This is a genomic window from Paenibacillus sp. FSL R7-269 (assembly GCF_000517865.1).
Taxonomy (GTDB): Bacteria; Bacillota; Bacilli; order Paenibacillales; family Paenibacillaceae; genus Paenibacillus_AQ.
Genome location: NZ_ASPS01000020.1, coordinates 1 through 57,671, shown reverse-complemented (window position 1 = coordinate 57,671; position 57,671 = coordinate 1). Strand labels below are relative to the sequence as shown.

Here is a 57,671-nt window from a genome sequence, read left to right as displayed (position 1 = left end):
TTAAAATGCACTTAATTAAGCGACGGGAGTTGAAGAGTATCGTGCGGACATTTCTTGCGTAATGTGACCAATAAACAAGCGTTATTTGTGGCGCGCAATTTATGGTTGATATGCAGGAAGGGTCTGCCTCTTTTCACTCTGGTCCAAATATCCTTATTCAAGTCTGCCTGCAGGTAAGTATCCGGGGAACAGATTTGCTGTGTTTATTTGAGCTGCGGGAGGAGAACCTTCTTGCAGCTTTTATTTTTGTAAATACAGGAGGATATACGTATGTCTTTAATTAATGTGAGTAATTTAACATTTGCCTATCAGGGCACTTACGATAATATTTTTGAGAATGTGAGCTTTCAGCTGGATACGGATTGGAAGTTGGGCTTCACTGGACGCAACGGACGTGGTAAAACAACCTTTCTGAACCTGCTGCTCGGCAAATATGAATACAGCGGAACGATCTCCGCACAGGTGGGCTTCGAGTATTTCCCTTATGAAGTTGCTGACCCCACGGCTCTTACCGTGGACGTCATGCAGGAGATCGACCCGGAGCTTGCGAACTGGAAGTTTATGCGGGAGCTGTCTCTGCTGAAGGTGAGTGAGGATGCGCTGTACCGGCCGTTTGAATCGCTGTCGAACGGAGAACAGACGAAGGTGCTGCTGGCCGCTCTGTTTGCGCGCGAGAACCAGTTCCTGCTCATTGATGAGCCGACGAACCATCTGGATGCGAAGGGCCGGAAGCTGGTCAGTGACTATCTGCGTACGAAGAGTGGGTATATTCTGGTGTCGCATGACCGGGCTTTTCTCGATAACTGCGTGGACCATATTCTGTCGATCAACAAGACCAATATTGAGATCCAGAAGGGCAACTTCAGCAGCTGGTGGGAGAATAAGTCCAGGCAGGATCAGTTCGAGCTGGCGGAGGATGAGAAGCTGCGGAAGGACATCAAGCGCTTATCGGACTCTGCCAAAAGAACGTGCGGCTGGGCGCATGAGGTCGAGAAATCCAAGAATGGCACCCGGAGCTCCGGCAACAAATTGGATAAAGGCTATGTCGGCCACAAGGCCGCCAAGATGATGAAGCGCTCCAAGTCGATTCAGCAGCGGCAGGAATCCGCCATCGCCGAGAAGTCGAAGCTGCTGCGGAATTTGGAGAGCGCAGACAGTCTGAAGATTGCCCAGCTTCCTTATCATAAGCCGCAATTGGTGGAGCTGGAGGACCTATCGATCCGCTATGAGGACATGGTAGTATGCTCCGGCGTTAACTTCACTCTGGAACAGGGGGACCGGATTTCCCTCTCCGGGAGCAACGGCTCAGGCAAATCAAGCATTCTGAAGCTGATCTGCGGCGGGGACATAAGCTATACCGGCCACTTCGCGCGGGACAGCCGGTTGTCTATCTCTTATGTATCCCAGGATACTTCACAGCTCAAGGGCAGCCTGAGTGAATATGCGAGAGAGCAGGGGATCGACGAGAGCCTGTTCAAGGCTATCCTGCGGAAGCTTGATTTCTCACGGCTGCATTTTGAGAAGGATATGTCCACGTATAGCGGCGGTCAAAAGAAAAAGGTGCTGATTGCCGCCAGCCTCAGCGAGCAGGTGCATCTGCACATCTGGGATGAGCCGCTGAACTTCATCGATGTCATCTCCCGGATGCAGATCGAGGAGCTGCTGCTGGAATATACGCCGACCATCCTGTTCGTGGAGCATGACCGCGAATTCTGCGCGAATATCGCAACGAAGCAGGTTAGGCTTGACTAAGCAGGTTATCAAATCTGTACCGGAAGCTCAAATTTTTCCTTCAACCGCTTGATGTCGGCCCGCGGGGGAGCGCCAAACATACGGGGATATTCCCGGCTGAACTGTGAGGCGCTCTCGTATCCGACCCGGAAGGCAACATCGGCTGCATCTGCAGACTCGGCTAATAACAGGCGGCGAGCCTCTTGAAGGCGCAGCTGCTTCTGGAACTGGATCGGGCTCATAGCCGTAACTTCCTTGAAGTTGCGGTGGAATGCGGAGACGCTCATATTGGCGATATCGGCCAGCTCGTCAATCCGCAGAGCCTGTTCACTATGAATGATAATATGTTCAATGGCTTCCCTGATCCGGTAAGTGCTGCTGCCTTCCATGGCAATCTGGGCCAGTGTTACTCCATAAGGGCCCTGCAGCAGTTTATACAGAATTTCCTTAGTATATAAAGGGGCAAGAAACGGGATGTCTTTGGGAGTATCGAGCAACCGCGTCACACGGAGGAGCGCATCCAGCAGGTTCGTGTCGATGTGCCCAACGAATAAGGCCCGCCGGGCATTCTCCCTGGGGAGAATCTGCAGCTGCGATTCATGGAGGACCTCTAGAATCTGACTTTGCGTGAATTCCATTTTGAAGCTTAGATAGGGAACCTCCGGGGATGCCTTAATCACTTGTCCCACTACCGGCAGGTTCATGGAAGCCACCAGGAAATCAGAAGAGGTATATACAAAATGCTCCTGGGCCAGCATAATCTCCTTCACGCCTTGGGTAATGAAGCAGAAACACGGGTTATACACCCGGTAAGCAGGCTCACTCGCCTGGGAGTAACGGATGAATTGCAGTGCAGGCACGGCCGTTTCATGAGCGCCGTCCCGGCCGGTATGCCGCTCAATCATCCGGCACAGCTCAACCTTTTGCGTTACGATTGCTTCAGTCACTTGAGAGCCTCCTTAGTTTCATATGGTTTCATTATAGGGCATATCCGGCGGGAGTGTTAATGAGCACGGTAGGATTAGGCAATCATTCGCGACTATTGTGATAACGCCAATCCTTTATCTGTTGCACAATAAGAGAGACTGTAATATACACTATTCTCAGGAAAGCAGGAACAAACGAATGGAATATTCAAAAATGGGCAATACCGGCCTTGAGGTCTCCAGACTGTGCCTGGGCTGTATGAGCTTTGGCGATGCCAAACGCTGGGTGCACCCTTGGGTGCTGGATGAAGAGCAGAGCCGGACGATGATCCGTACCGCACTGGACCTGGGCATTAATTTCTTCGATACGGCCAATGTCTATTCTGACGGCACGAGTGAAGAAATGCTCGGACGGGCTTTGAAGGACATGACTACCAGGGATGAGGTGGTGATTGCCACCAAAGTATTCTTCCCTATGCGAACCGGACCGAATGGCGGGGGCTTGTCCCGCAAGGCGATTATGAGCGAGATCGATCACAGCCTGAAGCGTTTGGGCACCGATTATGTCGATCTGTACCAGATTCACCGCTGGGATTATACTACACCGGTTGAAGAAACGATGGAAGCCCTGCATGATGTGGTGAAGGCGGGAAAAGCCCGCTACATTGGCGCTTCCGCCATGTATGCCTGGCAGTTCCAGAAGGCGCTGCATGTGGCTGATATGAACGGCTGGACCCGGTTCGTCTCCATGCAGAATCATCTGAATCTCATCTATCGTGAAGAGGAACGTGAGATGCTGCCGCTTTGTAAGGAAGAGGGCATTGCAGTCATCCCCTACAGCCCGCTGGCTTCCGGCCGGCTAACCCGGGACTGGGCGGAATCTACGCTGCGCTCGGAAACGGATCAGGTACAGAAATCCAAATATGATGCTACAGCCGATAAGGACCGCCTGATTGTTGAGCAGGTGGCTGCCATTGCGGCGGAGCGCGGAGTTCCGCGCATCCATGTTGCACTAGCTTGGCTGCTGCAGAAACAGCCGGTCACTGCGCCGATTATCGGGGCGACGAAGCTGTCGCATATTACCGATGCGGCGGGAGCGTTATCCCTTCAGCTGACAGCTGAAGAGATTGCTCGGCTGGAAGAGCATTACGTCCCGCATGCCATCGTTGGAGCGCTTTGAAATTCTCCATTCAGCAGACAACGGAATCAGCTTCATCCATTAAGCGCGTGCCGGTATCATCCGGCATGCGCTTTTTGCTGCACAGCCACTTCTGACATACCCGTTATATCCATTATGCCTGCCTCTGCCCGTAAGCGCTCACAAGATCAAATCAGAACGATAGATATCCAACCGCTGTTATGTAGGCGGGGGCAGGTAGTTCCTTTTATGATAGAGGTATCAAGGGGGGAGACAATTGTACAACAAAATCTACAAATACCGGTGGCAATATCTGATGATCTTGCCCGGGGTAGTCTTGCTGTTTCTGTTCAGCTATATCCCCATGGCCGGCATTCAAGTGGCCTTCAAGGATTTTCAGATTGGCACCTCGATCTGGGACAGCACATGGGCAGGCTTGGATAACTTCACATTCCTGGAAGACCCGCAGTTCCTGACCGTGGTCCAGAATACGCTGTACATTTCGGTGCTGAAGTTCATCTGCGGCTTCCCCGCCCCGATTCTGCTGGCACTCCTGATCAATGAAGTTACCCGGCCGGCGTTCAAGCGTTTTGTCCAATCGGTCAGCTATCTGCCGCATTTCTTCTCCTGGATCGTTGTTGCTTATATTCTGCAATCTTTCCTCACGCTGGACGGCGGGCTGGTTAATCAGTTCATCGGGCAAGCGGGAGGGGAGCCGGTGTTCTTCCTCGGATCGACCGAGTGGTTCCGTCCAATGGTTGTCTTCAGCGGCTTATGGAAAGAAACCGGCTGGAACACCATTCTCTATCTGGCCGCGATTACCACGATTGATCCGCAGCTGTACGAATCGGCGAAGGTGGAAGGTGCAGGCAAGCTGGCACAGATCCGGCATATCACCCTTCCCGGAATCATGCCGACCATCTCCATTGTGCTGATTCTCAGTATTCCAAGCTTAATTACAGTCGGAATGGATCAGATTTATCCGCTCATGAACTCTGCCAATCATAGTGTAGCCGATGTGCTGGATACTTATATTCTCCGCAACGGCTTGCAGCAGGGGTACTTCGGGATGGCGACGGCAGTAGGATTATTGTCTTCGCTAATCAGCCTGATCCTGGTCGTCTCAACCAATCAGCTGTCCAGAAAACTAAACGGGGAAGGACTGTGGTGAAGGCACATGAAAGCAAGCCGAGGTGAAAAAATAGCAGAATACATCATTATTGTGCTGCTATCCCTGTTATGCGTATCGGTGCTGTATCCGTTCCTCTACATGCTGGCAATTTCGCTGAATGACGGTGCGGATGCGGCCAAAGGCGGGGTCTATCTCTGGCCGCGCAGCTTCACACTGATTAATTACGAGATTGTGCTCGGCAATGAGACCATCAGGCATTCCTATCTCATTACAGTGGGCAGAACGATAATTGGCACTGTTGGCGGGCTGTTGGTCACCCTGCTGGTGGCTTTCGGCCTCTCCTACCGGGGACTGCCGCTGCGCAGCACGATTCTCAGTTACATCCTGCTGACTATGCTGTTCAGCGGGGGACTCGTTCCCTTTTACATCCAGCTGAATAATCTTGGCCTGATTAATACGTTCTGGGTGTATATTCTGCCGGGACTGTTCTCCGTCTGGAACATGTTCGTCATGTTGAAGTTCATTCAGGGCATCCCGGAAGCGCTTGTCGAGTCGGCGGAGCTGGATGGGGCTGGACCGGTCCGCATTCTATGGCAAATTATCGTTCCGCTATCGAAGCCTATGCTCGCTGCGCTGGGGCTGTTCACCGCAGTGGGCCACTGGAATGACTGGTTCGCCGGAGCCTTCTTCGTCACGAAGCAGAATTTGATTCCTGTGCAGACCTTCCTGCAGCAGCTGCTGTCGGCACAGGATCTGTCGGCCGTGCTGGGCTCCAACAACAATCAGGAGGCGCTGGCCCGCAGCTCGCAGCTACAGAATATTACGCTGATGTCGATCAAAATGTCTGTGGTGATGGTCAGCGCACTTCCGATTCTCTGTGTGTATCCGTTCCTGCAGAAATATTTCGTCAAAGGCGTTCTCCTGGGGTCAGTGAAGGGCTGATCTCTAAGTTTAATGGCCATAGAAACATTATGCAGTACAATAACCATATAGGGGGAGTATTCTAGTGACAATCAAACAAGCCCGGCTTGCAGCTCTGGCCATGACGGCGCTGCTGACTATCGTCAGCGGATGTTCCGGTTCCAATTCCGGCGGCGGAAATACGGCGGCAAACAACAGCGGTACAGGAAATAAGCCTGCTGCTACCCAGGCGGCAAGCGGTTCTACAGCCTTCAACCTCTGGCTTGGCTGGACGGCAACCATCAATAATGACAGCCTGGTGCAGAAGTATTGGCGGGAAGAGGAGCCGGGGGTGGAAGTCAAGCTGGAGGCTACACAGGGCGATGCGATGACAGCGCTTAACCTGAAGATCAATACCGGCGGATTTGAGGATGCGGCGATCTTCAGCCGGAACGAGACTGTGAAAAGCGCCATGCGGCGCTCCAAGCAGGTGCTGCCGGTGGAGCAATATTTCGACATGCCGGATAAATATCCGGGACTCGCGGCGATCCCGAAGCCCTATCTGGAGTTAATGAAGGACGAGGACGGCCATATCTGGTCGATTCCGACCTGGTTTGACCAGAACCCGGAAGAGCCTTGGCCGGGCTGGGCATCGCAGGGCTGGTTCGTCAGAACGGATGTGCTGGAGAAGACAGGCATGACTACAGCCGATCTGTCCACACTGGATGGGATTGAGACCTTTCTGAAGAAGGCCGCAGAGCAGAAAGACGCCTCCGGCAAAACACTGCTTCCCATGTCCTTCCTTATGGACACTAATGATTCGCTCGGGTGGAGTGACGAGAATGCAGTGTTGACTGCGTTTGGAGTCAGCACCGGCGGTAATGGCATTCAGAAGCAGGGGGATCAACTTCTCTTCGCTTATGATAATCCCAATTATAAGGCCGCTTATCAATGGATGAATAGGCTGTACCGGGAGAAGCTGATTGATCCGGAGGTAGTAACCAATAAGGGAGAGCAGTATATTGAGAAGAACAAATCCGGCCGGGTAGCATTGAATGTAGGCAGTTTCTGGAACATCAACGCTACTGCCTGGGAGACGCTAGATGGCCCTACGGAGCCAGGCTGGTTCTATGAAGTCATTCCTTTTCCGAAGGTTGCAGGGGTGGAGAAGCTGGGTATTAACCAGGTCACGAACCCGAATCCGGGGTATGATGTCTATATCAGCCAGAAGACCAGGAACCTTGAGGCCATTCTGAAATTCCTGGATTACAGCCTGCAGCCGAAGGCAGAACAGCAGCAGGTGATGAGCGAGGGGCCGGCAGGAAAGTACTGGGACTGGGTTGACCAGCCGCTGGGCAAGTGGAAATTTACAGATGAAACGTACAAGACCGCGCGCAATTCCGGCGATGCCGCCCAGAAATCCAAAGTGACACCGGAGCTCTATATGACCTCGTCCTACAGTAATAAGTGGTATCCATGGTGGAATACAGAAGATGGCGGTAAGGCAGGCGCAGGCAAGACGATTCAGTTCACCGAAGCCATCGGGAAGATGGGCACCATCCGCGTAGCTGAGCCTTATGATCTGATCGAGGTTAAGCAGGGCGGGGTATGGGAGAAATACTCCCTGGAGCTGGAAAATATCCGCAAAGAATACCGGGCTAAGCTACTGATGGCGGGGGATGATGCCAAGTTCGAAACGGAGTGGAACGGGCTCCAGGAAGCGCTGGAGAAACGCGGACATTGGAGTGAAGTCAAGGCCGAGTGGCTTGGCAGATATGAGGAAGAATTATTTTAAAATATGCCGGAGCGCCCTTCACCTGAGAGGGGGGCTCCCTTTATAGTTCGTGGGAGGGCCATATGATCAAACAGAGCGTAGAGAAAGCAATTATCCGTATGACCCGGTCCATGAACCTGAGAGGCAAAATTGTCCTGTTCTACGGCCTGATTGTATTCCTTCCGACGGTGCTGCTTGCTGCGGGGGCAGGCTACCTGATGCTGCAGACCGTCCGGGCCAATTATATTCTGACCATCAGGGAAGCTGTCCGCCAGAGTGCGCAGAGCATCGAGTTCCGCAAGCAGAGCTATGACCTTCTAGCTACGCGGACAGCGACAGATGGTGAATTGATCTCAAGAATAACGCGGGATTATACGGATATCACAGAACAGCTTGGCACCGTCAATTACGTGGACAGATCCTTCCTGTTTACAAGTAAATACCTTCCGGGTATTGAGAACTTTCGCATCTACCATACCAATGATACGCTGGTGCAGGACGGCGGCCTGTTGTGGAAGCCTGAGGGGCGGATGCTGTCCGGACAGCGTGAGCAAGACTGGTATGCAGAGCGGCTATCTTCTCAGGATAATCTGGTATGGACCAATGCCAAGGATGACAGGAACAAGCTTGTCGTATCCCACAAAATCCTTGACAGCAACGGGGAGGTACACGGGCTGGTCTATCTGCTGCTGGATTATAAAAGCGTGTTCGCCGAATCCTTCGACCATCCCTTTGACGGCGCCGGGGAAATGTATATCGTTGACGGCAGCCAGCGGATCATCGCCTCCTCAGAACCGTCCGAGATCGCTACTTCGTTATCCTCTTCCTCGTTAAGTGAATACTGGGGCAGCGCTGACGGGACTACCCGGACAAACAACGGAACGGTACTGATTACGCAGGAGATCAAATCCGGCTGGCGGGTTGGCGCACTTGTGCATCTGGACCGCCTAGAGGAGCAGTCGAGACGGATTCTGTATTATATCGCAGCGGGAATTGCGTTCTTCCTGCTGCTGTCGGTTTTCCTGATCATGATTGTCCTGAAGAATATCATCTGGCGGATCCACAAGCTGGGGAACCGGATGACGGATATATCGGAAGGATACTTCGAAGTAAAGGTGAAGAACCGTGACAAGGATGAGCTGGGTGAGCTGGAGGTGCTGTTTAACTCCATGTCCGGGCGGCTCGGGAAGCTGGTTGAAGAGCATACGGAAGCATTGCTTAAGGAGCGTGAGCAATCCTTCCGGGCGCTGCAGGCGCAGATTAATCCGCATTTCATCTATAACTCGCTCAGCCTGATCCGCTGGCGGGCACTGGATCTGCAGGATGAGCTGCAGGTCCGCACGATAGATGCGCTGACGACTTTTTACCGGCTGGCACTGGGCAATCAGGTCAATGTAACCCGGCTGCGCGATGAGCTGGAGCATGTGAAGGCGTATATCGATATCCAGCAGCTTCGTTATCCGGGCCAGGTGTCGGTGGAGTGGGAGGTGGAACCGGAGATCCTTAATCTCTATACCATCAAGCTGATCCTGCAGCCGATTGTAGAGAACTGTTATCTGCATGGCGTCATTACGGCCAGGGAGCATGCTTTTATTCAGATTACGGCTGAACGCAGAGGGGATGAGGTGCGCATCCAGGTATTTGATAACGGGCAAGGAATTGGCGGGGAGAAGCTCGAAGAGATACGCGCCGGTACCTACAGCGGCAGTAGGAACGGGTTCGGCATGAACAATATCAGGGAACGTCTGGCGCTATATTTCGGTCCCTCAGGCCGTCTTGAAATCGACAGTGCAGAAGACGAATGGACGGCGGTAACCATCCATATTCCGGTCTGCGCAGAACGTCCCGAGCTGAAGAGTAAGGAGGGGTAACATGCGTGCATTGATTGTTGATGATGAGCCTATGCAAATTCAAGGCCTGCTCAAGCATATCCGCTGGGAGGCGCTTGGCTACAGGACGCCGCTGACCGCCCGTTCCGGGATGGAAGCGCTTAAGGTATTGCAGGAGAACAAAGTGGATGTGCTCATTACCGATGTGGCGATGCCCGGGATGACCGGAATCGAGCTGCTCGCCAGAATTCAGGCCGATTATCCGCAGCAGCAGTCTATGCAGGCGATAATCATTAGCGGCTTCGATGAATTTGAATTCGTGCAGGAGGCGATCCAGCTTGGGGCTAAGGCCTATGTGCTGAAGCCGGTCAAGACGGAGGAGCTGGAACAGAAGCTGGAGGCCCTCCGCGCAGCAGCTGAGAAGAAAAAACGGTTGGAGCAGGAAACAGCCCTGCTCAGAGAGAAGGTTACAGAGAGCCGGGAAGTGTTATTGGAGCGATTCATTAATGATCTGACCGGAGGCTGGATTCACAGTGATGAACTGCTGGATTCATGGCGGCGTCTGCTTGATCTTCCGGCAGGAGAGTGGCAGGCTACGCTGTTCCTGTTTGACTGTGACAGTCTTCACCTGCATCATAGCCATGATGCCAAGGAGCAGATTCTACTGGGTGAAGGACTGCAAAATGCGGTGAAGCTTGGGCTGGACGGCTTCTCCGGCGCTTATATCGGGAAAGCGGGAGCAGGTGAGACTGCTGTGCTGGTTCTGGAAGCGATTCCAGAGATACGGGCCAGGCTGGAGAAGCAGCTAAGCTTCATTCAGGAAGTGCTTCAGGAACAATATGGTGCTTCCGTTACGGTCGGGGTCAGCAGAGAGGCGTGCAGCTGGACGGAAATTCCGCTTTTGTATAAAGAGGTACGGCATATGATTTCCGATGCACGGCTTGCCGGATACGGGCAGATTGTCTATTGTGACCGGCATCTGATGAACGAATACCAAGACTTCCGGCTGCGGGAGGAGTATATTCCGGAGATCGTCAGGCTGCTGGAGCTTGGGGAGAACAGCAAGGCGTCGGCTTATGCAAGCCATGCCTTTGAGATGATGCTGGCCGGAGAGCCCATCTCCTTCTCTTATGTGCAGGCGTTCGGCATGGGACTGCTTAGCGAGCTGGCACGCAAGCTTAAGCGCAATCAGGATACGGATACCGAAACGAACATTCTGATGTGGCAGCGTCTAATTGACTGCACCGGAGTGGAGGAGGTGCGGAAGTCCGTTCTGGAATATCTCGCGCATTATACACAGCATAAGCAGAAGGAGCAGACTACGCAGCAGCACCATCTGATCCAGCAGGTACGGCAGCATCTGGCCGCACATCTGCAGGAGAATCTGACGGTGAAGCAGCTGGCCGGGCTGTACCATCTCAATTCAAGTTATTTAAGCGTGCTGTTCAAAAAAGAAACAGGCCAGACGATCTCCGAATATGTCCAGGAAACACGCATGAATAAGGCCAAGGAGCTGCTCCGTGATCCTGGCATCAAGGTGTATGAAGTGGCGGAGCAGGTAGGGTTTCAGACGGCGGCTTATTTCACCTTTCTTTTCAAAAAGACCACGGGTACCACCCCGCAAGAGTATAGAGATTACTATTACTAGGAGTGATAATAGTGCTGTCAAAGATCAGCCTTGAAGGCGAATGGAAGATGCAGCTGGAAGAGAAGAGGAAGGGACTGGTAGTACCTTTTACCGATGTAATTATGCTGCCGGGAACTACCTCTTACGCCCGCAAAGGGCCGAAGAATGAGGAAATTCTGGTAGGCGCTCTGACGGATGAATACCGTTATGAAGGACCGGTCTGGTATTCCAGAGAGGTTGTGATTCCGGAAGAGCTGGCGGATAAGCACTGCTGCTTGTATCTGGAACGTACAAGGCTTACCACTCTCTGGGTGGACGGTGAGGAGATCGGCAGCCGTGACAGTTTGAATACTGCACATGTATATGAGCTGCCGCAGCTGCAATCCGGGAGTCATACGCTTACCATCCGGGTGGACAACACCGGCTATCCGACCAAAGGCGGGCATATGACCTCGCCGGACACCCAGACCAACTGGAACGGGATAACCGGCCGGATGGAGCTGCAGTTCTATGGAGAAGCCCGGATTAGCGGCATCAGGCTGGAGTCTGATTTGCCTGCACGTTCGGTGCGGATCTCGGCAACGCTGGAGAGCATGCAAGCTGTTACACTCGCGGTATCTGCCAGTAGCTTCAATAGCGAGACAACGCATTCCGCAGAGGAACAGGAATATGTCATCGCACCGGGTTCGTTCACTATAGACTATGCACTGGGTCAGGGTGCGCTGCTGTGGAGTGAATTTGCTCCTAATTTGTATACTGTGACCCTTGTTCTCATGGGCAGTGACGGGATTCCTGTGGACCGGCAGGAGCTGATCTTTGGGCTCAAGTCATTCCGGGCTGAGGGGGACAAGTTCACCATTAACGGGGAAAAAACTTTTCTGCGCGGCAAGCATGACGGCCTGATCTTCCCGCTCACCGGCTATGCTCCGACCGACGCCCGAGAGTGGGTACGGATTCTGGGTATTGCGAAATCTTACGGCATTAACCATTACCGCTTCCATACCTGCTGCCCGCCGGAAGCTGCGTTCACCGCTGCGGATCTGCTTGGAATATACATGCAGCCGGAGCTGCCGTTCTGGGGCACGATTACAGTAGAGACGGACGAAGGGCATAATCAGGCGGAGCAGGATTATCTGATCAGCGAAGGATATGCCATCCTGCGGGAGTTCGGCAATCATCCATCCTTCGTGATGATGTCACTGGGCAACGAGCTGTGGGGCAGTAAGGAACGGATTGATTCCTTCCTTGCAGATTATAAAGCGTTCGATGACCGACCGCTCTACACTCAAGGCTCCAACAACCATCAGTGGGTCCCGGAGGTGCTGGAGCATGATGACTTCTTCAGCGGTGTACGCTTCACACGCGACCGGCTGTTCAGAGGCTCCTATGCCATGTGCGATGCTCCGCTGGGACATGTCCAGACCTCGCTGCCAGGTACAATGAAGGATTACGACGACCAGATTGTTCCGCAGGGCTTCGGGAACAGTGAAGGAATGTCCGCCGATGCAGGCGGCGAGATCCTGATCCAGTATGGCACCGAAGCCAAGGCCGTACAATCCGGCGGTGAGTCCGGGGAGTGGATTCCGCAGGTTCCGGTAATTTCGCATGAGATTGGCCAGTATGCTACGTTTCCGGATTTCGCGGAAATCGGGAAGTACACAGGCCCGCTGAAGGCCGGGAACTTCGCCATTTTCCGCGAACGGCTGGAGAGTAAGGGGCTTGGCCATCTGGCCGATGCCTATTTCCGAAGCTCCGGCCAGCTCGCTGTTGCTTGCTACAAAGAAGAGCTTGAGGCTGCCTTCCGTTCCCGCCGGCTAGCGGGGTTCCAGCTGCTGGATCTCCAGGACTTCAGCGGCCAGGGTACAGCACTCGTAGGTATTTTGGATGCCTTCATGGATTCCAAGGGCCTGATTAGCCCGGAAGAGTGGCGGACCTTCTGTAATGATGCCGTACTGCTGGCAAGATTCCCTAAGTATAATTATGCCGCCGGGGAGGCCTTCGAGGCCCATGTGGAGCTGAGCTGCTTCCGCAGCGGTATGCCGGAGGCCATCGAGCTTCACTGGGAGCTCGCGGTTGAAGGGGGAGTTCGGACAACGGGCTCAGCCGGAGCCTTTATTCCTGCCGGAACCCACTATATTGACATTTGTGATCTGGCGATTGAGCTTCCGGAGGTTGACCGGATGAGCCGTGCGGAGCTTGCCCTCAGGGTCGAAGGAACTGATATTCGTAAGAGCTACGACTTGTGGATATATCCTGAGCAGAGGGATAACCCGCTGGAAGCTGAAGGCTTCCATGTGTTCACAGAGCTGTCTGATCAGGCAGTCTCCCTGCTGGAGCAAGGCGGCAACGTGCTGCTGATGCCGGAACCGCAGTCGGTTCAGAACGGAATCGAAGGCTATTATTGCACGGATTTCTGGTGCTACCCGATGTTCCGCTCGATCTCGGAGAGCATGAACCGTCCGGTTCCAATTGGTACAATGGGCCTGCTGATCGATAACCGGCATCCGGTGCTGCGCGATTTCCCGAGCGAGGCGCATTCCACTTATCCTTGGTGGACTATCGTGGAGCATTCCAAATCGCTTATCATGGACGAGGCGGACCGCAGCTGGAATCCTATCGTACAGACCATCGATAATTTCGAGCGTAACCACAAGCTGAGTTTTCTCACGGAGTGCCGTGTAGGTAACGGTAACCTGCTGTTGTGTGCACTAGACGCCGCTAAGGTAAGCGCAACTCTTGAAGGCAGACAATTCTTGACCAGTATAGCCGGTTATATGAATTCTACTGATTTCAAGCCCCAGTACCAGGCAACGATTGAAGAGCTTCAGGCATTGATTCGCTAACAGACTTGATAGAGCTGTCTCTAAGCCGTGAAGCGGCTATTGGGGCAGCTCTTTATTTAGATATTACTTCAGAATTCATATGCTTCGCGCTATAAATATTCCTTCTATAGAAAACAACCGATGAAATTGACTACATAGATTGTTAAGCTTCAGTATGGTATTGTTATTTTCGAGCTTTTGAGATCTAGTAATCTAGTTATACCGGAGGGAAATATGGATATTATTGAATTTCAGCAATGGGTTAAGGAATATTATAAGAATCGCAACTGGTCAGACTTGGATATCTTTGTCCGTATTGGATTTCTTGCTGAGGAAACCGGGGAGGTAGCTCGTGCAATTCGTGCACTGGAGATTGGCAGGGATCGTCCAGATGAGGTTGCAGGTACATTTCTAGAGAAAAAATCTGAATTAACAGAAGAACTTGGAGATGTTTTAGGAAATCTCATTGTGATCGCAAATAAATATGATATATCGCTTGAAGATATCCTAATATCGCATAAACAAAAGCTTCAGGCACGTTACGCAGAAAATTAAAATAAACAATGGTAGATGGCTGAATTGGCAGATGGATTTATTCCTCTTCCTGGAGCGGCAGTCTAAGCTGCTGCAATTAAGCAAACCATATGTACCTTAACCAGGCGTGCACGGCAAACTCTCAGCGTGCAATGGGTTAAGGTATTAATGGTTTAGGGTATTACTTACAAGTTTAAGTCGGATACTTCTCTACTCTGCTGAATATACTCCATGAACCTTTTGGAGGCGGGGGACAGATAATGGTCCCGTCGCCATTGCAGGCCCACTTCCCATTCCCAGCCCGGTTCCTGGATGGGAATCCAGACCAGACCGTCAAGCATCAGTCCCAGCGTCTGTGGAAGCACGGATACGCCGAGCCCGGCTTTGATGAAGCCGGCCACAGTAATCAGATCCTCAGCATAATAGGTAGAGGCCAGCTCGAAATTAGTATTTTGGAAGAGGGAGGTGATTGTGTTCTTGAGTCCACAATTCGTTTTCAGTCCTACAAACGGCTCACCTGACAGCTCGAACAGACTCAGCGAGGAACGCGCTGCGAACCGGTGGGAGCTGGAGACCACAATATAAATCGGTAATCTGCGAAACACCATCCATTCCTTATTCTCCGCCGTAGTCTCTCTGGACGTAATCAGCATATCCGAGGTCCCGTTATCCAGCGCTTCGTCGATATCCCCGTGATTCCCCTGATACAGATCGAACCGTACCTTCGGATGATCTGCCTGATAGTCTCTGATAAGCGATGGGATCAGGTCCACGCCAAGAATATTCAGATAAGACAGATGAACGGTTCCACTGTCCGCATTGGACGACTCCTCAATCTCCCGCACCCCATTCCCGATATTGCGCAGCGCTTCTTCGACCCGCGAACTGAACATAACCCCATAGCGGTTTAACTGGACATTGCGGCCCTTACGCTCGAATAAAGGAACCCCCAGCTCACTTTCCAGTTTGGAAATCGCATGGCTCAAGGCAGGCTGCGTAATTCGCAGCGCTTTGGACGCAGAGGTCATATGCTCAAGCCGGGCTACGGTCAGAAAATACTCCAATTGTGTAAGCTCCATGTAGACAGACAGCTCCCTTTATATATTAATATTATTCATGAATTTAATGAAAATAATAAATTAGACGCTCATATTAATCAAGTCTAATATATACATATAGACCTTAGGGCGGCTGGACTTCCAGCCTATCCTGAGGAATCCCTAATGAAAAGAGGCTGTAACGATGGCTATAACTTATGCTAGTCCGCTGACAGAATACGAAGGTAAAAGAATCCTGGTAACAGGCGGTACCAAGGGAATGGGACAGGCAATCGCTGCCCGGTTCACAGCGGCAGGCGCTGAAGTTATGACTACTGCCCGGACACTTCCGGCGGAAGGGCCCGCTTCTGATTTGTTCGTCCAGGCCGATCTGTCCACGCCCGAAGGCGTGGAGCGGGTCATTGCTGCAGTCAAGGCCCGGTTCGGGCGGATCGACATTCTGGTGAATAACGCTGGCGGCAGCTCAACACCAGCTGGGGGATTTCTCGCAGCATCCGATGAACACTGGATGGATGCGCTGAATCTGAACCTGCTGGCAGCTGTGCGGCTGGACCGGGGGCTGATCCCGCTCATGCTGGAGCAGGGCAAGGGAGTCATCATCCACATCTCTTCCATTCAAAGAGTGATGCCGCTGATCGAATCGACCATCCCCTATGCAGCCGCCAAAGCTGCTTTAAGCAGTTACAGCAAGAGCTTATCTAAGGAATTCTCTCCGAAGGGTATCCGGGTGAACCGGGTCGCGCCGGGCTTCATTCAAACCGAAGCAACCGGGGACTTCTTGAAGAGTATCGCGGAGGTGACAGGCAGTGTGGAAAGTGCGCTGCAATCGGTAATGGACGCGCTGGGCGGCATTCCCATCGGACGCCCCGGCTTCCCTGAGGAGGTGGGCGAGCTGGTGGCCTTCCTCGCTTCCGACCGCGCAGCCTCCATTACGGGTGCTGAGTACGTGATTGACGGGGGAACCGTACCTACGGTGTAAGTTGAAGCTGACTGTAGGCTCTGCTTAAACTAACTCTACCATTTAGAACAGTCGGTTCAGCCATTTTTGGCTGAGCAGCTGTTCATTTTTTGTTTTCTGTTGACAACAGCGCCCGGAAGTCCAAATGTTCACCGCAGCGACGACCTAGCTTTAAGTTGTAATAATTCTTTATCTTTTCTTTAGATTTGGTTTAGACTGGATTAAGAATGGCAGGCTATAGTTACAAAGAGCGCGGCTTGCATGACAAGATAGAGGGGGATTCACCATGTATACCATTCTCATAGCCGATGACGAATCGGAGATTGTTGAGCTTCTGCAGCTGTATCTGGAGAAGGAATATACGATTTTGACCGCAGAGAACGGAATTGAAGCGCTCCAGCGGATGCAGAATAACAAGATTGACCTGGCGATACTGGACATTATGATGCCTGGGATGGACGGGCTGCAGCTGCTGAAGCGGATTCGGGAGCATGAGCAATTCCCTGTACTGTTCCTGTCCGCCAAGAGCCAGTATCATGATAAAATCCTGGGGCTTGAGCTTGGAGCGGACGACTATATCGCTAAGCCCTTCAATCCGCTGGAGATTGTGGCGCGTGCCGGGGCCATGCTGCGGCGGGTGCATCAGTTCGATGCCAAGGCAGCAGAAGAGGAGAAGCCGAATGAGCAGATCGTGCTCGGCAGGCTGACGCTGGACCGGAGCACCTGTCAGGTTGAGGTGGCCGGGGAGGCCGTCGCTCTGACTTCTACTGAATATAAAATCCTGGAGTTGCTGATGCAGCAGCCGGGCCGTGTGTTTACACGCAAGAAAATATATGAGACGGTCTGGGAAGACTTCTACGTCTACGAGGACAACAGCATTATGGTGCACATCAGCAATATCCGCGACAAGATCGAACGAGATTCCAAGAGACCGGAATACCTGAAGACGATCAGGGGATTGGGGTACAAAATTGAAGCACCCGTGGAAAAGTAGAGATAACCGCCCGCTGCAGACGTCACTAACCATCGACTTCCTGCTGTTCAACTGTATGCTGCTTATGCTGGTGTTAGTGGTCTATCTATTCGTGCAAAAGGATATTGCTGAGGTTATCCGGGAGCGGATGACGCCAGATCCCAATCTGTCTGTAGAGGCCGGTACGTACCGGGAGGAGCTGGGGCAAGGGCCGGAGAGTGAGCGTCTGCTGAAGAGCGGAGGCTGGCTGGAGCTGCTGGATTCCGGCAAGCGGGTGATTCAGGTCATTGGTGAGAAGCAGGATGATATTCAAGCTTATGACGAGGACATGCTGTATCTGGGACTGGAGAACCGCAGGGGCCAACCTTTTTACTATTCTATTACGAGTGTTACGGAGCAGGACAGCGGGGCAGCCTGGATGTTGCTTAAGATTCCCCGCGATGTAATCAATATCTCCATTAACAACGAGTTTCTGGTCTCCTATCTGAATCATTCGGTGTTCTTTTATGTATTCCTGGTCAGCGGGCTGATTCTGCTGCTGATTTTTGTGTACAGCTATTGGGTCTCCAGACGGATCAAGAAGCCGCTGCGGGTGCTGAATCTAGGCTTGAACCGTATGATGGAAGGGCATTACAACACGCGTATTGCCTTGTATGCAGAGACCGAGTTCCTGCGGATCGGCCACAGCTTCAACTATATGGCTGATGTGATTGAGAAGACCACCGAGGAGAAGCGCCTGGCCGAGACAAGCAAGCAGCGGCTGATGGTCGATCTGTCGCATGACCTCAAGACCCCGATAACCAGCATCCAGGGGTACGCGCAGGCCCTTATCGAAGGACGCGTTACAGACCCTGAGCGACAGACGAAATATTTGAATTACATCTATACCAAGTCCGTTCAGGTCACGAAGCTCATTACGCATATGCTGGATCTGCTTAAGCTGGACTCACCGGATTTCATCCTCCGTATAGAGCGACTTGAGCTGGGCGATCATCTGCGGGAGATTATTGCCGACACCTACGGCGAGATTGAGCAAAAAGACTTCGAGCTTCACCTGCAGGTGCCCGAAGAAGAGCTCTATGCCCTTTATGATCCTGAGCTGTTCGCCAGTGTCATTAATAATCTGATCTCTAATGCCCTCGCCTATAATCCCGAAGGGACGCGCATCCGGGTATCTGTGATTCCTGAGGACACGCAGATCAGGATCGAGATTGCGGACAATGGAGTCGGCATTCCGAGGGAGCTGTGGTCTACGATCTTTGATCCGTTTGTGCGGGGGGATGAGGCCCGGACAACGGCCAGCGGAGGAACCGGTCTGGGCTTGTCCATTGCCAAGAAGAACGTGGAGAAGATGGAGGGCTCGCTGCAGCTGGAGAGCAGGGAAGCGGAGCCAACAGTATTTGTGATTCGTATCCCGAAGTAGAGGAAATAATTAACTTCTTGTCGAATGTACTGATCTGGAAGATTCCGGCACCTTGCCGGGGCACCTAACTTACATTGGGGGAAGGAATTAGAACATCTATGAAAAAACTTGCATTACTGCTCACCACTCTGCTGCTTGCGCTCGGACTGGTCTATCCGGGAGGCGCCGGACAGGCAGCGGCCGCAGCCGCACCGGACTATACGGAGATTGCTACGTTTGTCGAAGGCAGCCTGCTTATTTCGCCAGTCAAATCTGTACTCGTGAATGGCTCTTCCTATGTACCGGTTAAGCTGGCCGGACAGATTCCGGGTTTCACTGTGGCGGCGGATACCACTGGCGTAACGCTCACAGGCAGCAAAGGAAGCACCAAGCTGAACAAGGATAACTCTATTCTTTACAAAAGCTCCAATTACGTAGCCTTCAAAACCCTGCTCAAGTTCGGAGCAATCGATGGCAAATATGCCTCCAGCGCCATAGCGTTGTTCGTCTGGAGCACAGAGGATGGCAAGAATAAGAGCAATAGTATGCTGTACGCGATCAGCAAGCTGCCAGGTACGATGGGCACTGTGTTGGGTAAAAAGGTCTATTTATATGGACATCCGGGAAGCCATTGGGTGAAGAGTGTACAGTACATCGATGACTACAATCAGAACCTGGTGCTGCAAAATGAAGCCGGAACCGAATGGGTCCTGGATTTGAATGAATATGTGGACAATACTATGTACACCGCCACCCATCTTCAGCTTCTGCAAAAAGTCTATAATGGAACAACCGTATGGACCAGAAATCCTAATATGAACAATAGCCTTTTCAAAAACTTGGAGAAAGTGACCATCAGCAACTTCCGCTCCAATCCTACAAATGGTAATCTAGAAATCATCATTCGCCGGGCCAATGGGCAGGAGATTCCAATAGAGATTGATAGTGCTGAGAGCTATGTTACTTATTTAGATGAAATATTATGTTTCCAGAATCCGCGCACCCTCTTCAAGATCAGCGATAAAATGTGGTCTGCCATCCGTGAAGAGCGGGCGGTCAGCGGCATGACGATGACAGAACTCTTACTATGCTGGGGAGATCCGGACAGCATTAAAGATAATTATTTGGTGTACGGCAACCAATACGTCTATTTTCATAACAATAAGGTCTTCTCTATAGTAAGTCTGTAATTAAGCGTGGAAAAGGGGCTTCCCGTCAACGGGCTTGCCTAAGGAATTCATGGAATTCCTTAGGCAGGCTCTTTTTCGTTTGCTTGGACAGGATAGCCGGTGCAACTCTTCCAGGTTTTGAGCTTCGGGGATTTCATGTATAATGAATGCACTGGAACCAGCTATTCTTATACACTTTAGGAGGACATTATGGAACTCATTCAACCCCAGGCCATTCAGACCCGAATCGACGATTTCGTCTCTGAGGATCTATATATCCATCTTGAGCTCACAACAGGAGCTTATGCCAGTCATATCGACAGCACCCGTCCCCCGGGCTCGGCGTTCATCAGCAATGCGGTGATCCGTTATACGAACGGCTCCATCTCAGGGACAGGACCTTACCGGGTCGGCCTGAAGACAGAGCAAGGCTGGATTTACGCCGAAGGACTAACCCATGTGGATGAGCACGATACAGAGCGGCTGATTCTAGCCGGTCATGACAGTCAGGGCAAGCTGATTGTGGCGTTGCAGCTTAGCCGCAGCCCTTTTTAATGAAATTGGAGGAACAACTAACCGTGAATAATAAATCTATGGAACATGCAAGAATCCTGGTTGTACTTCCCCATCCCGACGATGAGGCCTACTTCGTATCCGGGACACTGGCAATGTATATCGCAGCAGGTGCAGAGGTGACCTATGCCTGTCTGACACTCGGAGAGATGGGCCGGAACATGGGCGTTCCGCTCATTGCGAACCGCACGACCCTGCCGGCCATCCGCCAAGCGGAGCTGGAGGCTTCCTGTAAGGCCATTGGGATACAAGACCTGAGGATGCTGGGCTTCCATGACAAAATGATTGAGTTCGAAGAACCGGCACGCCTGGATCACCGGATTGAATCGCTCGTGAAGGAGCTTACCCCCTCCCTGGTTATTACGTTCTACCCCGGTTATAGCGTGCACCCGGATCATGATGCCACTGGTGCTGCGGTGATCCGTACCATTGCCCGGCTGCCCGCTGCGGAACGTCCGGTCGTACATAGTGTCGCCTTCTCGAACGGCCATCAGCAGCGGATTGGAGCAGCCGATGTAGTCACCGATGTAACGCCTTTTATCACTGTCAAAATAAACTCCATTCTGGCGCACCGCACCCAGTTCCAGCCGGAGAAGGTGCTTGGCGGCCTTAAGCCAACCGAGCCAGCAATCTGCAACAAATACGGAACGGAACGCTTCTGGACCTACCGGTTCTCAGAATGCAAGGAACAGCCGGAGGAAGCGGCATTGTGCAATTAAGAATGGAGGCCTAGAGATGTCAGAACAACGGGTATACATCCGGTACCCTGAGGCGGGAGATGCCGCTGAGCTGATGGGGATGTACCTGCGTAACCGTGAATTTTTTGAAGAGCATTCGCCGGAGATCAGCGAGGATTTCTATACAGAGCAGTACCAGCGGGACAAGCTTGCGCAGTATGAAGAGTTCAGGGCAGCAGATGAGAGATACGACTTTCTGGTTATTCACAAGGCTGACCGGCGAATCATCGGCAGTGTCAGTCTGTCTTTTGTGGTAAGGGGACCGCTGCAGAGCTGTATGATCGGGTACAGTCTGGACAAGGAATATAACGGTAAAGGCTATATGACGGAGGCGGTGAAGCAGGTCGTGCGCTATGCCTTCGAGGAGCTGAAGTTCCACCGGATTACAGGGGAAGCTTCACCGGATAATCCCGGTTCTATCCGTGTACTGGAGAATGCAGGATTCCACAAAGAAGGCATTGCCCGGCTGAATGTGAAGATCCGCAGTGTATGGAAGGACCACCAGATTTTGGCAATCATCAACCCGGCGGATATTAGTTAACGGAGTTAACACTAACAGATTAGCACCTTAAATATTAACATTGTGGAGGATCACCAATGAGCCAGCGTTTACGAATTACCCGTTCCATGCAGGAAGAGAATGCAGAGCAGGCGCTAACCCTGGAGGAATGCAAGCGATACTTTGCCGCTAAATCCGGCTTCAGCTATTCACAGGTCTACACTGTGCAAGGTGCGGAGAGCACGATGTCGATCGAAGGGGATTTTTTCATGTGGAGTCATGAGGGGGCGGAGTACCCGTTCCGGCTGTACATGGGTGAGCTGTACGTGGCCTTGTCCATGGAGGCGATTGTGTCTGTGATTCTTGAGATTGCCACGGACCTGCGGGCAGATGTGGTTGAGGGGTAAGCTGAGTAAAGTTCAGATTAAGCTGTTTTTTACACATTCTGTATGCTCCCCGGATGTTATATTGATACAGTACATATAAGAACTGGGGGAACCAGAATGAATACATATCATAGCAGGGTACAAGAGCTTCACACGATGCTGACCCGCTTTATGGAGAATGGACCGTTTACCGGATTGCAGGTGGGGATCGTTAGTGAGGACGAGGTTCTTTTTACAGGAGAATATGGCAGCGCTAATGTGTCTACAGGTGAGCCTGTGGTCAGCAGTACTCTTTTTCACCAGGCATCTGTCTCCAAGACCTTCGTAGTTACGGCTGTGATGCAATTGGCAGAGCGTGGGCAGGTAGAGCTGGACTCACCTATAGTGAGCTATCTTCCGTATTTCAAAATGCACGACGAACGCTATCAGCAGCTTACGGTGAGACAATTGTTGAATCATACCTCCGGGATGCCGGATGAGGACGATTATGGCTGGGACCGGCCTGAATATGATGAAGGAAGTCTTGAACGGTATGTCAGAGGCATCCGCCGCCATGGCTTAATGAGTGATCCGGGTACTCATTTTGCTTACAGTAATATCGGTTATGAGATACTAGGGGATCTGATTGCCAAGGTTAGCGGCCTCAGCTTCGAGGAGTATATGCGGCAGCATCTTCTGGAGCCTGCTGGAATGAGCACGAGTTCATTTTTGAAAATGGAGGTTGAACAGGTGCTGGCTGCGGCCCATGTACTGAGGAACTCCAGAGGGTACGGACCCTATGTAAGCGAAGTGTTCCCTTACAATAGAGCGCATGCTCCCAGCTCCACACTGTATACGAATGCCCGGGAGATGTGCCAATATATGCTGATGCACCTCGGGCGGGGGCAGGCTGAGAACAGATATAATGCCCTACAGCCCGGCAGCTATGAACAGATGTGGAGTCCTACTATGGCTACAGGCTGGGGGCCGGAGCATGAAGATGTGGGTCTGGGCTGGTTCCTGGGCCGCTATAATGGCTCCCGGATGCTCTCGCATTCCGGATGGGATACCGGATTCCTCAGTGAGCTGATTCTGCTACCGGATGAGAATCTCGGCATCTCCGTAATGACCAACTGTGACCATGTGTGGCTGGGCAGTGTGACCCGTCCTATTCTGGATCTGCTGCTGGGTATCGAGGTCTGCCAGCTTAAGCAGTCGATGGTGCATCATCTTGCCAAGACCGTTATAACCAGCGGTGCAGGGGAGGCCATTAACGAATACCAACGTATCCGGCGCTCAGAGCAGGATAAGTATTATGAGGCGGATTTTGAATTTAGGCGGATTGCTGATACCTTAAGTTATAGCGGTCACCGGGAGGAAGCGATACGTATTCTTACCTGCGCTGCTGCTATATACCCGGACAGTGAAGCCGTTGCAGGCAAGCTGCAGCAGCTTCAGGACGAAGCCTAGATTTTCCACCGGGGTTAGACCCGTCTTCTAAGCACTCCCTAGCGGTCATCAAGACTGTGAAGGGAGTTTTTGGGCTCTAGAGAACGCCGCCGGGACATGAATACCAGACATAGGGCAATCGCAGTAAGGATCATTCCCAGCACCTGAAATCCCCTGAAGCTGAACGGATTGCCTATAACGATTCCGATCAGCAGAGAGGAGAGGATGGTTCCGAAATATCTGGACGTACTGAATAAGCCGGAGGTAACCCCGATTAGCTCTTTCGGCGAGTTGTTGAACAAGGCCGCTTGCATGGCCACATTATTCAGCCCGTTGCTGATTCCGAAGGCCGCCAGAGCCAGTAGAATACTGATGACAGGCGAAGCCGGATCGAGCATTACGATCCATACAGACCCAAGGGCCATTAGGATGGCCGATACGGTCTGCGCTGGCCGGGGCCCGGAGGCATCGATCCATCTTCCGGCCAGCGGAGAAACGGCGAGCGAGCTTAGACCCAGGCTTAACATCAGCAGCCCTGTGTGGAATTCACTGACCTGACGAACGAGCTGCAAATAAGAAGGCAGACCGAAGAAGACGGAATAAAATAATAGATTAACCAGCATAAATTCAACATTGACCCGGATCAGCCCGGGAGATCTGGCAAAGGTACGCAGAGGAATGAAGGGCATAGCTGTTCTTAACTCATGCCTTACGAAAATCATAAGCAGGATGAGCCCGGACAGTCCGATGATGATATTGAATAGGGAGACATGACCGGAGGACTTGGCGGAGAGCATCTGCGCAAGCACAGCCACCAGCCCTATGGTGAACAGTAGAATTCCAGGCGCGTCTATCCGGTTCATCCATTGCCTTAGGGACAGCTTGGTTACTATATCTGCTGACGGCTTGTCTTGCGGGATGGTTCTCCAGGCTAACAGGAAGCTGGCCGTTACAAACGGAAGGTTAATATAGAAGATGGAAGACCATCCCCACACATGGACGAGCACCCCGCCGATAAAAGGTCCTACCGCAGCTGCTCCCGATGTGAACATGGACAGCACCGACAGCGCGGACGCTTGCTTGTCTGTAATATTCACCCGGATGATTGCCATCCCCACCGCAACCACCATACTGGTTCCAATGGATTGGACAACCCGCAGAACGATGAGCCCCCCGAAGCCTGGAGACAAAGGCGTGAGCAGGGAGGCTGCGAAGACGATCACCAGTCCCGCCAGGAAAATTCTCCGGCGGCCGAAAATATCGCTCGCTCTGCCCATAACAGGCTGGGCAATAGCACTGCCGATATAGAACGAAAAAATAATCCAGGAAACCACAGTGAATTCAAGCTTGAACGCGTGCTGCAGCCTGGGGATCGCCACAGCCACCATCGAAGAGTTAAGCGGGTTAAGCATCATCCCCAGCCCAACGGATATCATTAACCACCAATTTCGTGCATTCATTGTTATTCCCCCTCAAGTACTGTACAGTTATCGTACAGGATAAGAGTTATTTACTCCAACGCATTTCATGGTATAATTCCATAGACTTGAAGGAATGAATGGAGGCGGATATGGAGCTTCTTCAATTGCAGTATTTTATCGCGGTTGCCCGCCTGGAGCATATGACCGAGGCTGCACACAAGCTGCATGTTACTCAATCCTCACTTAGCAAGACCATTCAACGGCTGGAGGAGGATCTCGGAGTCCCATTGTTCGACCGGAGCGGGAGGAAGCTGCGGTTAAATGAGCCGGGACGCAGATTTCTTGAGCGTGCGGAGAAGGCGCTGTTTGAATTGGAGCAGGGGAGGCAGGAGCTTAAGGACCTGTCCAGCCTTGTGTCCAGCACTCTTGAATTAGCGGTAACCACTGCGAGTACCTTGCCTGCTATCCTCCGGGAGTTTCGGCTCAAGCTGCCGGATATCCATTTTCACGTACAAATGCTGCCCATGCAGGAGATGATTACCCTTCTTCAGAGGGGAGAAGTTGATTTCTGCTTGTCCTCTCCTCCGGTCAGAGGGGAGGATCTGGAATGTCAGGTGGTCTGTAATGATCATATTCACCTTGCCGTTCCAGCCGGCCACCCTCTGGCAGACCGTAAGAGCCTGGGCTTGATAGAGCTTAAGAATGAGTGGTTTGTGGGTGTCAAACAAGGCTACGGGATTCGAGATTTGGTGGATTCCGTCTGCCAGGCTTCAGGATTCCTGCCACGCTATGTATATGAGGGAGACGAACCGGCCCGCTTGATTGACCTGGTGGAAGCCGGAATCGGCTTAGCCTTCATACCGGGTACGGCAAGGAATGCGCATGATCATATTCGTCTGATTCCGCTGGAAGACGAGGGACTGGTCAGGGAAATCGCCTTGTTGTGGCATAAGAACCGCTATATTTCACAGGCGGGCCTGATTTTCCGTGAGGTTGTTATGGAGTATTTCGCTAAGCTATGATGTCACCGGGAGGGATGAACCTATGAACGATACACAGACTACAGAACATAAGCGCATACTGGTGGTGTTTCCGCATCCTGACGATGAGGCTTTTGGAGCGGCTGGCACTATTGCGAAGTATATCCAGCAAGGCGCAGAAGTAACCTATGCCTGCCTGACGCTAGGCGAGATGGGGCGCAATATGGGGATTCCGCCGTTTGCCAACCGGGTGACGCTGCCGGAGATCCGCAAGGAAGAGCTGCGGGCATCCTGCCGGGCTATCGGCATACAAGACTTAAGGATGCTGGGCTTCCACGATAAAATGATTGAATTCGAGGATCAGCAGCTGCTGGATCAGACACTGCTGGCGCTGATCCATGAGCTGGCTCCGACGCTTGTGATTACCTTCTATCCCGGTTATAGCGTACACCCGGATCATGATGCTACAGGAGCAGCGGTTATCCGGGCGGTCCGGCAGATGCCGCCTGCGGAGCGTCCGGTGGTTCACTGCGGCGCATTCGCTATTGGCCATGAGAAGCATATCGGCCTCCCGGATGTGCATGTCGATGTCACCGCATTTCTGGACAAGAAGATGGCCTCTATCCAGGCACACCGTTCGCAATTCCAGGCGGCGGAGCTTGTCGGCAATCAGGTGCTGACGGCCGAAGAGATTCAGCTCCGCTTCGGGCATGAAGCCTTCTGGACCTACCCCATGAACACACAACACTAAGAGAAGGCAGGAATAACATATGAATCCTATGAATCAGAAAGACAGAATGCTCGCAGGATTGCCTTATAAAGCATGGCTGGACGGATTAACCGAAGAACGGACGGCCGCCCGGCTGCTGGTTCATCAGCTGAATTCACTCTCTCCTGACGCACATGAGGAGAGAGACGGGCTGATCCGTAAGCTTTTGGGCGCAACGGGGGAGCTTGTGCATATTGAGACTCCCTTCCGCTGCGATTATGGATCGAATATCACCGTAGGGAATAATTTCTATGCCAATTTCAACTGTACGATTCTCGATGTAGGCAAGGTGGTCATCGGCGAGAATGTCATGTTCGCTCCGAATGTATCACTCTATACAGCAGGCCATCCCGTCCATCCCGATTCCAGGAATTCTGGCTATGAATACGGGATTGCCATCACCATCGGCAACAATGTGTGGATCGGCGGTAATGTTATTGTGAATCCGGGCGTGACCATCGGGAATAACGTGGTCATAGGGGCAGGTAGTGTAGTGACTAAGGATATCCCTGATAATGTGATCGCCGTAGGCAGTCCGTGCCGGATTATCCGTGAGATCACGGAAGAAGACCGGAAATATTACTATAAGGATCGGGAGTTTGACGTCACTGACTACGTGTAGAGTCGCTGCTATACCGTCCTTAAGGGACAGGATTCGTTTCAGATCAGCACATAAGTGGCCCTCAGCGGCCCGTGCACCCCGACCACCAGCTTCATTTCAATATCCGCGGAATTGGAGGGACCGGAGATGAAATTAATTGATGAGCCCACCGTTTCCCCGGCCTCAATTCTCCGGTTAAGCGCCACAGCGGCATTCGTGGAGCGAAGCACCAGCTTCTCACGTTCAATCACCGCAATATAATGAGCAGGCAGGAAATGGAGCGACCGGCCCTGATCGGGGCGGCTCTCCACCACAACCGTTCCAGATTCCGCAAGTGCACAGTCGGCGAAGACTATGGCTGTATTTGCCGATTCAGCACGCCTGATATTCTCCGCACGTCCCGCCGCTTCTTCCCATACGGCAGCATCAGGGAAGGCCAGCCCGTATTCCCTGAACCGGGGATCACCGGAAGTCATCACGGCCCCGCCGCCATTTGCCTCTATCAGATCATCTAACGTTCTCTGCAGCAGCTCCCGCTTCGTCTCAATCACCTGAGTGTGGATGAAGAAGCATTGCTCCTTAAGCATCTCTACAAGATCATCTTGAGTAAGCGGACCGTAGCTGTCAGGAATGAAATTCTGGATCGGAGGACGCTGAACCTCTGACTTCCGTGCCCGTCCCAGCTTGGCGGCAATAGTATTCAGAAAAGCCTCCTTATTCATGTTCATATTCGTGTTCTCGGATGCTGTCATTACTCTGCCCCTCCTTTGCGCTTCTCCAGCCATGCCCGGAAGCTGTCCTGCTGCTTGACGGGCTGCTTCAGGTCGCGTGAACCAATCCACCCCTGAATGATAGCTGGTCCCCGTACAATACGTCCATGTTTGCTCATGATCCGGCTGGCAGAATGGGCGAGCCTGAGCGTTTTGCCGAACAGGGCCGGGGAGGAGAGCAGCTTAGCGGCGGCCTTCATCTGGATTCGGTCGGCAGCCCCGGTTCTCTTCTGCTTCACAATATTCTGGCGGTGCATAATAAGCTGCTCATGCAGCGGGATTTTTACCGGACAAACATCTGTACACGCTCCGCAGAGGCTGGAGGCATACGGCAGCTCCTTATAGTCGTCATAACCGCCAAGCAGCGGCGTAATGACCGCACCAATCGGACCCGGGTAGATGGAACCGTAAGCATGCCCGCCGATATGGCGGTAGACCGGGCAGACATTCAGGCAGGCACCGCAGCGGATACACTGCAAGGCTTCGCCAAATTCACTTCCCAGAATATCCGAGCGGCCGTTATCGACGACCACCAGATGGAATTCCTCCGGTCCGTCGGTCTCCCCCGCTGCTGAGGGACCCATGACCGTGATATAGCTGGTCAGCTTCTGGCCGACAGCACTGCGGCAGAGCAGATTATCCAGGATCTCCATTTCCTCAATCGTCGGTACAATCCGTTCCATGCCCATCACTGCGATATGCGTCTTGGGAATAGCGGCGGTGAGGTCACCGTTCCCTTCATTCGTGACGAGATTAATTGCGCCCAGGTTGGCGATGGCGAAATTACAGCCCGTAATCCCGATCTCCGCATCCAGGAACTTCTGGCGCAGGACGGTGCGGGCGAACCCGGCCAGCTTCTCGGGCGTCTCATCGCCGGTGTATCCGAGCTTCTCTGCGAAGACACGCCTAATCTGCTCCCGGTCTTTATGCAGGGCGGGGGCTACGATATGGGAGGGAGGGTCCCAATCATCCATCTGCAGAATGTACTCTCCGAGATCCGTCTCAATCAACTCGCAGCCGGCTTCGAGCAGTACGCGGTTCAGTTCAATCTCCTCAGTAACCATGGACTTGGATTTGACGACCCGGGTCGCCTGCTTGCGTTCAATGACATCCCGTATATAACTGCTGGCCTCTTCCTTGGTTGCGGCAAAATAGATATGCCCGCCCTGCCGCTCAACATTATCCGCAAGCTGCTCCAGATAAAAGTCCAGGTTCGCCAGCGTATGCTGACGGATCAGCTGGCCGGCCTTCCGCCACTGCTCCCAATCCCCCAGCGCGGTAGCGGCTGTCAGCCGCCTAGTCTTAAGGCTGTCCTGTGCCGACCCCACGGCACTGCGCATGAAGGAATCCCCAAGGCCCTCCGCGGTCCGTTCGCTGAAGCTGCGTGAATCCGTTTGCAGGCTCAAGTCAGTTTCCCCCTTTATGATTGGCAGGCGTATGCTGGTTGAGCACCTCTGCAATATGCATGACGCGTACCGGCTCACCCTTGCGGGACAGGCGCCCTCCGATGTTCATCAGGCAGCCCATATCTGCACTGATCAGGATATCGGCTCCGGTATCCAGCACACAGCCGCATTTCTCATCGGCCATCTGCCCGGAGATTTCAGGCATCTTCACCGCAAAAGTGCCGCCGAACCCGCAGCAGTTGTCGCTGTTCTTGAGCGGCTCAAGCTTCAGTCCCTTCACCTGCTCCAACAGCTGGAAGGGCGTTTCCTTCTCGCCCAGCAGCCTTGTCATGTGGCAGGAGCGGTGGTAGGTGGCCGTTCCTTCGAGCGAGGCACCGACATCGGTGACCCCCAGCACTTTCACAATGAACTGGGTGAGTTCATATGATTTCGCTTTTAACGCAACCGCTTTCAATTCCCACTCCGGGTCCCCGCTGAAGATCTTCGGATATTCATGAAACATAGCAATGCAGGAGCCGGACGGACCTACGACATAATCCGAAGCCTCGAAGGCCAGCATCATGTTCTGCATAGCAAGCTTAGATTCTTGCAGATAACCGCTGTTGTACGTAGGCTGGCCGCAGCACACCTGTGAAGCGGGGTAATCAATCTCGCAGCCGAGCCGCTCCAGAACTTCAACCATGGCAATACCGGCATTCGGAGCCATAAGATCTACCAGACAAGTGGAAAAAATACTGACTCGCACTCCCATCCCTCCCATCAATGAAAACCTATATTCACAGCTTAACTCAATAAGTCAATGAAAAACAACACAAAAACAAATAAAAAATGTGAAACTTATTGACAATAAATATTGATAGCGTTTACACTATTGATGGGTAATTGGAGAAATGGAATAATCTACAATGGAATAATCTACCTTGAGGGGGAGAAACAGTGACCAAGCATTTGATGTATATCAACGGCCAATTTACGGAATCCGAAGGCAAAGAGTGGATGGAAGTAACCAATCCGGCGACCGACGAAGTCATCTCACAGGTTCCCAAGGCAACCAGGAATGATGTCATACGTGCCATTGATGCAGCGGAGCAAGTCCAGGCAGAGTGGGAGGAGACTCCGGCGGTAGAGCGCGGCAAGTACTTGCATGCGATTGCTGACGGCATCCGGGCAGAGGCGGACAGCATCGCCAGGCTGATCTCGGAGGAAGTCGGTAAGACGCTGGAATTATCCACCGTAGAGGTTCATTTCACTGCGGATTATTTAGATTATATGGCGGAATGGGCACGGCGTTATGAAGGGGAGATCGTTCAGAGCGACCGTGATAATGAGCATATTTTTGTATTCAAAAGAGCGATCGGCGTCACCACGGGCATTCTGCCCTGGAACTTTCCGTTCTTCCTGATTGCGAGAAAAATGGCCCCGGCGCTCATCACCGGCAACACGATTGTCGTGAAGCCCAGCGCTGAATCTCCTAACAATGCCATGGCGTTCAGCCGGATTGTGGATCAGGCCGGATTGCCTAAGGGTGTATTCAACCTTATTACAGGCAGAGGTGCAGAAGTGGGCAACGAGCTGTCCAGTAATGCCAAGGTAGGTATGGTTAGTCTTACGGGCAGCGTACCTGCAGGGCAGAAGGTTATGGAGGCGGCGGCTGAGAATATCATCAAGGTCAGCTTGGAGCTGGGCGGCAAAGCACCTGCCATCGTAATGAAGGATGCCGATCTGGAGCTGGCTGTTCAGGCGATTGTGGCTTCCCGGGTCATTAATACAGGTCAGGTCTGTAACTGTGCGGAGCGTGTCTATGTCCATGAAGATATCAAGGAGGAATTCACCACTCGGCTGGTTGCAGCGATGAAGGCCGTGAAGTACGGAGACCCGCTTAAGGACACGGACATTCAGATGGGACCGCTTATCAACAAGGCCGCGCAGGAATCGGTACAGCAGAAGGTGGACCGGGCCGTTCAAGAAGGAGCCAAGATCGCTCTGGGCGGTAAAAAAGTTGAAGGAGCAGGCAGCTTCTTCGAGCCGACAGTGATCACAGACGCGACGAATGAGATGGAGATTGTGCAGGATGAAATTTTCGGTCCGGTCATCCCTGTCATTACGTTCTCAACTCTGGATGAGGCGATTGCCCTCGCCAATGACAGTGAATTTGGCTTAACCTCATCGCTATATACGCAGAATCTGAACGTCGCCATGAAAGTCATCAAGCGGTTGAAATACGGGGAGACGTACATCAACCGCGAGAATTTCGAAGCGATGCAGGGCTTCCATGCAGGCTGGAGAAAATCCGGCATCGGCGGCGCTGACGGCAAGCACGGCTTGAACGAATACCTCCAGACCCATGTCGTCTACTTGCAGTACGACAAATCGGTTAACTGAATACGCAGCGACTGTTTGCTGCTTTGGTGAGGCGGCCCTTGTTTGGGGGCCGTTTTTTGGTGTTTTTCGGAGAGGCAGGTACGTAGTGTGCTTGGGCAGCATGAATTTTACATTATCCATCCGTTAGTGTGATTTTATTCTTAGCTATTTCATTATTATACCCGGGTAATATTGCATTTATATTTTTACCCGGGTATAATTAAATCAAATAGAAGGAGGTCAACCTATAACATGAGTATGAGTAATGAACAGACGCATTCTTACTGCACGGCATTTTTGGGAGCGGAAGCTGTTTCCAGCGGTTCATTAGAGCAGGTGGTTACTACAGTGAAGGGGAGGCTGAGTGACAGTGAACTGGCCCGGGTGCTTATCTTTGACGATTCCACGGGGAAGCCGATAGATGTTGATTATCACGGGACAACAGATGATGTGCTTACGCGGTTAGCAGAACCTTCAGGTGAGTCAACCGCTACAGAAGTGAATCCCCAGACCACGCGCCGGGCCGGACGGCCCAAGCTGGGGGTTGTATCCGGTGAGGTTACTTTATTGCCAAGGCAGTGGGAGTGGCTCAAAGCCCAGCCTGGAGGGGCATCGGTAACCTTACGCAAGCTGGTTGATGAAGCCCGCCGTACCGGAGAACAGCAGAGTACCATCCGCAAGTCACAAGAAGCAGCTTATGCCTTTATGACAGCCATGGCCGGGGATTTCAGCCATTATGAAGAAGCTCTGCGCGCATTGTATGCCGGTGATGCGGAGCGTTTGGACCAATGTACCCAAGACTGGGCACCTGATATCCGCAACCATGTGAAGCAGTTAGCTGCAGTTGCATTACAGAAGAAGAATTGAAGGAGAACAGACACTATGAACATTATACAGACGAATAGCATTGAGCTGGCTTACGACAGCTTCGGCAATGATAATGACGAGGTGATGATCTTGATTGCCGGACTTGGAACCCAGATGATCCGCTGGACTGTTCCATTTTGTGAACAACTAGCGGCCCGGGGCTTCCGGGTGATCCGTTTTGACAATCGGGACACGGGCTGCTCCACCCATTACAGCCATTACCCGGCTATGGATTTCAATGCCTTGGCGGCTGCGCTCATGTCGGGTCAACGGCCGGACATGCCTTACACGCTTGATGACATGGCCGGTGACGTGATCGGATTGCTTGATGCCCTGGGTATTGACGGGGCACATATCGTTGGCCGGTCCATGGGCGGAATGATCGCCCAGCTTGTTGCCAGTAAGTACCCGGACCGGGTCCTGTCGCTCACGTCCATCATGTCTACGTCCGGGAATCCTTCCCTTCCGCAGGCTTCCCCGGAGGTGATGGGGATGATGACTGCCCCGGGGCCGAACCCGTTTGAGGATGAGGCAGGATTTTTAGCGCACAGCATGGCTTTTGCCAAGCGTATTGCCGGTACCGGCCATCCATTCGATGAAGAAGCTTACCGGGCACTCATTGCGGAGGAATTCCGGCGGGCCTACGACCCGGGCAGTGTGGGACGGCAGATTGCTGCGATTGCGGTCTCCGGTGACCGCCGTCCGCTGCTGGCAGCCATTGAGGTCCCTGCACTTGTCATTCACGGGATGGACGATCCTCTGTTCGTTCCGGCGTGCGGCGAGGACACCGCTTCCTCCATCCCGGGCGCTGAGCTGATGCTGGTTGAAGGCATGGGACATGACCTGCCGCACCAGTTGTATCAGCAGATGATCGATGCTATTGAGCGGACGGCTCAGCGCAGTTGACTAACCACTACGTTGTGTAGTAGATTATAACTACTACGTAGTGTAGTAATAATGTTATGGACGCATAACAGACATATGAGGTGTTCACGGTGAACAAGATTCAGAAGCTATCGGATACAGAATTAGAGTTAATGGAAGCCATTTGGGCGAGTACACCGCCAGTTACTTCAACGGAGCTGCTGAACCAGTTCGCGCATAAGGGAAGGGATTGGAAGGCGCAGACGATATCTACCTTTTTGTCACGATTAGTGGATAAGGGGTTTCTGACGGCTACCCGGCATGGGCGGCTGAACAAGTATGTACCCGGCATTTCACCTGAGGACTATAAGCTGGTGGAGACTCAGCATGTCCTGGACGGGCTGTATCAGGGTTCGGTCAAGAATCTGATCTCTGCTATGTATGACGGCGACAAGCTGTCGGACCAGGATATTGACGAGCTGAAGCAATGGTTCTCGGAAAAGTAGGTGATGACGATGAAGACCTTGCTCGATATTCTAATCCCGCTAACCGTTGCCGGAAGCGTAGTGACACTCAGTATACAGGTACTGGGGAGGTTCTCCACCGGACATTTCCCGGCCCGATGGCGTTACGGACTCATTAAGCTGGCCTTAGTCTTTTATTTGTTCCCTATAGCTCTTATCCTGCCGTGGCTATCCCAACACCTGATTGTGCCGCACGCAGCCACAAGTGTACAGAATCCCCAGAGCGGGAGGATAACAGGGTATATAGCGGAATCTCTGCAGCCTACTCTAGCCCTTACCACAAGTACGGCCTATATCCTGTTAGGGATCTGGGCAGCGGGAGCCATTACTTTTGCCGCCTGGCAAGGGTATGCGTACCGCAGGTTCACCAGAGTGCTTAAGCGTAACCGGACCATGGTACCGGAGAATAGCGAGACAGCCATGATGCTGAGAAGCATCAAGGAGGAGCTTGGACTCACCTGTAGCGTGAAGCTCGCATTCAGTCATGTCGCACGCAGTCCTTTTCTGGCAGGATTATGGAGACCGGCGATCTATCTGCCTGTAGAGAGTCATGTCAATCTGGATATGGAGATGGTCCTGCGCCATGAATTGGTTCATCTGAAGCGGAAGGATCTGTGGATCAAAGCTGCATTGCTATTCGCCCGTACCTTGCACTGGTATAATCCGCTGGTTCATACGGTCCGGCATGAGCTTCATACCTGGAGCGAGCTGACCTGTGACCAGGAGGTTGTGCAGAAGATGTCTCATGCCGACCGCAAACGTTACGGCGGGACGATTCTGAATGTTATGGCAGGACCTGCCAGTCACCCCGGAGCGTTCTACGCCTCATTATCCGGTGACGGCAAACAATTACAAAGGAGATTATCCCATATGCTTAACGTCAAAAAACTAAACAGACAGACCCTCTTCCTATCGGTTGCCGCAGCACTGTTAATCGCCGGAATCGGCACATCTACTGCAGCATTGGCCTCTAAGATGACGCCGAAAGTTGTCGCCGACTCGGAGTATACTTCTTCTGACAATGCGGCTTCCGAAATTGCAGCTTCTAAAGTGCCCAAAGGTAAAATAACCGAGCCTGCCAAAGTATCTGGCACCGAGCCTGCCGAGAGCAGCACCATCCCCGCCCAGGAATATACAGCAGGACAACTCGTTGCCGGGCCCGCTGAATCTGCTGATTCTGTAACGGTTCCCGCTGAAGTGGCTCCTGGAGCTGCTCAAGCAGACATCGCTGCGCAGCCGCTGCCTGAGCTTGTAGCATCCCCTGCTGAAAGTGCTCCCGTAACCGTGCCAAAAGCAAGTGCTGCCCAATCGGATTCCGGGCTTGCCCCTGCACCAGTACCTGACCGGGAAGAGGCCATGGTAGAGGCTCTTCCCGAGCTGGTGCCGGCTCCTGCACCTTCTAAGTAACATAAGATATCTTGTGTAATTATATTGTGAACAATATTATCAATGACAGGAGCGGCTTCCATGTGGGGCTGCTCTTGTTCTTTGCGTTTTGATTTGATACTGACTATATTAATAGAGATAAGTTACACTTCTCTCGGCCGCGCCCCTCTGAATTTATTGGGGTAGAGTATTTCAGTATGAGGATAATTTGAAGTATTGGGGGCGAAGGAATGGACAGGCTATCGAGGATCAGATCCGAAGAGAAAATATATCATGATCAATGTTATGAGAGCAGCAAGTTATTTCAACCAGGCTCCTGGCTGCACAAACCCGTTACTACAGTCATTAATCTTATCAATCAGTATAAGGATCAAGAATACATAAGCATACTGGATCTGGGAGCTGGAGTTGGCCGGAATAGCATTCCGATCGCCGAATCGGTTAAGCCTAGGAATGGAAAAGTTGTATGTGTAGACTTGCTGGAGTCAGCCATAGCGAAGCTGAAGAGTTACAGTCAGCAGTTCGGTGTCGAGCCTTACATTGTACCTGTTCTATCTGATATTGAACACTTCTTCATTGAACCCAATGAATATGATATTATCATAGCCGTATCCTCATTGGAGCATGTTAGTTCGGCACAGGCACTGGAGCAGAAACTGAGTGAAATGAATGCCGGGACAAGGGCAGGCGGGGCGAATTGTATTATTATCGCGTCCAATATCCGGGAAATGCTTCTAGAGAATAAGCAAGAGCTGGACCCCATGTTTGAAGTGAATCTGTCTACTGAAAGAATGATTGAACTATTGAAACAGCAGTTTGCCGGATGGGAGATAGAGCAGCTGATCGTAAAACCCTTAGCATTTGAGATCAACAGAAACGGGCTGCCCGTCAAGTTGACCTCTGATTGCATAACCTTTGTTGCCCAAAAAAGCTGATCTTATAGAGATCGGCCTTTTTTGATAGTGATGGAGGGAATTAGAGTTTTTCTCCCCGCCTGTGACCACACGCACCACATCTTCCGTGAACTAGGCTACATTAAGAGTATGCCAAATGAAAGGTTTCACAAACTTCCGAAATTTGATTTGAATCCTCCTTTTTAAGCGGCTGGCGTAATAGAATGAGGTTGCTGATAAGGATTATCAATCAAATATTGGAGGCTAACACATATGAGTACACAAACCAGACAAATCGCAGGCGACATCCACTGGGTAGGCAAAATAGACAATCGCGAAGTTCCGTTCCACCGCCTGATTCTCGCCAAGGGCACCACCTATAACTCCTATCTCCTCAAAACCGGCAAGCCGACCGTAATCGATACCGTGGATATGGAATTCGGCCGCGAATATGCCGAGTGTCTCGCCGGAATGATTGACCTTATGGATATTCATTACATTGTCATTAACCATACCGAGCCTGACCACTCCGGCGGACTTGCGGCACTGGCAGCACAGGCCCTGAATGCTACGATTGTCTGCACCGAGATCGCTGTGCCTGAGCTGCAGGAGATGTATAAGCTGCACAGCCGCAACTTCCTGGTGGTGAAGGACGGAGACACGCTGGATATCGGCGGCAAAACCCTGCTGTTCAAAGAAACGCCGTACCTCCACACCGCAGAGACGATGATTACGTACTGTGTGGAAGACAAGATCCTGTTCCCTTGCGATATTTTCAGTACGCATGTGGCTGCCGAGCATCTGTTCAGTGATGAAGCAGGTTTCGATATCACGGAAGATTACAAAGGCTATTATGCAGCGATTATCCACCCGCACAGAAGATATGTAAGAACGCTGCTGGAAGCAGTGAAGGATCTGGAGATCTGCATGATTGCGCCATCCCACGGGTTCCTGATCCGCGAGGACATTCCTAAGTTCATCGGGCTGTACGCCACCATGAGCCGGGAGACCACCCAGGGCAAGAAGGCTGTCATTGTCTATACCACCATCAAGAACAGCACGAAGAAGATGGCCGCAATCATTGAGAATTGCCTGAAGGAGAACAATATTGAGACAGAAGTCTGGAACGCAGATAAAAGCAGCACCGCAGACATCCTGCGCAGCATAGAATCGGCAGACGCCGTCTTCATCGGCAGCTCCACGAAGTATGCGGATATGATCGGGAACCTGGAGGAAGTGCTGAAGGGTATGCAGGAGATGAATCTGGAAGGCAAGCTTGCTACTGCGTTTGGCTCCTACGGCTGGAGCGGAGAAGCGATCGAGGTCATTCAGGATTATCTGAACGGAACGAATATGACTGTACAGAGTACCTCTGAGGTTATCAAAACCACCGGCATGACCCATGTAGAGTTCCCCGTTCGGGTAAGATTCTCCCCAAGAGAGCCTGAGAAGGTCCAGAAGATTAAGCATGCAACCGAATTTGTCTCGGATCTGCTGCTCAGTTCAATCTAGGGAGGAGGAAGCGAACATGACGAAGCATTACGTAATTGTTGGCGGCGGTGTAACTGCCGTCCATGCCGCCAAAGCGATCCGCGATCAGGACGCGGACTCGGAAATCTCGATCATCGGGGAAGAGAGCGGCCTGCCGTATAACCGGATCAAGCTGACCAAGGGCCTGTTCACCGACCTGCACAGCGAGAAGGTTCTGATCAAGAAGGAGAAATGGTACCGCGATAACCGCATCACCGTACAGTCGTCCACCCGCATCGTGTCTATCCACCCGGAGCGCCAGACGATAGAGACAGAGAGCGGCCAGTGTGTGGAATACCATAAGCTGCTGCTCTGCATGGGGGCGAAGAACCGCGCATTAACCATTCAGGGTGCCGGACTTGCTAACGTACACACCATCCGGGAGCTGGCTGATGCAGACCGGCTGAAGGACGGTCTTAAGGAAGGCAGCCGCGTAACGGTCATCGGCGGAGGGGTGCAGGGGATTGAGACCGCCTGGGCGCTTCACGAAGCAGGATATAACGTGACTGTGGTTGAATACGCACCCGCCCTGATGGGCAGACAACTGGACAGCTACTCTTCCAAGCTTTTGCAAGAAACCCTTGAACAATCCGGGGTGAAGGTGATTCTTCAAGCGGGCGTGGCTTCCATCGAGGGTACAGAGTACGTCACCGGGGTTACGCTGAATGACGGCACGAGCTTCCCGTGTGACCATGTGGTCTACTCTATTGGGATTGTTCCGAATACTGCTCTGGTTGACGACTCGAATATTGAGGTCCACAGCGGCATTGTTGTGGATGAATATCTGCAGACGAGTGCACCGAACATCTATGCAGCCGGGGACGTTGCCGAGTTCGACGGGCTGGTGGAAGGCCTGTGGGGCGGAGCGATGGAACAGGGCAAGATCGCAGGAAGCAATATGGCTGAAGCCCGGAGTGTATACCGCAGAGCGGTTCCGGTGACCTTGTTCAATGCGTTCGGGGTGTCCTTATTCTCCATCGGCAACACCGATGAGCGGAATTGCGATGAGTCGGTATGCGGTGAAGAGAATGGAGCGTATACACGGATTTTTGTGAAGGATCATGTCATTGTCGGGGCGTTGTCCTGGCAGGGTGCTGCAGCTTCGCTGGCTTACAAGGCGGCTGTTGAGCAAGGCGTCCGGCTGAGCGGAAGTGCTGACGGCATGAGCATTGACGAGATTATAGCAGAAACGCAGGCTGTATTGAATTAATTCACTAACCATAATAACAGGAGCTGATTACGATGAAAAAATATATCTGTACCCCTTGCGGCTACATCTACAACCCGGCGGTAGGCGATCCCGATGAGGATGTAGCTGCCGGCACAGCGTTCGAGGATCTGCCGGAGGATTGGGTCTGCCCGGTCTGCGGTGAGGACACCAGCCATTTCGTACCTGTCGAAGAGAAGAACACAATTACCCAATAGAGGATTAAAGCTAAGGCTTCACATTTCACATTACAGGGGGAACGGTATGAAAGAGCATTCCTGCCAGCACGCCGCAGAACCTTGTACACGCAAGGTACCGATTTTTGCCGCGCTGACCGATGAGGATCTTACCCGGATCAGCGCCATGATTAAGCACCGCAAATTCACCAAGGGCCAGCCGCTAATTCTCGAAGGCGCACCGTCCGATACGCTGTACATTATTCAGCAGGGACATGTGAAATTATCCAAGCTCACGCCCGAAGGGAAGGAACAGATTTTACATATCCTGACGAACGGGGATTTCTTCGGGGAACTCAGTATTTTCAACAGCGACGAGCTTAGCAACTTCAGTGCGTATGCGCTGAAAGACACCAATATCTGCCTGCTGACCCGCAGCGATATGGAGCAGATCATGACCGAGAATCCAGACATCTCCCTGCGCCTGCTCTCCAGCGTAACCAAACGCCTCGCCCACACCGAGAATCTGGCACAGAGCCTGGCGACCAAGGACCCGGAAATCCGGATCGCTTATATGATTATGGAGCTGAGTGAGAAATACGGCAAGCCACGCGGCGGACGCGTACATATCGACCTGCCGCTGTCCCGCGAAGAGCTGGCCAGTTATGTCGGAGTGACCCGGGAGACGATCAGCAGGAAGTTCTCCCGATTCGAGGACTCCGGCCTGATCAAGCTGATCGGCAACAAGCAGATGGTCGTCATGGACCCGGCGGGTGTGGAGCGGTTCATGGGAATATAAGAAGAGCTAAATATAGATTATGCGGCATTTCTATCATTCGTTGATGGGGAATGCCGCTTTTTGGTATGGACAGCCCGTTCGTATGACAAATCTTAAGGCAATGTTAAGGTTACCCGTGTTTAACTGAAAGGTAGGGTCAACATAATGGACTTACAGCCTTGCGGGATGGGCGGGAGGAGAGGTGAATGATGAATCAAACGATTCTGATTGTGGATGATGAGAAGGAGATCCGGGAGCTGTTGCGCCTGTATGTTGAAAAGGATGGATATACCGTGATCCAGGCCGGTAACGGCCGGGAAGCACTGAAGCAGGCTGCAGCTGCACGGGTTGATCTGGCTGTCATCGACATTATGATGCCTGAGCTTGATGGCTATCAGCTGATTAAGGGCTTGAGAGAGCACAGCAATCTGCCTATTATCGTCGTTAGTGCCAAGACAGAGAATCACGAGAAAATTCTGGGGCTTGACCTTGGCGCGGATGATTATGTGACTAAGCCGTTTGACCCATTGGAGGTACTGGCAAGAATTAAAGCCCAATTACGCCGCTATAGCGGCGGTGCAGCGGACTCCGCAGCGGATATGCTGATGGCAGGGGAGCTGTGTCTGGACATTTCTGCTTGCGGTGTATACTGGGGCAGCGTGACAATTCACCTTACCGCAACAGAATTTAACATCATTAAGCTGTTTATGCAAAGCCCGGGTCGCGTATACACCAAGCAGCAGCTGTATGAAGCGGCCTGGCAGGAGACGGCTATCGTAGATGATAATACGGTGATGGTGGCCATCAGCAAGCTGCGCGCCAAGCTTCCCGGCGGCAGTAGAGTGTCCATTGGAACCGTGCGGGGATTAGGCTATCGGCTGGAGGTGCATCCATGAAGAATAAGCGCAGCTTCAGAAGAGTCATCATGCGCAGATTCATAGGCTATACCTTCGGCATTGCGCTGACGCTGCTGGTCCTGGAGCTATTGTTCGGTCTGCTTACATGGAAGAATGGGATGAACTTCGCGGAGCTGGCCTCTTCCCCGCTGGCTAAGGGAACGGAATCACTTCAGGTCACGTTGTCCGTGATCTGGATTCTTATTACAGCTGCCGTGTATTTTATCGGGATTACCTTGTTCGGGCGCGGGATCAACAGGAAGCTTATGGAGCCTGTAAGGAAGATGGAAGAAGGATTCAAGGCGGTGACCTCGGGCCATTTGAATACCAGACTGGATTTTGAGACGGAAACGGAATTTGGAGACATGCGGGATGCGTTCAACTATATGGCGCAGAGGCTGAAGGATGCCGAAGAACAGCGGATGAACATGGAGAGTGAGCGGATGCAGCTGTTCTCGCATATCGCCCATGATCTGAGAACTCCCATGACAACAATCTCCGGCTATGCCGGGGCCTTGGCAGGCGGGTTGGTTGAGGAGCCTGACAAACAGCGGGAATACCATCTGGCGATCCAAGCGAAATCGGGGCAGATGAACCAATTGATTGACCAGCTGCTGGCCTACTCCAAACTGGGTGCGCCCGGTTACCAGTTGAACTTAGTGAAGGTTGACCTTGTGGAGTTGCTTCGGATATCTTGCGCTACTCTATTTGGTGAAATCGAAGGTAAGCAAATGAACTTAGAGCTGCAATTACCGGACCATCCCGTGTTTTACATGTCAGACCCGCTGGAAATAAGCCGGGCTATCGGCAATCTGCTAACCAATGCAATCCGCCATAACCCGTCAGGCAGCCTGTTATATGTGGGATTAACGGATGAACCTGGCCGGATTGCAATCCATATTGCCGATAATGGAGCAGCGATCCCGGAGCCTATCGCCGGCAATCTGTTCGAGCCGTTTGTCTCCGGCAACGCTTCAAGAAGCACCAGCAGCGGAACAGGGCTAGGACTGGCAATTGTGCACAAGGTGATGGAACGGCATTCCGGCGGGGTTAGCGTATTGGACGCAGCCCCGCCCTATACCAAGGAGTTCGTCCTCAGTTTTCCTATAGGCTAAATCTGTAAGGACACAAATAGACGGAGGAGTGACATGTATTTACAAATTATTAAAAACGATCTGCGCAAAAGCAAGCTGATCACCGGCACGATTATGGCATTCATCCTCGTTGCTGCCATGCTGACCTCGCTCGCCGCATCGCTTACAGTGAATCTGTCCGGCGCAATTGATAACATGCTTCGATCGGCGAAGGCGCTCCATTTCATGCAGATGCATACAGGCAATGTTGATATGGACCAGTTGCGGCACTTCGCGGACACGAACGGAAGTGTTGAGGAATATCAGGTGCAGGAGTTCCTCAATATCGAGGGTGCAGAGATTGTGATCGGGAACGATACGCTTGCTGGAAGCATTCAAGACAACGGTCTTTCCGTACAGGGCAACAAGTTCGACTACCTGCTGGACTTAAACGGTAAGGTGATTCATCCTGCTGACGGTGAAATCTATGTCCCTGTCTATTACAGGCAGGAAGGGAACGCAGTACTTGGAGATACAGTGACGATCCACGGTATTTCCTTCCGCGTTGCCGGTTTTTTGCGGGATTCGACCATGAACGCGGCGCTGGTAAGCTCCAAACGGTTCCTTGTGAGCCAGACGGATTTCGAGAGGGTTCGTGAGTTCGGACAATTGGAGCACCTGATTGAATTCCGGCTGTACGAGGGGGTTAACTATCCGGCATTTGAGGCAGCGTATTTGGATGCGGGACTCCCGGCCAATGGTCCGCCTGCGATCACGTACAATCAAGTGAAGATGATTAACGGCATTACGGACGGCATTATGATTGCTGTGCTGGTGTTGATCGGCATTCTGGTCATCATCGTGGCGTTCTTGTGCATCCGCTTTACGCTACTGGCAACGATTGAAGAGGATTATAAGGAAATAGGCGTAATGAAGGCCATCGGGTTACGGGTATCACAGATTAAGAAGCTGTACCTTGCGAAATACGGCGCGATCACGGGTGTAGCTTGTATGCTGGGCTTCCTGGCTTCTCTGCCGCTCCAAATCCCTTTTATGCAAAATATACATCTGTACATGGGCGATAGCGGGAGCTGGTTCCCCGAGTTGCTCTGCGGGCTTACGGGGGCAGTGCTCATCTTCGTGGTGGTCATGATATATGTGAATGGTGTGCTGCGGCGCTTCCGTAACATCTCCCCGGCGCAGGCGGTGAGGTTCGGCGCATCCCGTGAATCCTCGAAACCGGGCAGAAGCTTCCGGCTGAGTCACAACAGGCTGTTCACCCGAAATATCTTTCTTGGCGTCAAGGATGTGCTATCCCGTAAGAAGATGTATGTCACCATGACGATGGTGCTGGTCATCTCTTCATTCATTATGATTGTGCCGTACAATATCAGCCGTACGATCTCTGCCCCCAGCTTCATCACCAATATGGGTATGGGCATCAGCGACGTGAATATTGGAGTACTGCGGACACAGGTGGAGGATGTTCAGGGGAAGGCTGAGGAGGTTGCAGCTCGGCTGAATGAAGATAAGAACGTTGAGAAATATGCATTATTCACCAGCCGGATGCTAGAGAGAAGAACGGATGATGGAATGCTAGAGAAGCTGCGGGTGACCTTTGGGGACTATTCCGCTTTTCCGATTACGTACTCCAAAGGCCGTGCGCCGCAAGAGGAAGCGGAGATCGCGCTCTCGGTACTGAATGCGGAAGACCTTGAACAGAATGTTGGGGATGAACTCGTTGTTATCGTTGACGGCACGGAGAAGCACCTGAAGGTGTGCGGAATTTACTCCGATGTTACGAACGGCGGGCGTACAGCACAGGTGAATTTTGATATGAATCACGGGGAGATTCTTAGCATCGGGATTGCGGTTACGTTCCGTGACCGTCAGAGTGTTCAGGCAGCAATATCACAGTACCGGGAACAATTCCCCTCCGCCAAAATTACCGGGATCGACGAGACCATCGGGCAGATGCTCGGTCCTATGCGCAAGGCCATACAAAAGGCATCCATTGTCGCTACTGTGGCAACTGCTCTGCTCACACTGCTGGTAACAACGCTATTTATGATGATGTTAGTGTCAAAGGATCGTTATCCTATAGCAATATTGAAATCTATTGGCTTCACTAGCAGGGATATTCGCAGGCAGTATCTTTCGCGTTCCATCACTGTGCTGGTGCCGGGTGTCATCACTGGTACGCTTTTGGCAAATACGCTGGGGGAACTTGCCGGGGTGGCAATCGTGTCTTCCTTCGGCGCAGCAGCCTTCCATTTCGCGGTAAATCCGTGGTTTGTCTATTTCATTTCGCCCCTGCTGATTGCAGGCTGTGTTGTTGCCGCTACCAGGTTAGGCATTTCCGGCATCCAGGCCTTACCCATTGCCGGGCATATCAAGGAGGCTTAGCATATGAGAAGCATCATTACAGGTACCCATATTGTGAAAACTTACCGTAAGGGTATAGAACAGGCCACAGTGTTGAATGGAGTAGACGTAGATATAACTGAAGGTGAATTTGTTGCTGTGATGGGACCGTCAGGCTCAGGCAAAACCACATTGCTGTTCGCGCTCAGCGGCATGGATGAGATTACTGAGGGATCGGTCAAATTTGGCGATACAGAATTATCCGGTCTCCGGGAAAATATACTTGCGGATCTTCGCCGGACCCGGATGGGGTTTATTTTTCAGTCGCCTACGATGCTGAGGAACCTGAACTTGCTGGATAATATCTTGCTTCCCGCTGTACAGGATGGCATGAGAAACACAGCGGAGCTCGCGCAAAAAGCGAGACACCTGATGATCCAGACAGGCATTGCCGGGCTGGAAAACAGGGATACCACGGAGGTATCAGGCGGCCAGCTCCAGCGGGCCGGAATCTGCCGTGCGCTGATCAATACGCCGGAGATTCTGTTTGCCGATGAGCCAACCGGTGCGCTGAACTCGAAGGCCGCAGAGGAAATCATGGAGCTGCTGGTAGCTATCAATCAAGCGGGAACCGCCATTATGCTTGTAACCCATGACGCGAAAGTCGCCGCCAGAGCAGACAGGGTATTGTTCACGAGGGACGGGCATATCGTTTCCAGTCTGACACTGGCAAAGTTCAGCGGCGGGGATCTGCAAGCTAGAGGGGATAAGGTGCTTGCCCGGATGGCGCATGTGGCCGTCTAGTTTAGCATCTTCACGTGGAATCAAGTGGAAACGGCATTGCCGTCCTATTAAAGGACGGTACCGTTTCAGCGAGAAATAGAAGGATGATTTATCGTGTGCAACATATAAAATCTTATATTTGGACGGAATTCCGCCGCTGCTGGAACCTTACAAATACCTGACGCATATTGTATGGTTATAAGCCTACCAGGCGACAACGGGAAAGGAAGTGGGTGTATGGCTGCGGGGATTTTAAGATATTTTGCAGACGGCAATACGGCTCTTGGCTTCTATAGTTTATTCGAATCGAATCTTCAAGGACTCCGGCGGATATTCATTTTGAAAGGCGGTCCCGGTACCGGCAAATCCTCGCTGATGAGAGCAATCGGCACGGAATGGGCAGAGCGGGGATACGATATTGAACTGATCCATTGTTCATCTGATAAGGATTCCATTGACGGGGTCATTATTCCGGCGCTTGGCGTGGGCATTGTTGACGGGACGGCGCCCCATGTGATTGAGCCCAAGGCTCCCGGAGCGGCTCGGGAATACGTGAACCTGGGAGAAGCATGGGACTCGGCGGCACTTAACGGCCAAAGGGAGATCATGGAGGAGCTGAACCGGAAGGCTGCGGCTGCCTATGCGGCAGCGTACAGCAGATTTGCGGAGGCCCTGAGCATTCATGACGAATGGGAAAAGATTTACTTCGAGCATATGGACTTCGGCCAGGCGGATCTATTAACGGCCTTAATGCTGGAACAGTTGTTTGGCGAAGCAAATCTTCAGAAAAGTGCTGAAGTGAAGCACCGGTTTCTGGGCGCAGCAACGCCGGCGGGATCGGTTGACTTTGTACCTAATTTGACCGAAGGGCTGGCCAGACGCTTCTTCCTCAAAGGCCGGGCCGGAACAGGTAAATCTACCATACTCCGCAAAATCGCCGCTGAGGCGGAAAAGAGGGGTTTTGATACGGAAATCTATCATTGCGGATTTGATCCCCACAGTCTGGATATGGTTATTGTGCGTGAGCTTGATTTTGCGGTCTTTGACAGCACCAGCCCGCATGAATATTACCCGGAGCGGGATGGAGACGTAATCATCGATACGTATGAAGCTGTTGTTGCACCGGGAACGGATGAGCGCCTCGCCGGTCCGCTGGAGGAAATAGGCGCACAATATAAGGCCACAATGAAAACGGCAATTGCCGCTCTGGCAGAGGCCAAGGTGCACCGGGATGAATTAAAGGAAATATATATCGCAGCAATGGATTTTAGCGTGGTGGATGCAGCCAGGAACCGGATTTCTGCTGTACTGGCAAGTATTCAGGCTTAGCAGTTACTATGATCTGAACCAGCCTTGTGGGGCTTACTCAGCGGAGGTATTCGCCAACCGTAGAGTAAGCCTTGTTCGGCTTATAAAGGGTGCGGTGCCTCCTGCCCGGAATACCGGTTGCGCAGCATCCAGAAGAATTATAGACTTCAATATGTAACAGTGTGAGAAATTATAACGACTACAATTTATGGAGGAGAGAACAGCAATGAGTACTTACGAAATGGCTTCCTTTAATATCCGCCTGGATATTCCGTCAGACGGAGAGAACGGCTGGGCGTTCCGCAAGGAGCATATGCTGCGCCTGATCAGGCATTACCGCTGGGACGTTTTCGGACTGCAGGAGGCGCGGGGCAATCAGCTCAGGGATTTGGCGGCACTTGAGGATTATGAGGTGGAAGGCATCAGCCGTGATCATGATCCTGAAAGTGAACACTGTCCGGTCTTTTATAACAAATCAGTATTCACCAAGGAAGACGGAGGCACCTTCTGGCTGTCGGAGACGCCGGAGGTTCCGTCCAAGTCCTGGGGCGCTGATTACAACCGAATCTGCACCTGGGTGAGGCTGCAGGACACAAGAAATGGTAACCGGATACACTTTGTAAATACCCATCTGGACCATATCAGTGAGGAAGCCAGATACCGCGGTGCGCTGATGATTCTGGACTGGATTCGTATTCAGGGCGGGAATCTCCCGGTTGTTCTGACAGGGGATTTCAATGCCATACCGGACGAACGGTGCTACCGGGAGATTACAGCGCAGCTGACCGATACGCGCAGAGCAGTTGATGCACATTATGGCCCCTGGGGTACATTCACCGGTTTCCGCTACGATATTCCGTGGGATGAGCTTGAGGAGATCGATTATATTTTTACGGACAAGCAGGTAAAGGTACTGAAGAGCCGGACGGTAACGGACAGCTTCGACCGGAAATACCCTTCGGATCATTATCCTGTTACAGCAACTCTGGAAATCTAACGGGGCGACAGGGAGATATGGGCACAATGGATTGTTTAGGCGATAAATGTCTGATACGATAGATAAGCTTCAAGATGGAAGCCCAAGCACTTTGAGGAGTCACGGCTATCCCATTCTGAATAGAGTATCTTATTATCACACATAAATGGGGCCAGCAGCATGATGCGGATGTTCAGACATAAGGGTTATTTTATCGGAGTGCATATTGTATTATGTATTTCCTTGTTCTCCACGCTATATGCGTATTCTCCGGTCATACGAGTGAAGGTGAAGGAGATTATCGAGCCAGCAGACAAAGTCTATACGATTGCCCATCGCGGCGCGTCCGGGTATGCTCCTGAGAACACACTTGCCGCCTTCGAGCTGGCGCGTGAGATGGATGCGGACTCGATTGAGCTCGATATCCATTTGACCAAGGACCTGATTCCTGTCGTGATTCATGATGAGACGGTTAACCGTACCACCAGCGGTAAGGGCTTTGTGAAGAATATGACTCTGGAGCAGATCAAACAGCTTGATGCAGGCTCATGGTTCAATCAGGCCTACCCGATGTTCGCCAGAGATCTCTATATTGGGCTTACCATCCCCACGCTTGCAGAAGTATTCGAGATGTTCGGCAAGGACATAAGCTATGTGATCGAAATCAAGGAGCCTGCCCCGAAGTTCGGGATCGAAGCGATCCTGAATGAAACGGTTGTGAAATATGATCTTGCCAAAAGGGTATCCGTTCACTCCTTCAGCGCAGCCAGTCTGCGGAAGCTTCATGCGATCAACCCGGATATTCCGCTATATCAGCTGGTATGGAATGATTATGCGGCTACGAGGGTGACCCAGTCCTATCTGGATACCGTAAAGACCTATGCCGTAGGCATCAGCCCCAATTTCCAGGGAATCAGCGCAGCTTATGTAGCCCAGGTGAAAAGGGCCGGACTGAAGATTATCCCGTATACGGTGAACTACCAGCTCAATATGGATAAAGCCTACTCCTGGGGAGTAGACGGAGTGCACACGAACTATCCCGACCGCTTCCTTGAAGTGATTGCCACCAATAGGGCAAATGCCAAATGGTAGGCGGGGAGGATGAAGAGACGGAGTCACTCATTTACTATAAAAGGGTCCAGAAAAAAAGTTCAGAAAAAGGGTCCAGTTCTTGTCCGATAGCCGGATATGAACTGGACCCTTAACGTTGTGCCCTAGAACTTCATACACTGTCACATTTAGTTGGAAAAACGCAACTTAATTTGGACGTTTTAGAGCATCCGAGGTCATTAGGTGGAAAAAAGCCATCTAATTTGGTGCATACCCTTTATTCTGAACTCTCCGTAGTATATTAAGTGCCCTTTTTCCAACTGTCCCCTGGAGAGGATAGTTCTGTTCATGAGCAAGTGGAGAAAATCCACCTGTTTCTGGCGGCTCCTAATGGCAGCTCCTCAAATTCAGTAAATCCATACAGCCTCGTCGCTTAAAGTGCGCTTAATACGATATTCCGCAGCTTGCGTGTAATCGGCATCGTGCCGGAATCCTTCTTCTGGATCATGAACAGGAGGGTCAGACGTTCCAGCGGACAATTGGCAAAATAAGCTCCCAGCCAGCCGTCCCAGCCGTATTCTCCCAGGCTGCCGAGTCCTCCGGCTTGACCCGGATTGGTCAGGATGCGCATCTGATTGCCGTAGCTGTAGCCTTGCAGCGAATGCCAGGGGTTGAAGCCTTGCTGCTGCGGGCTGGTCAAGCTGGCCGAAGTCATAAACTGAACGGTGCGGGGCTTCAGCAGCTGCACCCCGTTCAAGCTGCCCTGATTCATCAGCATGGTGGTGAATTTGGCAGCATCCTCAATGGTCGAGACCAGCCCGGCTCCGCCTGCCTCATAAGCTGCCTCCCGGTTCATATGATGGTTAACGCCCAGAGGACTCTCCGAGAACGGTGTCAATCCGCCTGCACCATCATCCTGGTAGACAGAGGCTAGCCGGTTTCTCTTATCTTCTGGCAGCCAAAAGCCGGTGTCGTTCATTTGCAGCGGACCGAAGATCTCCTGCTGCAGGAATTCGCCGTAACGCTTGCCGCTGACGACTTCAACTAATGCACCGAGGACATCCACAGAGGTTCCATACTGCCAGGATGATCCCGGTTCGAAGGCCAGCGGACCCTCACCCAGCCGGTTAGCGAATTCCAGGGTACTCATCGGGTTCGTGCCAAGCAGGCGGCTGTTCAGTTCCTGGTACAACGACTCCGTATACTGACCCGCCAAGTCTTCTCCGCCGTAGACCAGACCGGAGGTCATGTTCAGCAGATCGTTAATATCAACCTCACGAGTTACGGGCACAAGCTCGCCGTTCTTTCCCACCTTCTGATTCTTGAATCCAGGTATGTACTGGCTGACCGGATCGAACAGGTCGATCTCCCCGCGCTCCAGGAGCAGCATAACGGCTGCGGCCGTAACCGGCTTCGTCATCGAGTATAGGCGGAAGATCGAATCTCTGGACATCTTGCGTCCAGCTTCAATATCGGCAAAGCCGTCTTCGTGATACCAGCTTTCTTGTCCGTCCTGAATCGCCATGAAGTTCGCACCGGCAATTTCCTTATTGGCAATACTTGCGCTTATCGCTTTGGTGATTAGACGGGTAGTGTTTGAATCCAGCATCTCTAGGTCTCCTTTGGTATAATCCGTTATCTATATTCCAGGGTGAATTGCATTTCACATAGAGAATATTATACGTCTTTCAGAGTGAAATGTAAGCGCATTTCAGTGAAAAAATTGAATTAGTATAGGTTTTCGTTGCTTCGCTTAATTCAATGTTACCTTCCTGGTCATCTATACTAACAGAGAGACTATCACAGGGAGGTAATATATTGAAACAGAGAACAAGATGGCTTGCGGCGGTTCTTACTTTTACAATGTTAATCATGTCGCTGACTGCACTTGGATTACCGGCACAAGCTGGAGCGGTTCCTATTCCGCAATCCTTCGCCAAGGGCGCAGATGTCAGCTGGCTGCCGCAAATGGAAGCTGAGGGCCACAAATTCTATAACGATCAGGGAGACGAAGCGGACCTGCTTCAGATTCTGAAGGATCACGGCATTGATTCCATACGCCTCCGGGCCTTCGTCGATCCATCCGATGATCCGATTAACGGGCATAACAGCACCGAAGAGATGGTTCAGCTGGCCTCGCGTGTAAGCGCTCTCGGCTTCCGGGTGATGGTTGATCTGCACTACAGTGATTCCTGGGCCGATCCCGGGAAGCAGGTTACTCCGGCTGCCTGGGCCAGTGATAACCTGGAGCAGCTTAAAGCACATGTCTCAGAGTACACCACAGAGGTGATGCAAGCGCTGAAGACTGCGGGGGTAACCCCCGAGTGGGTGCAGATTGGGAATGAGATTAATAACGGGATGATGCATCCGCTGGGCAGCTATAGTAATACAGCGAATCTGGTAGAATTGATCCAGGCAGGATCACATGCGGCCAAGGCTGTTTTTCCTGAGACCAAAATCATTATCCACAGAGCCAACGGAGCAGATAGCGGTGTAGATCCTTTCTATGCTGGTCTGGTCGAAGCAGGGCTTAAGGACAGCGATTATGACATCATCGGGTTATCCTATTACCCGGATTCTATCTACACTTCTTCTATTAATGAACTATCCTCCAACATGAATCTTCTGGCTGCAAAATATGGCAAGGAGGTTATGGTCGTCGAGGTCGGCGGCGATGTCAGCAAGAATGTAGATAATGTGTATAACATGCTGGTTGCTGTGCAGAACGGCGTGAAGGCCGTACCTGGCGGCAAGGGAACAGGCGTGTTCTATTGGGCACCGGAGGGAGTCTATTTCGGCTATGGGCTGTCTGCCTGGAATCCGGACGGAAAGCCTTCCTTCGCGATGGATGCTTTTATTGAAGGTGCTTCTGCAATCAACCGGGTGCCGGTTCAGTCGGTAAAAGTAGAGAAGCAGGCCGCTATCCTTGAAGTAGGCGGAACCGGCAGCGTCAAGGCAACGATCAGCCCGGGAAATGCAACCTATAAGGGGCTGACCTTCACCAGCTCTGATGAAGCCATTGTCAAGGTAGACAAATATAAAGGGACGATCTCCGGGCTTGCTGCCGGGACCTCTACCGTAACAGCGGTTACGTATGACGGCGGATTTACAGATTCAACTGAGATCACAGTCTCGCCAAGCACCAGCTTCATTCAGAATCCAGGCTTCGAGGACGGACTGAATGGCTGGAGCGTAAGCGGCGATAGCGCGGCGGTCAATGTGGAGTCGGATGCCCATTCCGGTTCGGCTGCACTGCACTACTGGAGCTCAGGGGCTGCGGAATTCCAAGTCTCCCAGACGGTCACCGGACTTGAGAATGGTACCTATCAGTTATCCGCTTGGGTCTCTGGCGGCGGCGGGGAAGAGACGGCTGAGATTTTTGCAGGCAATCAGAAGCAGGCGTTCGTCAACACAGGCTGGCAGCAATGGAGTAATCCAACCATTGATACCGTTGAGGTTACAGATGGAACGCTGACACTAGGCGCTAATCTGAAATACGCGGGAGACAAGTGGGGGAATATTGATGACTTCAAGCTGATCAAAAAAGCCGGAGCCGTCAGCACCAATAATCTCACGGTGAACGGCGCTAAGTCCGACTGGTATCTGAGCGGCACCAAGCCCGCTACCTTCGGAGACAGCAATGCTTCAGGCGGCTTCGATTATGGGGATGACAAGCCGGTTAACTTCAACCTTACTCATGAAATTAACGGACTGGAGCCGGGAACCTATACCCTCCAGGCCAAAATCTTCGGGGACAAGGGCGAGCCTTCTCCAGGCTCGGTGATGTATGTGATCTCTGAGGGACAGACGTATTCGGTGCCGGTTACCTATTCAGGCAGCGCCTGGCTGAAGCCCCGGACTCTGACGCTAAAGCATGTGCACATAGGGGAAGACGGCAGCGCATCGCTTGGCTTCAAAGTCATCACGGACTCAGACAATCATTACGGCTATCTGCAAGAGGTGACCTTCGTGCGTAATAGCACAACTGCACCTGAGGTTCCAAGTGAACCGGGAACACCTCCAACAACAGAGCCGGAAACGCCTCCAACAACAGAGCCGGGAACACCCCCGGTCACAGAGCCGGTGACACCTCCAGTAACGGAGCCAGTAACGCCTCCGGAAGAGAATCCTGCACCAAGTGCGGAAGCCAGTCCGGCACCAAGCCCGACTGCAGCACCAGGAACGGGCTACGGTTCAGGCTGGACAGCTCCGCTGGCAACAGCACAAGCGTCAGCTACACCGCCAGCCACACCGCAGCCGGAGATTCTGACTGTAACGGAGCCGAAGGTGAATGCACAGAACCAGATTGTGATTCCAATGGCTGAAGGGCAGAGCGTAGTAAGAATTCCAGCTGACGCTGCGGCGCTTAAGGGAATTGCTGCGCTGAAGGTGGAAGGCAAGACGGTGACAGCCGAGATTCCAGGTAAGGTTGTTCAGCAGCTTCAAGCGTTGGCAGGAAGCTCAGCGAAAGGCAGCATGATCTCCGTCGGATTAACTCCATGGTCTGCGGAGCAAAAGGCAGCCTGGACTCTGCAGGCGAAAACCAAGAATGAGGCTGAACTGAGAACAGCCGGAGAAATGTTCAATCTGAATCTGTCTGTGCTGAATCAGCAGGGAGTTAAGACTCCGCTGGCCTCCTTCACCGAGCCTGTCAAGCTTCGCCTGAAGCTTCAGGCGAACGGCAATCCGAAGCTGGCTGGTGTGTATGCAGTAGCAGACGATGGGACGCTAAAATATGTAGGCGGAACCACGGAACAGTCCGTATTGACTTCACAGGTACGGCAATCCGGCAATTATGCTTTGCTGGAGTATGACAAGAGCTTTGCAGATGTGAGTCCGGCAGACTGGGCCTACTCCGTCATTAAAGAAATGGCAGCCAAGCATATTATCGAGGGCGACCGGGAAGGCCGCTTCGCGCCGAAGAGAGAAGTGACCCGTGCCGAATTCGTTACGATGCTTGTCCGTGCCCTTGGGCTAAAAGCAGAAGGCATGAGTTCGTTCGCTGACGTAGACAGCAGCAAGTGGTATTCAGGCGATGTGGCCGCCGCTTTTGCAGCCGGAATCGTCAAAGGGGACGCTACCGGCAAGTTCGCACCCGAGTCGCGTATTACGCGGCAAGAGATGGCCGCGCTGTTTGTGAGAGCCTACGAATTACGTTCGGGAAGTCCGGCTCCGGCGGATTCTTTGCCAGCTTTTGCCGATGCCGAACAGATTGACCGCTGGGCTAAGGAGGCCGTGAGTGCCGCCGGTTCACTGGGCATCATTACAGGTACTCCAGACGGATTCCTTAAGCCCCAGGCCAATGCGACGCGTGCAGAATGTGCGAAGGTATTGAGCTTGCTGCTTAATCTGTAAGCAAGAGAATAAGTAGAAGTAGAGCAGCGATTTTCCTGTAAAGGGGGCGCTGCTCTTTTTTACGGTATAGGAAAATGCGGTTGCGAAAGGGGGAGTGGAATGTATGTGAAAACCGATCACATTGGACGGCGGCGAAGGCACAAGGAGCGAGAGGAGATTGCATCGTGCACCCTAGGTGTGAAACAGGCCGGTTCTAGCTCGCAGTTCCGCTCTAACTTCATCCGGAACTTCCTTCATCGTAAGGTCATCGCCCAGGAACAACAGCCAATTCGTGACTTCCTTCAGCTCCTCCGTGCGGTTGACCTCGACCTCCATTTTCAGGATAGCGGTAGTTTGGTAGGGGTTAGTATAGGACAGTGCCACCCTGAACGGGTGATATTTCCGGTATTGGGCAATGGCACGGGGACCTAGCTCCAGGACAAGGTTGTTTTTCACCTGCTGCTTGCTCAGCTTCTCCTGAATTTTTTTGGTGCTCAGTCTCTTGGGTTCCGGTGAGGGGATGACATCCGTAAGCTGATCAACCGGGATGATCCGTTTCCTGGAGGCGTCCAGGTCGAAGCACTCGATGAGCCACAGGCTTTTCTCCTGGTAGAGACGTAAAAGATACACAACATAAGAGATATCCTTCTGGTCTTCCCGGCAGGTGATTAACAGATAGCGGTCCGCCAGCAGGAGCCGGATCAGCTTGTCCAGCATAGGGTGGGGGAGATCGGACAGATCCAGCAGATCAGGATTGCCCGGGTAGGTACCCTCGAACAGCAGGATCTGATTGAGAAGAACAAGCTCCTCCTGCTGATTCTCCGAGATGAGCCCCAGTAATTTCTCCGTCAGCGACTGGCGGCTCTTTAGATAAGGAAGTTGGCCGTTTCTTGTCGCCATGAAGGCAATGAACAGCGCTTTGACCTCGTTATCCGTGAACCGGACCACCGGAAGGATAGAGTTACGCATAACGGAATACCCGCCATCCCGGCCCACCTCAGCAACCAGCGGCATTCCAAGCGCCTCAATCTCCCGGATATCCCGCTGGGCGGTCGAACGCGAAATATTGAATTCCCGCATGATTTCCGTCAGCGTAAAATGGGCACGATTGTTAATGTACCGCATGATGATGTTGATGCGTTCTATTTTTTTCATTGCGGCTCCTAAACAGGTTCATTTTTTGACATGATTTAAGGTTATCATATACATAGCAGGTGAGGAACACAAATCATGAACAAAGGCGGGATATGACAATGGCAGGGTATACTATCGAAGAGAAAGACAGCTTTATCGTGATTGGTCTGGGCGTTGATCTTAAGAGTGACTACACGGACTATGCCGGGATTTATAAGGAGAAGATGGATTTTTGGCAGGCGGTCAGTGAAGATGGCAGGCTCGACTTGTTAAAAGGGATTGCGGCGAATGATTATGTGTTTGTGGTGAACGAAGCGGTGAACGGCAAAATGATGCATTATGCCGGGGTAATGGCAGGTGCAGAAGCACAGATTCCGCAGGAAGCACGGGTGATTCAATTCCCGAAGGGGGAATATCTCGTAGTGGCAGGCGAAGGAGCGACAACGGAGGAATTAAGCAATACCGTGACGGGCCTGGCCTTCGGACAAGCTTTGCCGCAAGCTGAAGGATACGCCTACGTGGGCGGGCCGAATACGGCTGTGGAGATGGGCAGCCGGGACGGCTCGCTGTATGGTGAAATGTGGATTCCTGTCGTCAGAAACTAAAGTAATGTAATGGAGGATAACTAACTATGGCATATACCGTTGATTTCAAAGAGGTGTCTGTACAAGGTCTGGAGTCGTCGCCCGTTGCTGAGGCGTTGGCGGGACTACGTGCGAATGAAGCGCGTTATTTCATGAACAAGTATAAACATGAATTCACAGTCGTTCCGGCCAGTGAGAGCCAGGAGACGCTGGATTACGTGAACGGGATTCTGAGCAAGGAGCGGGGCCTTGAGTTTGCTGCCAAGCCACTCCAAACCTCACAGTTCCAGGTGGAGAACATACGGTTCGCCTACGTTTTCTATGAGGATGGTCTTGCGCTTAACGTCATGTACACAGTGGTTGACTCCAAGAAGCGGGCGGTCGGCTTCAAGCTCTCAGAGGGGATGGAGATTCCGAAGGAGCTGGAGGACAAGTTCAAGTTCGCACGGCAGAAGTCGAAGCTGGCCGGAACAATCCGGGGATCGTTTTTTGTGATTAAGGGAGAGTATTAATAAAAATCCCCAAACCATATAAGTTCAAAAAGAGGGGCTGCCGACTGGCAGCCCCTTATGGCCGTTCAAATCTCCTCCGCTGTATACGTCTTCTGGGTACGGAGGACCGGGAAGAACCGGTACATCCAGAGCACGGTAATAATCAAGGTGCCAACTCCGCCGATCACGGTTGCAGGTACGGCCCCTACCAGACCGGCCATAGTCCCGGACTCGAATTCGCCAAGCTGGTTCGAGGTACCGATGAATAACGAATTCACTGCATTCACCCGGCCCTGCATCTCCTGCGGCGTGTTGACTTGCACCAGTGTCGAGCGGATAACGACACTCACGACATCCGAGCCGCCGATCAGAACCAGCGCGAACAGGGACAGCCAGAAGCTGTGGGAGATGCCGAACAGCATCCGGCCGATGGCCCGTTCCACCGAATAGCGGGTCAGGATAAGCGAGACGATGATCGCGCCCACCGCCGGGGCGGAACGCAGCAAGCCAAGACCGAGTGAGCCGGTCTTCAGAATATCTTCGGCGAAGATTGGCAACAGTGCCGTGGCCCCGCCAAGCAGTACAGCGAACAAGTCCAGCGAGATCGTACCCAGGATAATCTTGCGGGCGAAGACAAACCGCAGGCCGCTGAGGAAGGTGTCCATGCTGACCGCGTCCAGCTTTTTGACGAAGTGAACAGTCTTGACGAAGAAAATCAGCACCGTAGATACCAGCAGCGCGGCAAGCGAGGCGATGTAGGCGGCAGCCGTACCCCAGACCACGAGGACACCCCCGAGGGACGGGCCGACGATCATCGCCGTCTGCATAGCAGATGCGGACCAGGCTGCTGCCTTCGGGAGCTGATCCCGATCCACAATGTCCGGCACCAGCGCTGCCGAGGCCGGACTCTCGAAGGTGCGGCACGCACCAAGCACTGCTGCGGCTACAAGCAGGTGGACCGCGCTGAGCCAGCCTTCGATACTGCCGAGGACGAGCAGCAGCACGATGAGGCACTCCGTAAGCTGGCATAGGAACACAATGGTGCGGCGGTCATAGCGGTCTGCCGTCTGTCCGGCAGGCAATGTCAGCAGCAGCATGGGCAGGAATTGGGCCAGCCCGACCAGTCCAAGCTGGTAGGCGCTGCCGGTCAGCGCATACATCTGCCAGCCAATCGCCACCGACAGCATCTGGAAGGCGCTGGTGGAGAAGATCCGCGCAATCCATAGACGCAGGAACGAGCGGTTATGCAGTACAGACGAGCGTGGAGTATTCGCATTCGATGTATTTAGTGTGTTCAATGGGTGTCATCCTCCAAGCGATCGGGATTGGGTTCAGATGCGGGTTCCGGCTTCCGCCCGCGCATCTCAGGGTGTTCCTGGAATATTAAGGAGTAATTCTTGCCGTAACGTGCCTCCAGCTCTGGTGCGAAATCTTGCTCTATGCGCATCATCACGACATCGTGATAATAAGACGTCTGCAGCACATCCAGCACAGCGGGATGGTTGCTCTCCAGCGCCGAAGCCTGCGAATGGCGGGGGGAGCTGCCCAG

The 57,671-nt window shown here is 52.4% G+C and carries 50 protein-coding genes and 1 pseudogene; 41 read left to right on the top strand and 10 right to left on the bottom strand.

Features of this window, described 5'->3' with window-relative positions:
• The first annotated feature begins 270 nt into the window (after window positions 1-270).
• Window positions 271-1,752 carry an Lsa family ABC-F type ribosomal protection protein gene (locus C162_RS09645; RefSeq protein WP_036693893.1) on the top strand — a complete coding sequence of 494 codons (1,482 nt, stop codon included), beginning with the start codon at window positions 271-273 and terminating at the stop codon, window positions 1,750-1,752.
• An 8-nt stretch (window positions 1,753-1,760) separates the two neighbouring features.
• Here the strand turns inward: C162_RS09645 and C162_RS09640 are convergent, their stop codons facing one another.
• Window positions 1,761-2,678, bottom strand: a complete 918-nt coding sequence (locus tag C162_RS09640) for an AraC family transcriptional regulator (protein ID WP_036693892.1) — start codon at window positions 2,676-2,678, stop codon at window positions 1,761-1,763.
• A gap of 178 nt (window positions 2,679-2,856) precedes the next feature.
• Here C162_RS09640 and C162_RS09635 point away from each other — a divergent pair, with 178 nt between their 5' ends.
• The 8 genes from C162_RS09635 (at window position 2,857) to C162_RS09600 (ending at window position 14,434) form a co-directional block, all read left to right on the top strand.
• Complete coding sequence (locus tag C162_RS09635) at window positions 2,857-3,837, top strand: aldo/keto reductase (RefSeq protein WP_036693890.1); 981 nt, start codon at window positions 2,857-2,859, stop codon at window positions 3,835-3,837.
• 235 nt (window positions 3,838-4,072) lie between these two features.
• Window positions 4,073-4,966 carry an ABC transporter permease gene (locus tag C162_RS09630; RefSeq protein WP_036693889.1) on the top strand — a complete coding sequence of 298 codons (894 nt, stop codon included), beginning with the start codon at window positions 4,073-4,075 and terminating at the stop codon, window positions 4,964-4,966.
• Between the two features lie 6 nt (window positions 4,967-4,972).
• Entirely contained in the window at window positions 4,973-5,869 is an 897-nt protein-coding gene (locus C162_RS09625) for a carbohydrate ABC transporter permease (RefSeq protein WP_036693886.1), read from the top strand.
• 64 nt (window positions 5,870-5,933) lie between these two features.
• On the top strand, window positions 5,934-7,622 hold the full coding sequence (locus C162_RS09620; RefSeq protein ID WP_235218392.1) for a hypothetical protein: 1,689 nt from the start codon (window positions 5,934-5,936) through the stop codon (window positions 7,620-7,622).
• A 62-nt stretch (window positions 7,623-7,684) separates the two neighbouring features.
• A complete protein-coding gene (locus C162_RS09615; RefSeq protein ID WP_036693881.1) occupies window positions 7,685-9,472 on the top strand; it encodes a cache domain-containing sensor histidine kinase in 1,788 nt (595 codons plus the stop codon).
• A gap of 1 nt (window position 9,473) precedes the next feature.
• Window positions 9,474-11,078, top strand: a complete 1,605-nt coding sequence (locus tag C162_RS09610; protein ID WP_235218391.1) for a response regulator — start codon at window positions 9,474-9,476, stop codon at window positions 11,076-11,078.
• An 11-nt stretch (window positions 11,079-11,089) separates the two neighbouring features.
• On the top strand, window positions 11,090-13,900 hold the full coding sequence (locus C162_RS09605) for a glycoside hydrolase family 2 TIM barrel-domain containing protein (RefSeq protein ID WP_235218390.1): 2,811 nt from the start codon (window positions 11,090-11,092) through the stop codon (window positions 13,898-13,900).
• A 213-nt stretch (window positions 13,901-14,113) separates the two neighbouring features.
• Window positions 14,114-14,434 (top strand): MazG nucleotide pyrophosphohydrolase domain-containing protein, encoded by a 321-nt coding sequence (locus tag C162_RS09600; RefSeq protein ID WP_036693879.1) that lies wholly within the window; start codon window positions 14,114-14,116, stop codon window positions 14,432-14,434.
• Between the two features lie 164 nt (window positions 14,435-14,598).
• Here C162_RS09600 and C162_RS09595 read toward each other — a convergent pair whose 3' ends face one another.
• On the bottom strand, window positions 14,599-15,492 hold the full coding sequence (locus tag C162_RS09595) for a LysR family transcriptional regulator (protein ID WP_036693876.1): 894 nt from the start codon (window positions 15,490-15,492) through the stop codon (window positions 14,599-14,601).
• A 163-nt stretch (window positions 15,493-15,655) separates the two neighbouring features.
• Between C162_RS09595 and C162_RS09590 the strand changes: the two genes are divergently transcribed.
• The 9 genes from C162_RS09590 (at window position 15,656) to C162_RS09550 (ending at window position 23,617) form a co-directional block, all read left to right on the top strand.
• Complete coding sequence (locus C162_RS09590; RefSeq protein ID WP_036693875.1) at window positions 15,656-16,450, top strand: SDR family oxidoreductase; 795 nt, start codon at window positions 15,656-15,658, stop codon at window positions 16,448-16,450.
• Window positions 16,451-16,715: 265 nt separating this feature from the next.
• Complete coding sequence (locus C162_RS09585) at window positions 16,716-17,423, top strand: response regulator transcription factor (protein ID WP_036693873.1); 708 nt, start codon at window positions 16,716-16,718, stop codon at window positions 17,421-17,423.
• Window positions 17,401-18,825 (top strand): sensor histidine kinase, encoded by a 1,425-nt coding sequence (locus C162_RS09580; RefSeq protein WP_036693872.1) that lies wholly within the window; start codon window positions 17,401-17,403, stop codon window positions 18,823-18,825. Before C162_RS09585 ends, C162_RS09580 begins: the two co-directional genes overlap by 23 nt.
• A gap of 98 nt (window positions 18,826-18,923) precedes the next feature.
• On the top strand, window positions 18,924-19,994 hold the full coding sequence (locus C162_RS09575) for a hypothetical protein (protein WP_036693871.1): 1,071 nt from the start codon (window positions 18,924-18,926) through the stop codon (window positions 19,992-19,994).
• A gap of 189 nt (window positions 19,995-20,183) precedes the next feature.
• Window positions 20,184-20,528: a YojF family protein gene (locus tag C162_RS09570; protein ID WP_036693869.1), complete on the top strand. Its 345-nt coding sequence runs from the start codon at window positions 20,184-20,186 to the stop codon at window positions 20,526-20,528.
• A 38-nt stretch (window positions 20,529-20,566) separates the two neighbouring features.
• On the top strand, window positions 20,567-21,265 hold the full coding sequence (bshB2, locus tag C162_RS09565) for a bacillithiol biosynthesis deacetylase BshB2 (protein WP_051493372.1): 699 nt from the start codon (window positions 20,567-20,569) through the stop codon (window positions 21,263-21,265).
• A 16-nt stretch (window positions 21,266-21,281) separates the two neighbouring features.
• On the top strand, window positions 21,282-21,824 hold the full coding sequence (locus tag C162_RS09560) for a GNAT family N-acetyltransferase (RefSeq protein ID WP_036693868.1): 543 nt from the start codon (window positions 21,282-21,284) through the stop codon (window positions 21,822-21,824).
• Between the two features lie 56 nt (window positions 21,825-21,880).
• The gene (locus tag C162_RS09555; RefSeq protein WP_036693866.1) at window positions 21,881-22,189 is read left to right on the top strand and encodes a hypothetical protein; all 309 of its coding nucleotides are present in this window, start codon (window positions 21,881-21,883) and stop codon (window positions 22,187-22,189) included.
• Between the two features lie 96 nt (window positions 22,190-22,285).
• A complete protein-coding gene (locus C162_RS09550; RefSeq protein WP_051493356.1) occupies window positions 22,286-23,617 on the top strand; it encodes a serine hydrolase domain-containing protein in 1,332 nt (443 codons plus the stop codon).
• A 38-nt stretch (window positions 23,618-23,655) separates the two neighbouring features.
• Here the strand turns inward: C162_RS09550 and C162_RS09545 are convergent, their stop codons facing one another.
• Complete coding sequence (locus C162_RS09545; protein ID WP_036693864.1) at window positions 23,656-25,056, bottom strand: MFS transporter; 1,401 nt, start codon at window positions 25,054-25,056, stop codon at window positions 23,656-23,658.
• Window positions 25,057-25,166: 110 nt separating this feature from the next.
• Between C162_RS09545 and C162_RS09540 the strand changes: the two genes are divergently transcribed.
• From C162_RS09540 to C162_RS09530, 3 genes are read left to right on the top strand one after another with little or no spacing between them, the layout of a single operon-like run.
• On the top strand, window positions 25,167-26,039 hold the full coding sequence (locus C162_RS09540; protein ID WP_036694187.1) for a LysR family transcriptional regulator: 873 nt from the start codon (window positions 25,167-25,169) through the stop codon (window positions 26,037-26,039).
• Window positions 26,040-26,061: 22 nt separating this feature from the next.
• Window positions 26,062-26,748, top strand: a complete 687-nt coding sequence (gene bshB2, locus C162_RS09535; RefSeq protein ID WP_036693863.1) for a bacillithiol biosynthesis deacetylase BshB2 — start codon at window positions 26,062-26,064, stop codon at window positions 26,746-26,748.
• A 28-nt stretch (window positions 26,749-26,776) separates the two neighbouring features.
• Window positions 26,777-27,388 carry a sugar O-acetyltransferase gene (locus C162_RS09530; protein WP_036694186.1) on the top strand — a complete coding sequence of 204 codons (612 nt, stop codon included), beginning with the start codon at window positions 26,777-26,779 and terminating at the stop codon, window positions 27,386-27,388.
• A 38-nt stretch (window positions 27,389-27,426) separates the two neighbouring features.
• Here C162_RS09530 and C162_RS09525 read toward each other — a convergent pair whose 3' ends face one another.
• The 3 genes from C162_RS09525 to C162_RS09515 are packed head-to-tail and all read right to left on the bottom strand — an operon-like array spanning window position 27,427 to window position 30,288.
• Window positions 27,427-28,119, bottom strand: a complete 693-nt coding sequence (locus C162_RS09525) for a LutC/YkgG family protein (protein WP_036693861.1) — start codon at window positions 28,117-28,119, stop codon at window positions 27,427-27,429.
• Complete coding sequence (locus tag C162_RS09520; protein WP_036693859.1) at window positions 28,119-29,543, bottom strand: LutB/LldF family L-lactate oxidation iron-sulfur protein; 1,425 nt, start codon at window positions 29,541-29,543, stop codon at window positions 28,119-28,121. The genes C162_RS09525 and C162_RS09520 overlap by 1 nt, the downstream gene beginning before the upstream one ends.
• 1 nt (window position 29,544) lies before the next feature.
• Window positions 29,545-30,288 (bottom strand): (Fe-S)-binding protein, encoded by a 744-nt coding sequence (locus C162_RS09515; protein WP_036693858.1) that lies wholly within the window; start codon window positions 30,286-30,288, stop codon window positions 29,545-29,547.
• A gap of 191 nt (window positions 30,289-30,479) precedes the next feature.
• Here C162_RS09515 and aldA point away from each other — a divergent pair, with 191 nt between their 5' ends.
• The 17 genes from aldA to C162_RS09430 all read left to right on the top strand — a co-directional run bounded on the left by aldA (window position 30,480) and on the right by C162_RS09430 (window position 48,621).
• Complete coding sequence (gene aldA, locus C162_RS09510; protein ID WP_268748797.1) at window positions 30,480-31,925, top strand: aldehyde dehydrogenase; 1,446 nt, start codon at window positions 30,480-30,482, stop codon at window positions 31,923-31,925.
• 237 nt (window positions 31,926-32,162) lie between these two features.
• Window positions 32,163-32,771 carry a DUF2239 family protein gene (locus tag C162_RS09505; RefSeq protein WP_036694183.1) on the top strand — a complete coding sequence of 203 codons (609 nt, stop codon included), beginning with the start codon at window positions 32,163-32,165 and terminating at the stop codon, window positions 32,769-32,771.
• 15 nt (window positions 32,772-32,786) lie between these two features.
• The gene (locus C162_RS09500) at window positions 32,787-33,677 is read left to right on the top strand and encodes an alpha/beta fold hydrolase (protein ID WP_036693856.1); all 891 of its coding nucleotides are present in this window, start codon (window positions 32,787-32,789) and stop codon (window positions 33,675-33,677) included.
• Window positions 33,678-33,766: 89 nt separating this feature from the next.
• Window positions 33,767-34,141, top strand: coding sequence for a BlaI/MecI/CopY family transcriptional regulator (locus C162_RS09495; protein WP_036693854.1), 375 nt, complete (start codon window positions 33,767-33,769; stop codon window positions 34,139-34,141).
• A gap of 3 nt (window positions 34,142-34,144) precedes the next feature.
• Window positions 34,145-35,566 (top strand): M56 family metallopeptidase, encoded by a 1,422-nt coding sequence (locus C162_RS09490; protein ID WP_051493355.1) that lies wholly within the window; start codon window positions 34,145-34,147, stop codon window positions 35,564-35,566.
• A 209-nt stretch (window positions 35,567-35,775) separates the two neighbouring features.
• Window positions 35,776-36,480, top strand: coding sequence for a class I SAM-dependent methyltransferase (locus C162_RS09485; protein ID WP_036693852.1), 705 nt, complete (start codon window positions 35,776-35,778; stop codon window positions 36,478-36,480).
• A gap of 231 nt (window positions 36,481-36,711) precedes the next feature.
• Window positions 36,712-37,950, top strand: coding sequence for an FprA family A-type flavoprotein (locus C162_RS09480; protein ID WP_036693850.1), 1,239 nt, complete (start codon window positions 36,712-36,714; stop codon window positions 37,948-37,950).
• 16 nt (window positions 37,951-37,966) lie between these two features.
• Window positions 37,967-39,178 carry an NAD(P)/FAD-dependent oxidoreductase gene (locus tag C162_RS09475; protein ID WP_036693848.1) on the top strand — a complete coding sequence of 404 codons (1,212 nt, stop codon included), beginning with the start codon at window positions 37,967-37,969 and terminating at the stop codon, window positions 39,176-39,178.
• A gap of 32 nt (window positions 39,179-39,210) precedes the next feature.
• On the top strand, window positions 39,211-39,393 hold the full coding sequence (gene rd, locus C162_RS09470) for a rubredoxin (RefSeq protein WP_036693846.1): 183 nt from the start codon (window positions 39,211-39,213) through the stop codon (window positions 39,391-39,393).
• Between the two features lie 46 nt (window positions 39,394-39,439).
• The gene (locus C162_RS09465; protein WP_036693844.1) at window positions 39,440-40,150 is read left to right on the top strand and encodes a Crp/Fnr family transcriptional regulator; all 711 of its coding nucleotides are present in this window, start codon (window positions 39,440-39,442) and stop codon (window positions 40,148-40,150) included.
• A gap of 185 nt (window positions 40,151-40,335) precedes the next feature.
• Window positions 40,336-41,025, top strand: a complete 690-nt coding sequence (locus tag C162_RS09460) for a response regulator transcription factor (RefSeq protein ID WP_327196376.1) — start codon at window positions 40,336-40,338, stop codon at window positions 41,023-41,025.
• Window positions 41,022-42,140, top strand: a complete 1,119-nt coding sequence (locus C162_RS09455; RefSeq protein ID WP_036693842.1) for a HAMP domain-containing sensor histidine kinase — start codon at window positions 41,022-41,024, stop codon at window positions 42,138-42,140. The genes C162_RS09460 and C162_RS09455 overlap by 4 nt, the downstream gene beginning before the upstream one ends.
• Before the next feature lie 33 nt (window positions 42,141-42,173).
• A complete protein-coding gene (locus C162_RS09450) occupies window positions 42,174-44,504 on the top strand; it encodes an ABC transporter permease (protein ID WP_036693841.1) in 2,331 nt (776 codons plus the stop codon).
• 3 nt (window positions 44,505-44,507) lie between these two features.
• Window positions 44,508-45,266, top strand: a complete 759-nt coding sequence (locus C162_RS09445; RefSeq protein ID WP_036693839.1) for an ABC transporter ATP-binding protein — start codon at window positions 44,508-44,510, stop codon at window positions 45,264-45,266.
• 216 nt (window positions 45,267-45,482) lie between these two features.
• On the top strand, window positions 45,483-46,574 hold the full coding sequence (locus tag C162_RS09440) for a PRK06851 family protein (RefSeq protein WP_036693838.1): 1,092 nt from the start codon (window positions 45,483-45,485) through the stop codon (window positions 46,572-46,574).
• Window positions 46,575-46,779: 205 nt separating this feature from the next.
• Entirely contained in the window at window positions 46,780-47,550 is a 771-nt protein-coding gene (locus C162_RS09435) for an endonuclease/exonuclease/phosphatase family protein (RefSeq protein WP_051493354.1), read from the top strand.
• 168 nt (window positions 47,551-47,718) lie between these two features.
• Complete coding sequence (locus C162_RS09430) at window positions 47,719-48,621, top strand: glycerophosphodiester phosphodiesterase family protein (protein WP_162174453.1); 903 nt, start codon at window positions 47,719-47,721, stop codon at window positions 48,619-48,621.
• Between the two features lie 391 nt (window positions 48,622-49,012).
• On the opposite strand, the gene C162_RS09425 is transcribed toward C162_RS09430, so the two are convergent.
• Entirely contained in the window at window positions 49,013-50,188 is a 1,176-nt protein-coding gene (locus C162_RS09425) for a serine hydrolase domain-containing protein (RefSeq protein ID WP_051493352.1), read from the bottom strand.
• Between the two features lie 209 nt (window positions 50,189-50,397).
• On the opposite strand from C162_RS09425, the gene C162_RS34995 reads away from it, so the two are divergent.
• A complete protein-coding gene (locus C162_RS34995) occupies window positions 50,398-53,934 on the top strand; it encodes a glycosyl hydrolase 53 family protein (protein ID WP_063829003.1) in 3,537 nt (1,178 codons plus the stop codon).
• A gap of 171 nt (window positions 53,935-54,105) precedes the next feature.
• On the opposite strand, the gene C162_RS09415 is transcribed toward C162_RS34995, so the two are convergent.
• Window positions 54,106-55,068, bottom strand: a complete 963-nt coding sequence (locus C162_RS09415; RefSeq protein WP_036693834.1) for a helix-turn-helix transcriptional regulator — start codon at window positions 55,066-55,068, stop codon at window positions 54,106-54,108.
• A gap of 98 nt (window positions 55,069-55,166) precedes the next feature.
• Between C162_RS09415 and C162_RS09410 the strand changes: the two genes are divergently transcribed.
• Both C162_RS09410 and C162_RS09405 read left to right on the top strand, forming a co-directional pair.
• Window positions 55,167-55,652, top strand: a complete 486-nt coding sequence (locus C162_RS09410; protein ID WP_036693833.1) for a GyrI-like domain-containing protein — start codon at window positions 55,167-55,169, stop codon at window positions 55,650-55,652.
• 26 nt (window positions 55,653-55,678) lie between these two features.
• Window positions 55,679-56,143 carry a phage tail protein gene (locus tag C162_RS09405; protein ID WP_036693831.1) on the top strand — a complete coding sequence of 155 codons (465 nt, stop codon included), beginning with the start codon at window positions 55,679-55,681 and terminating at the stop codon, window positions 56,141-56,143.
• A 65-nt stretch (window positions 56,144-56,208) separates the two neighbouring features.
• Here C162_RS09405 and C162_RS09400 read toward each other — a convergent pair whose 3' ends face one another.
• Window positions 56,209-57,420, bottom strand: a complete 1,212-nt coding sequence (locus C162_RS09400; protein WP_036693829.1) for an MFS transporter — start codon at window positions 57,418-57,420, stop codon at window positions 56,209-56,211.
• Window positions 57,417-57,671: pseudogene (locus C162_RS36345) on the bottom strand (hypothetical protein); the annotation flags it as partial. The pseudogene C162_RS36345 and the gene C162_RS09400, both read right to left, overlap by 4 nt.

Coding starts and splice junctions, on each gene's coding strand:
- C162_RS09430 (WP_162174453.1), top strand. CDS start 47,719: ATGTTCAGACATAAGGGTTATTTTATCGGAGTGCATATTGTATTATGT.
- C162_RS09490 (WP_051493355.1), top strand. CDS start 34,145: ATGACGATGAAGACCTTGCTCGATATTCTAATCCCGCTAACCGTTGCC.
- C162_RS09590 (WP_036693875.1), top strand. CDS start 15,656: ATGGCTATAACTTATGCTAGTCCGCTGACAGAATACGAAGGTAAAAGA.
- C162_RS09440 (WP_036693838.1), top strand. CDS start 45,483: ATGGCTGCGGGGATTTTAAGATATTTTGCAGACGGCAATACGGCTCTT.
- C162_RS09555 (WP_036693866.1), top strand. CDS start 21,881: ATGAGCCAGCGTTTACGAATTACCCGTTCCATGCAGGAAGAGAATGCA.
- C162_RS09460 (WP_327196376.1), top strand. CDS start 40,336: ATGATGAATCAAACGATTCTGATTGTGGATGATGAGAAGGAGATCCGG.
- C162_RS09645 (WP_036693893.1), top strand. CDS start 271: ATGTCTTTAATTAATGTGAGTAATTTAACATTTGCCTATCAGGGCACT.
- C162_RS09500 (WP_036693856.1), top strand. CDS start 32,787: ATGAACATTATACAGACGAATAGCATTGAGCTGGCTTACGACAGCTTC.
- C162_RS09525 (WP_036693861.1), bottom strand. CDS start 28,119: ATGACAGCATCCGAGAACACGAATATGAACATGAATAAGGAGGCTTTT.
- C162_RS09475 (WP_036693848.1), top strand. CDS start 37,967: ATGACGAAGCATTACGTAATTGTTGGCGGCGGTGTAACTGCCGTCCAT.
- C162_RS09575 (WP_036693871.1), top strand. CDS start 18,924: ATGAAAAAACTTGCATTACTGCTCACCACTCTGCTGCTTGCGCTCGGA.
- C162_RS09615 (WP_036693881.1), top strand. CDS start 7,685: ATGATCAAACAGAGCGTAGAGAAAGCAATTATCCGTATGACCCGGTCC.
- rd (WP_036693846.1), top strand. CDS start 39,211: ATGAAAAAATATATCTGTACCCCTTGCGGCTACATCTACAACCCGGCG.
- bshB2 (WP_051493372.1), top strand. CDS start 20,567: ATGGAACATGCAAGAATCCTGGTTGTACTTCCCCATCCCGACGATGAG.
- C162_RS09540 (WP_036694187.1), top strand. CDS start 25,167: ATGGAGCTTCTTCAATTGCAGTATTTTATCGCGGTTGCCCGCCTGGAG.
- C162_RS09445 (WP_036693839.1), top strand. CDS start 44,508: ATGAGAAGCATCATTACAGGTACCCATATTGTGAAAACTTACCGTAAG.
- C162_RS09405 (WP_036693831.1), top strand. CDS start 55,679: ATGGCATATACCGTTGATTTCAAAGAGGTGTCTGTACAAGGTCTGGAG.
- C162_RS09585 (WP_036693873.1), top strand. CDS start 16,716: ATGTATACCATTCTCATAGCCGATGACGAATCGGAGATTGTTGAGCTT.
- C162_RS09550 (WP_051493356.1), top strand. CDS start 22,286: ATGAATACATATCATAGCAGGGTACAAGAGCTTCACACGATGCTGACC.
- C162_RS09635 (WP_036693890.1), top strand. CDS start 2,857: ATGGAATATTCAAAAATGGGCAATACCGGCCTTGAGGTCTCCAGACTG.
- C162_RS09410 (WP_036693833.1), top strand. CDS start 55,167: ATGGCAGGGTATACTATCGAAGAGAAAGACAGCTTTATCGTGATTGGT.
- C162_RS09415 (WP_036693834.1), bottom strand. CDS start 55,068: ATGAAAAAAATAGAACGCATCAACATCATCATGCGGTACATTAACAAT.
- C162_RS09485 (WP_036693852.1), top strand. CDS start 35,776: ATGGACAGGCTATCGAGGATCAGATCCGAAGAGAAAATATATCATGAT.
- C162_RS09600 (WP_036693879.1), top strand. CDS start 14,114: ATGGATATTATTGAATTTCAGCAATGGGTTAAGGAATATTATAAGAAT.
- C162_RS09560 (WP_036693868.1), top strand. CDS start 21,282: ATGTCAGAACAACGGGTATACATCCGGTACCCTGAGGCGGGAGATGCC.
- C162_RS09505 (WP_036694183.1), top strand. CDS start 32,163: ATGAGTAATGAACAGACGCATTCTTACTGCACGGCATTTTTGGGAGCG.
- C162_RS09465 (WP_036693844.1), top strand. CDS start 39,440: ATGAAAGAGCATTCCTGCCAGCACGCCGCAGAACCTTGTACACGCAAG.
- C162_RS09450 (WP_036693841.1), top strand. CDS start 42,174: ATGTATTTACAAATTATTAAAAACGATCTGCGCAAAAGCAAGCTGATC.
- C162_RS09545 (WP_036693864.1), bottom strand. CDS start 25,056: ATGAATGCACGAAATTGGTGGTTAATGATATCCGTTGGGCTGGGGATG.
- C162_RS09530 (WP_036694186.1), top strand. CDS start 26,777: ATGAATCAGAAAGACAGAATGCTCGCAGGATTGCCTTATAAAGCATGG.
- C162_RS09480 (WP_036693850.1), top strand. CDS start 36,712: ATGAGTACACAAACCAGACAAATCGCAGGCGACATCCACTGGGTAGGC.
- C162_RS09570 (WP_036693869.1), top strand. CDS start 20,184: ATGGAACTCATTCAACCCCAGGCCATTCAGACCCGAATCGACGATTTC.
- C162_RS09610 (WP_235218391.1), top strand. CDS start 9,474: ATGCGTGCATTGATTGTTGATGATGAGCCTATGCAAATTCAAGGCCTG.
- C162_RS09425 (WP_051493352.1), bottom strand. CDS start 50,188: ATGCTGGATTCAAACACTACCCGTCTAATCACCAAAGCGATAAGCGCA.
- C162_RS09595 (WP_036693876.1), bottom strand. CDS start 15,492: ATGGAGCTTACACAATTGGAGTATTTTCTGACCGTAGCCCGGCTTGAG.
- C162_RS09435 (WP_051493354.1), top strand. CDS start 46,780: ATGAGTACTTACGAAATGGCTTCCTTTAATATCCGCCTGGATATTCCG.
- bshB2 (WP_036693863.1), top strand. CDS start 26,062: ATGAACGATACACAGACTACAGAACATAAGCGCATACTGGTGGTGTTT.
- C162_RS09455 (WP_036693842.1), top strand. CDS start 41,022: ATGAAGAATAAGCGCAGCTTCAGAAGAGTCATCATGCGCAGATTCATA.
- C162_RS09625 (WP_036693886.1), top strand. CDS start 4,973: ATGAAAGCAAGCCGAGGTGAAAAAATAGCAGAATACATCATTATTGTG.